Origin of the sequence: Aquabacterium sp., assembly GCF_044226965.1 — a bacterium.
Lineage (GTDB): Bacteria > Pseudomonadota > Gammaproteobacteria > Burkholderiales > Burkholderiaceae_C > Pseudaquabacterium.
The window spans coordinates 1-55,208 of sequence record NZ_JBGAGA010000014.1; the positions used below are offsets into that span (position 1 = coordinate 1).

Below are 55,208 nucleotides of genomic sequence, written 5' to 3' on the forward strand. Positions count from 1 at the left end.
TGGTGCCGATCGACCGCGGCGACAGCCCGCTGCCGATCGGCGTGCAGATCATCGGCCCCGCGCTGGAGGACCGCAGCGTGCTCGCCTTCGCGGCCCACCTGGAGCGCGAGTTCGGCGGCTTCGTGCCGCCGCCCGCCTACGCCTGAGTTGCCTGAGACGCGCGCGCCACGCTGCCGTGCGCCGCACCGTCACCCGCCCCGCCCATGCTCCACCACCCGGACCGCCACGAGCCGCTGCATCCCGCTGACGAACGCGGCTGGGACGAGGCCCGCGCGCGCGCCTGCATTGCGGCCATTGCGCGCGACACCGCCGCGCGGTTCAGCCCGCCGCGCGGCTGGCCTGTCCATCCGCTGGACATCGAACCGGGCGACGACCTGGCGGTCGGCGACCCGTCGCTGTACTCCGGCACCTGTGGCGTGCTGTGGGCCTTGCGCTACCTGCACGAGACGGGCGCGCACCCGTGCGAACGCGACACGCCCTTCGACGCTGCCGCGCTGGTGCAGTGCACGCGCGAGAGGTTGAAGGACGAGGCCGAGCGCGAGCGCGCCGCCTACCTGGTGGGCGAGACACCGGTGCGGCTCCTGGAGCACGCGCAGACCGGCAGCGCCGCCGCGGCCGACCGGCTGGCCGCGTTGATCGCCGGCAACCTGCAGCACCCGGCGCGGGAGCTGTTCTGGGGCTCGCCGGGCACCCTGCTGGCCGCGCTGTTCATGCACCAGCGCACCGGTGACGATCGCTTCGCGGAACTGTTCCGCCGCACGGCCGCGGTGCTGGGGTCGCAGCTCGAATGGTCGGACGCGTACGGCTGCCACTACTGGACGCAGCAGATGTACGGCCAGGCCTCCACCTACATGGATGCGGTGCATGGCTTCGTGGGGACTGCATTGCCGTTGATCCGCGGCCGCCACCTGCTGGCCGCGGACGACTGGGTGCGCTGGCAGGCCTGCATCGCGCAGAGCGTGCGGCGCACGGCCACCGTCGAGGGCGAGCTCGGCACCGAAGGCGCACGCGTCAACTGGATCCCCTGGCTGCTGCTCGATGCCGCGCAGCGCGAACGCTGGAACGCCCAGCCGCGCTGGTTCATGCAGTACTGCCACGGGTCGCCCGGCTTCGTCATCAACCTGGCCGGCTTTCCCGGCCATGCGCTCGATGACCTGCTGCTGGGCGCCGGCGAAGCGACCTGGGCGGCCGGTCCGCTGAAGAAGGGCTCCAACCTTTGCCATGGCACCGGCGGCAACGGCTACGCCCTCTTGAAGCTGTTCGACCGCACCGGCGACGTGCGCTGGCTGCAGCGGGCGCGCGCGTTCGCGATGCACGGCATCGGCCAGACCGAGGCACACGCGGCGCAGTACGGTCAGCGGCGCTACTCGCTGTGGACCGGCGATCTCGGTTTCGCCATCTACCTGTGGGACTGCATCCGCGGCACCGCGGCGTTTCCGACGCTGGATGTGTTCTGACTGAGAACCGCGGAGCGGCGGCCACGCTGCCGATTGCTGCGACCGCGCCTGAGGGGACAGCCGGCGCGCTGCATTCCCGCAGTGCGCTGTCTTGCGGTCGAACAAGTCTGCGCTGCCCCCGGGCGACCGCATCAAACCTGCAGTTCGCGTCTCTTGGTCAGCGCAAAAGCCAAGAATGCCTTGATACGGGGTGCCTGGCGGAGGTCCTCGTGGTAGCCCAGCCAAAGGTCCCTGCTCGGTGGAGCTTCTGATACAGGCACCTCACGCAGGCCAGGGAAGCCAGTGGCCAGGACTCTCGGCAAGACGGCCAATCCGCCGCCTTCAGCACAATGTCGGGCTTGCGCCTCGCGGGCGTTGCTCATGAACGTCACTCTTCCCTGCGGAAACTTGCTCTTCAGCCATAGAACGTCTGGAAAGTGCTCGAAGGCGCCGTTCATGGTGATGAGTTCGACGTCTGCTCCGGTCTGCGGGTAGCTCCTGGGCATCGTGTCCGAGCAGTACAAGCCGTACAGCAACTTGTTGAACCTGCGTTGTATGACACCCGCCTCATTGAACGGGGCGATTCGGAAGGCGAAGTCTGCTTCTCTGTGAGTCAAGTTGATCTGCCTCGAGTCAGTCAGCAACTCGACGGTCACACCGGGGTGGAGGTGTCTGAACTCAGCGATCCAACGTGACAGGACGCGCGTGCCGAACCAGTCCGACGAGGCAACACGAATCTGTCCCCGGAGTTCAGAGCCGGCGCCTTCGAGTTGACGTTCCATCGCCAGGAACTCTTCCTCAGCCCGCAAGGCGTGGGGGAGCAGCAGCAGACCCTCGTCGGTCAGCGCGAAGCCACTTCCGGTCCGCTGAAAGACTTTCTGGCCCAGTCCCCTCTCCATGGACTTGAGCCGTCGGCTGAGGGTGGGTTGGCTAAGGCCAGTGAGTCTGGCGGCCCCCGTCAGAGTTCCCGCCCGATGGATCGCCAGCATCAGCCGGACGTCATTCCACTCAATGCTATTCATTCCTGCAATTCGATCATGCACCGCCATGCATCGACAACTGAATGGCTGGCAACCACACTGCCTACATCCGCAACCCAAGGATGTACCCCATGACCACCGCTTGCAATTCCCTTCCCGCAACGATGAAGGTCGTTGTTGCTCCCAGCGCCGGCGCTGACCTGGTACTCGAACAACGCCCTCTGCCCCAACTCGCACCTGGCCATGTGCTCGTTCAAGTACGCGCTGCCGGCATCAATCCGCTTGACGGAAAGATCCGTGCCGCACAGGCTGGTCACGCCAAGCACCCTCTTCCGTCAACCATCGGCCTCGACATGGCTGGCGTTGTTGTCGCTGTCGCCGCGGACGTGACCGCATTCAAGGTCGGGGATGACGTTTTCGGCATGGTCGGCGGAGTCGGCGGAAACCAGGGCACGATCGGCGAATATCTCGCTGCCGATGCGCGTCTGCTGGCGCACAAGCCCGCTGTGCTGAGCTGGCAGGAGGCTTCCGTCTTGCCCCTCGTCTTCATCACCGCCTGGGAGGGCTTGGTGGACCGCGCCAAGGTCAAAGCCGGAGACAAGGTACTCGTCCACGGCGGCGCCGGCGGTGTGGGCCATGTGGCAATTCAGATTGCAGCAGCCTTCGGCGCCGAGGTTTGGGCGACGGGAACTGCCGCTCAACGCCGGGTGATCGAGCAACTGGGCGCGAAGGCCATCGACTATGAGGCCGAGACTGTCGAGGACTATGTCGCTCGTGCGACCGGTGGCGAAGGTTTTGATGTCGTGTACGACACGGTAGGAGGCAAGACCATTGACGCGTCCTTTGCGGCAGCCCGGACCTATACCGGCCACGTTGTGACGTCACTGGGTTGGGGAACGCACTCTTTGGCACCGCTGTCCTTCCGTGGCGCGACCTATTCCGGGGTCTTCACGCTGCTGCCGCTTCTGACGGGAAAGGGCCGGTCACATCACGGCGAGATCATGCAGGAGGCTGCGAAGCTGGCTGCCGACGGCAAGCTGCGACCGATCCTGGCACCTCAGAGCTTTGCGCTGGCACAGGTCAACGAAGCGTTTGTGCAAATGGCTTCGCCCGGGAACGTGGGCAAGGTTGCCATCTCGGTCAGCGCCTAGCCCGCGCGGCTGCTGATGAGAGACCTCCCATCCGTTGCGACGGGTGGTGATCAATGAGCAGCTGCATCTGGTGCCTTGGCATGAGCGCGCTGAAGATCGAGGGGGTAGCCCGTCTCAAGCGGCCTGATCGAACCCGGAGCCTGTCTGAACCGCAGAGCGTGCCCGCCGCTCATCGCCTGCGCATCAGCCCATCAGGGCGCGCTCCCGAGTCTCGCGCGCAGCCCCCGCAACGCGCTGGCCGACTCACATCGGCCACGCCCGCATCGCCGGCCGCAGCCGTTCCCATGCCCTCGCCAGTTGCAGCACCCCCAGGTCGTCATGCCGCGCGCCGGCGATCTGCAGGCCGATCGGCAAGCCGGCACGGGTGAAGCCGCAGTGCACCGAGATCGCCGGCTGCTCGCTCATGTTGTACGGCAGTGTGAAGGCGATGTGCTCCAGCGGCCGGGCGGGGTCGTTCAGCGGGCTGGCCCATTCGGCCGGGTAGCTGGGCACCGGGCTGACCGGTGACAGCACGAAGTCGAACGCGTGGGTGGCGGCCACCGCGGCTTCGCGCAGCGCTGCATGTCCAGCCAGCTGCGCATGCGCCAGAAGCGGTCCATGCCGTCGATCATCTCGCGCGTGCTGAACGCGGGCAGCGGCTCGACGATGGCGCCGGCGGCTTCGAAGGCACGTGCCGCGGCTTCGACGGCGGCGCGCGTCTCGGGCTCGACGGCCAGGCCCCAGCCGGGGTCCAGCTGCAGGCCGAGCTTCAGGCCCTTGACGTCGCGGTCCAGCTGCAGCCAGGGGATGCTCTGGTACGGCAGGCTGGTGGTGTCGCGCCAGTCGGGCTTGGTCAGCAGTGTCATCAGCCAGGCGGCGTCTTCGACGGTGCGCGTCATCGGGCCGGCCACGCGGCCGGCATAGGGCGGCTTGATCGGGATGCGGCCCAGGCTGGGCTTCAGGCCGACCAGGCCGCACCAGCCGGCGGGCAGGCGGATCGAGCCGCCGATGTCGGTGCCCAGGTGCAGCGGGCCATAACCCGCGGCTGCAGCGGCCGCGGCGCCGGCGCTCGACCCGCCGGGGTTCATGCGCGGGTCCCAGGGGTTGCGCGCCAGTTTGTGGAAGCTGGACAGTCCCGAGGACAGCATGCCGTAGTCCGGCATCGTGGTCTTGGCCAGCAGCACCAGGCCGCCCTCGCGCCAGCGCGCGGCGGGCGGGGCGTCTTCGGCGGCCGGCGTCAGCAGCGTGGCGGCGGTGCCGGCCGGCACCGGGCAGCCGGCGGTGGCGATGTTCTCCTTCAGGGTGCCGGGCACGCCGTCGATCGGCGACAGCGGTTCGCCGCGCTGCCAGCGTGCCTCGCTGGCGCGGGCCTGGGCCAGCGCGGCCTCGGGGTCGTAGGCATACAGCGCGCACAGTTCGGGCTCGCGCCGCGCGATCTGCGCGATCACGGCCTGCGTCACCTCCACCGGCGACAGCGTCTTCGCGGCGTAGGCCGCCGAGAGCTCGGCGGCGCCCAGGGCATGGAGCTCGCTCATCGTCGTGCCGCCTTCACTGCCAGCTGACCGTGGCCATGTCGTTGGCGAAGATCGGCGAGCTGGCCCACAGGCCCTTCAGCCCCTTCCTGGCCACTGCCACCTGCGAGGGGTTGAAGATCCAGGCGTTCACCGCATCGGTGGTGAGCTGGCGCTGGATGTCGCCGTAGAGCTTGTCCTGCTGCGCGCGCGGCGCCTCGGCGCGCTGCTTCACCAGCGCGTTGAAGGCCTTGCTGTCATAACCCCAGTAGTACGCGGCATTGGTGTACTGAATGTAGTCCAGCGGCTCGACGTGGTTGATGATGGTCAGGTCGAAGTTGCCCTTGAAGGTGCCCGAGAGCCACTGCGCCCATTCGACGTTCTCGATCTTCGCGACGATGCCCACCTTGGCCAGCATCGCCGCCACCACCTCGCCGCCCTTGCGCGCGTACTGCGGCGGCGGCAGCGTCAGCGTCACGTTCAGCGGCGTGGTGACGCCGGCTTCCTTCAGCAGCGCCTTGGCCTTCTCGGGGTTGTAGGGGTAGACGCCGGTGAGGTCGACGTAGCCGGCATCGGTGGGCGCGGCATGGCTGCCGATGGGCTTGCCCAGGCCTTCGAGCACGCCGTCGATGAAGGCCTGGCGGTCGATGGCATGCATGATGGCGCGGCGCACGCGCACGTCGTCGAAGGGCTTGCGCTTGTTGTTGATCGTCAACTGGCCCTTGCCGGCGGTGGACCCGATCTCGACCGTGAAGCGCTTGTCGGCCTGGAACTGCTTCAGGCTCTGCACTGCGCCGAAGCGCGGCATGCCGTCGATGTCGCCGGCCAGCAGCGCGGCCACCTGCGCGGCGGGGTCGTTGATGAAGCGGAACGTCACCTTCTTCAACTTCACGGCGGCGGCGTCGCGGTAGCCGTCCCACCTGGCCAGCGTGATGGCCGAGCCCTTCTGCCAGCTCTCCAGCTTGAACGGGCCGGTGCCCACCGGCTGCGTGGCGGTGCTGGCCGCGCTCTTCGGGCTGAGGATCACCGCGGTGTTCTCGCCCAGGCGGAAGGGCAGCGTCGCGTCGGCGTTGTTCAGGGTCAGGATCACCGTCTGCGCATCGGGCGTGGCAATCGACGAGATGTTGTCGAACACCGCCTTCTTGGCCTTGTTGGTCGAGCCCTCGGCCTTGGCGCGCTCGAACGTGAACTTCACCGCCGCCGCGTCGAAGGGCGTGCCGTCCTGGAACTTGACGCCTTGGCGCAGCTTGAAGGTGTAGAGCTTGCCGTCGGGGTCGCTGCGCCAGTCGGTGGCCAGCAGCGGCGTGACCTTGCCGTCGACGTTGATCTTGGTCAGGCCTTCCAGCACGTTGTAGTGCACCACCTCGCCGATGGCGGCGGCCGGTGCCATCGTCGGGTCGAGGCTGGTGGGTTCGAGCACCATGCCGAGGATGACGCTGTCTTTGCGCGTTTGCGCCTGCGCCGCGGGCAGCAGCAGCGAAGCGGCGAGCGCGACGGCCAGCGGTGCGGCGGCGAGGTGGCGGCGGGTGATCGGCATGGTGTCTTCTCCTGGGGTGTCGGGGGGCGGTTCAATCCACGGGGCTGGCCAGCACCTGCTCGGCGAAGTGGCAGGCGGCGGCATGACCAGGGGCGTTCAGCGGGCGCAGCGCCGGGGCCTCGGCCAGGCAGCGGGGCTGCCGGTGGCCGCAGCGGGGCGCAAAGCTGCACCCGCTGGCGCGGGCGTCCTCCAGCGGCGGCAGCGCGGCGGCGCGCGCCGCGCCGCGGCGGGCGCCGGACGGCTGCGTGCGCGGCACCGCCTGCAGCAGCGCGCGGGTGTAGGGGTGGGCGGCGGCATGGAACAGCGTGTCCGGGTCGCCCTGCTCGACCGCGCGGCCCTGGTAGAGCACGATGACTTCGTCGCACACCAGGTCGACCACCGCGAGGTCGTGGCTGATGAACAGGTAGCTCACGCCGAACTGGTCCTGCAGGTCCTGCATCAGGTTCAGCACCTGGGCCTGCACCGAGACATCGAGCGCGCTCACCGGTTCGTCGGCGACGATCAGCTTGGGCTGCGTGACCAGCGCGCGGGCGATCGCGATGCGCTGACGCTGGCCGCCGGAAAACTCGTGCGGGTACTTGGCCGCATCGGCCGCGCGCAGGCCCACGGCTTCCAGCATCTCGGCGGCGCGCTCGCGCTGGCGTTGCGGCGACAGCCGGCCCTGCGCCAGCAGCGGTTCGCAGATGATGCGTTCCACCGTCTGCCGCGGGTCCAGCGAGCCGAAGGGGTCCTGGAACACCATCTGGAAATCGGCCCGCGCCGCGCGCAGGTCGGCCGCCGGCAGCGCATGCAGGTCTCGGCCGGCCAGCAGCACCTGGCCGCGGGTGGGCGGCTCCAGCGCCATCACCAGCCGCGCCAGCGTGCTCTTGCCGGAGCCGGATTCGCCGACGATGCCCAGGCTGCGCCCGGCCTGCAGCGTGAAGCTCACGCCCTGCAGCGCGTGCACCGTGGGCGGCGCGGCCAGCAGCCGTTCGCGCGGCAGGCGGTAGTGCTTGACCAGCTCCTGCACGGCCAGCAGCGGTGCCTTGGCCGTCATGCCAGTTCTCCGACGCGGATGCATCGGGCCGCGTGCCCGTCGCTAACGGGCAAAGCGGGCGGCATCGACTGGTGGCAGCCGGCCACCACATGCGCGCAGCGGTCGCTGAACGGGCAGCCGGCCGGCAGGTCCAGCAGCTCGGGCACGCGGCCGGGAATGGTGGCCAGCCGCGTGCCGCGCGGCATGCCCAGCCGCGGCCGGGCGGCGAACAGCCCGCGCGTGTAGGGGTGGGCCAGGCGCGAAAAAACGTCCTGCGTGGCGCCGCTCTCGACCACCGTGCCGCCGTACATCACCAGCATGCGCTGCACCGTCTCGGCCATCACGCCCAGGTCGTGGCTGATCAGGATCAGCGCCATGCCGTCTTCCTCGACCAGCTGGGTGATCAGCGCCAGCACCTCGCGCTGGATCGTCACGTCCAGCGCGGTGGTGGGCTCGTCGGCGATCAGCAGGTCGGGGCCGCAGGCCAGCGCGATGGCGATGACCACGCGCTGGCGTTGCCCGCCGGAGAGCTGGTGCGGGTGGGCGTCGAGCCGGCGCGCCGCCTGCGGCAGCTGCACGCGTTCGAGCAGGCGCAGCGCCTCGGCCCGCGCGGCGGCGCGGTCCAGGCCGCGGTGCAGGCGCAGCGATTCGCCGATCTGGTGGCCGATGGTCTGCAGCGGGTTCAGCGCCGTCATCGGCTCCTGGAACACCATGGCCAGGCGGTTGCCGCGCAGGCGGCACCAGTCGTCCTCGGGCAGGCCCAGCAGTTCACGGCCTTCGAGCCGCACCGAGCCGGCGGCGCGCGCGCCCTCGGGCAGCAGGCCCATCAGCGCCAGCGCGGTGATCGACTTGCCGCAGCCCGATTCGCCGATCAGCCCCAGGGTCTGGCCGCGCGCCAGCGCGAACGAGACGCCGCGCAGCGCGTCGGCCGGACCGCGCGGCGTGTTCAGCGTCACGCGCAGGTCCTGCACGGCCAGCAGCGGTGCGGGCGATGTCATCGTGGGGCGGTCGTCACGGGCCGGGCGTGGCGTCTTCGCTCAGCAGGTCGAGGTAGGCGCCGCCAAGCAGGGCCTCGGGGGGCACTTCCAGCGCGGCCAGCAGCTCCTGCGCGATGCGGGTGCCCTCGGCCTCGGTCTGGCCTTCGCGCAGCACCACTTCGAGCTCGAGGAAGTCGCCCAGGCCTTCGACCTGGTCGAGGTGCACGCGGGTCTGGCCGATCAGCACCAGCACGCGGCGCTTGACCACGCGGCCGATCACGCCGCAGGCGCGTTCGAGCACGTCGCGCAGGCCGTCGGGGTCGGCCACCGCGGTGATCAGGTAGTCGGACAACTTCGGGCCCTGCGCGTCGGGCCGGTGGTAGTGGATGAGTTCGCCGGCGCCGTCGGCAAACACGCGCAGTTTGAGCCGGCCATGCGGCACCTGGAAGAAGGTGTCGTCCTGGTGGATCAGCTGCGGGTGTTCGTCTTCGTCTGCCAGCGCGCGGGCGCGGGGCAGCAGCGCCTCGGCGCTGGGAATGCGGGCTTTGATCTCGACGTTGGCGGGCATGTTGGGCGTTGATTGTGGGGGCTGCCGGGCCGAGGCCCTACCACTTGCAACCCTTGTCGCGCACGGCGTCCAGCACCAGCGGCACCACGGCGGCCAGGCCGAAGCCGCCATAGGCCTGGCGGCAATCGGCCTTGCCGGCCTTCTCGATGCTCTCGCCGAGCTTGGACTTGGTCTCGGGCGGCGCCGGCAGCATCTGGAACAGCCGGCGCGGGCCCTGGTTGCTGCTGAGTTCGCCGCCGCGCGAGCGCGCCAGGTCGAGGTTCAGCTTCGGTGCGCTGGGCGGCACCGCGGGCGGCGTGGCGGCATCGTGGCCCAGCCGTGCCCCGGCGTCCGGCGCACCGGCGGCGGGCCGGCCGAACAGGTCCACCGCGCCCGGGGCGGCGCCGGGCGCCGGGCGGGTGGGCGGCGTCGGCACGGCCGCGGGGGTGGCCACCGCGGGGGCGGCCGCCGGGGGAGCGGTGGCGGGAACGCTGGTTGCCGGAGCGGGGGTCGGGGCCAGCGTCGGGGCCGACAGGGCCGGCGCCGGGGCCGTGGCGGGCGTGGCCGGCGTGGCCAGCGCAGGGGCTGGCGTGGGGGTGGGGGCACGCGTCGGTGCTGGCGTCGGCTCCGGCGTGGAAGTGGTCGGCGCCGGCAGCGGTGTGGGCAGCGGCGCCCGCGCGGGCACGGGCTCGGGCGGCGTGGGCACCGGCGCGCTGACCGGCGGCAGCGTGGGCACCGGCGGCAGGTCGATCGGACTGCTGCGCGGGGTGGGCAGCGCCTGTTGCGGCTCGGGGGCGGCGCGCAGCGGCACGGCCGGCAGTGCGGGCAGGGCCGGGGGCTCGGGCACCGGGTCGGGCCGTGGGTTCGGGTTCGCGGTGGGCGCCGGCGCCGGCACGGTGGCGGGCACCGGCGCGGGGGCCGGGGCGGGCGCGGCGGCGGTCGGGGTCACGGCCGTGGGCTTGGGCACCGGCGGCACGGGCCGCGGCGTGTCCAGGTTGGGCAGCGGCAGCCGCTCGCTCGCGCTCAAGGCCGGCTGGGTCAGGTCCGGGGCCTGCAGGTCCATGCGCCGCGGCGGCCGGGGCACCGGTGCCGGCAGCGCGGGCATCGGCTCGGGCACCGGTTCCGGTGCCGGCGCGGGGATCGGCGGTGCCGGGGCCATGCGCAGCGGCGGCGCCTCCACCGGCACCGGCACCGGTGTGGTCAGCGTGCTGCCGCCCGTCTCGCGCTCGACCGGGCCGACCAGCGGCTCGTTGACCGGCGTCTCGATCTGCTGCCACGGGCCTTGCTGCGCGGCGCCGGGTTGGTCCGGCAGCGGCGCGGCAGGCGTCTGCGGCCGCACCGCGCCGCCGAAGCGTTCCTGCCGGGCACTGCCGGTGGGACCAGTGCTGGGTGCCGGCGGCCGCGGCTCGCCGGCGCCGGTTTCGTTGCGCAGACCGCGCAAGGTGACGTTGATCGCCCCCCACACGCCTTCGCCGGGCTGCGCGGTGCCGTTCGGCACGGTGCCGATCAGCAGGATGGCCAGCACATGCAGCAGCAGCGCCAGCACCAGGCACTGCACCAGCTTGGGCGGCTGCAGGCCGTTGGGCGGCCAGGCGGCGGGCGGGTGCGGCAGGGCGAGGTTCAAGGCAGGCGGCGGCGATCGGGCGACAGGGGCGGTCAGCGCGGCGCGCCGACCATCGCCCGAGTCTGCCCGCGGCCGTGGCCGCCGTCCACTGCGGGCCGCTGCCGGCCACCGTGGACGGCAGCCGGCAGCGGCCTTCACGCCACAGTGGGCGTGAGCAAGGGTGTCGCGCGGGCCCGGTCGACGTCGGGGCTGCGGTACATCGCCTCGGGAATGCTGGCCAGGCGCGAAGCCTGCAGCTGCGCCGGCGCGAGGCCGTAGAACTTCTGGAAACTCATGATCAGCGGCTGCCAGCGGTCGGGGTCGATGCGGTTGGGCTCGCCCGCGGCCAGCAGCTGCGGCGCGACGTGCACGCGCTGGATGCGCGCTTCGAACACCAGCACGCTGCCGCGCAGGCGTTCGTCCTCGCCGGCCATCAGGTGCTGGCCTTCGATCACCGCTTCCATCTGCACCGGGCATTCGCCGATGCGTGGCGTGGCGACGGTCTCGCTGGCCTGCGGCGTCAACCCGGCATGGGCGAACTTGTCCTGCACGTGGCGGTAGCCGCGCGCGGCCTTGTACGGCGGCACCGGGTCGGCGCCGGTGGTCAGCGCCAGGCGGTCGACCAGCTCCACCTGCGCGGCCGAGGGCAGGTTGATCACGCAGTGCCGCGCTGTTTGTAGGTTACGCGCGGTCTGCGAGGCGGCGCCCAGGCCCAGCATGCAGCGCCAGCCGAGCCAGAAGGCCGAGCTCATCGGCGCGATGTTGGGCGTGCCGTCGGGGTTGGTGCTGCTGAGCAGTACGACCGGCGTGCCGAAGTACAGGATGGGCGGTTCGCTGCGCTGGTGTTCGAAGGCGGGATGCTGCATCACAGAAGGTCCGTTGCGGTGAGGAATGCGCTGCAGTGTGCGCATGCCCGCCCGCCGCGGCTGGCCGGATTCGGACCTTCGATTCGCGCGGCCTTCCTGTCATTCCTGGCCGCGTTTTTCCGGTGCTAGCTAGATCTCGAGGTTGTCGATCAGCCGCGTCGTGCCCAACCGGGCCGCGGCCAGCACCACCAGCGCGCCCGGTCCGTCGGCCGGCTGCGGCGCCAGCAGGTCGGCGCGGCGGCGGATGGCCACATAGTCCTCTGCCCAGCCGCGGGCCTGCAGCGCCTGCACCGCGGCGGCTTCCAGCGCGGCAAAGTCGCGGCCACCGGCCTGCACCGCCTGCACCAGTGCGCGCAACTGGCCGCTCAGGGCCACGGCTTGCGCGCGCTCGGCCGCGCTCAGGTAGCCGTTGCGCGACGACAGCGCCAGCCCATCGCCGGCACGGCAGGTCTCGCCGCCGACGATCTCGATCGGCATCGCCAGCTGCTGCACCATGTTGCGGATCACCATCAGCTGCTGGTAGTCCTTCTTGCCGAACACCGCGATGGCCGGCTGCACGCACTGGAACAGCTTGAGCACCACGGTGCACACGCCGATGAAGAAGCCGGGGCGGAAGTGGCCTTCCAGGATGTCGGCCAGCGCGGCCGGCGGATGCACCTTGTAGCCCTGCGGCTGCGGGTACAGCTCGCGCTCCGAGGGCGCGAACAGGATGTCGCAGCCGGCGCCCTGCAACAGTTCGGCATCGCGTTCCAGCGTGCGCGGGTAGGTGTCGAAGTCCTCGTGCGGTGCGAACTGCAGCCGGTTGACGAACACGCTGGCCACCACCGGGCCGCCCAGCGCGCGGGCCTGCCGCACCAGCGACAGGTGGCCTTCGTGCAGGTTGCCCATGGTCGGCACGAAGGCCGTGCGGGCCTGGCCGGCCAGCGCAGCGCGCAGCTCGGCGATCGAGTGGATGGTGCGCATCGCGCCGGCTCCGGTGGGTGTCGGAAGAGAGGGGAAAGGATCAGTAGCCGTGCAGCGCTTCGTCGGGGAAGCGGCCGTGCTTCACGGCCTGCACGTAGCGTGCAATCGCAGCGGCCACGCTGGGCTCGGCCGCCTCGCCATCGGCCATGAAGTTGCGCACGAAGCGTGGCGGGCGGCCGGGCGTCAGCCCCAGCATGTCGTGCAGCACCAGCACCTGGCCGCTGCAGCCGGGGCCGGCGCCAATGCCGATCACCGGGATGCCCAGCGCCTCGGTCACGCGGCGCGCCACGGCGCTGGGCATCAGTTCCAGCACCAGCATCGTTGCGCCGGCCTGTTCCAGCGCCTGCGCCTGGCGCAGCAGCGTGTCGGCGGCGGCCTCGTCGCGGCCCTGCACGCGCCAGCCGCCCAGCGCATGCACTGATTGCGGCGTCAGCCCGAGGTGGCCGCAGACGGGGATGCCGCGCTCGACCATCGCGCGCACCAGCGGCACGGTCCAACCACCGCCTTCGAGCTTGACCATGTGTGCGCCGGCCTGCATCAGCGCCACCGCGCTGGCCACCGCCTGGTCCACCGTGCCCTGGTAGCTGCCGAAGGGCAGGTCGCCGATCAGCCAGGCGTGGCGGTTGCCGCGGGCCGTGCAGCGGACGTGATAGGCCACATCGTCCAAAGTGACCGGCAGCGTGCTGGACTGGCCCTGCAGCACCATGCCCAGCGAATCGCCGACCAGCAGCACGTCGACGCCGGCCTCGTCCAGCAGCCGCGCGAAGCTGGCGTCGTAGCAGGTCAGCATGACGATCTTCTCGCCCTGGGCATGCATCGCGCGCAGGCGGTGCAGCGTCATCGGTTTGCGCTCGGTCATTCGCGGCAGGGGCTGGCCATGGCGGGCGCGAGTCTAACGCTGCAGTGCAGCATGACCCGGCGCGCATGACCGGGCTCACCCGGCCGTGGCACCGAGACCGAAGAGCTTGCGCAGGTACGGGGTGAGGAAGCGACCGGCGGGGTCCATGCGTTCGCGCAGCGCGAGGAAGTCGTCCCAGCGCGGGTACAGCCGCGCCAGCTGCGGGCCGGCCAGCGAGTGCACCTTGCCCCAGTGCGGGCGGCCGCCGTGGGTCAGGCAGATCGCCTGCACCGCGTCGAAATAGGGCTCCCAGGGCATGCCGACGTACTGGTGCACCGAGATGTGCACGCTGTCGCGCCCGTGGTTCGGGCTCAGCCAGATGTCGTCGCCACGCACCCAGCGGTATTCGAGCGGGAACATCAGCGGGAATTCGCGGCGGGCGATCAGCGCGCGGATCTCGCGCAAGGCATCCGCGCCACGCTCGGCCGGCACCGACCACTCCATCTCGTTGAAGCGGACCTGGCGCACCGTCGAGAGCATCGACCAGCTCGCGTCGACCTGGGTGCTGGACGAGAGCAGCGACGCACAGAAGCGGCTGATCGGCGGGCACAGCGCCGGCACGGCCTTGCCGACGCGGCACAGTGCGCCGAAGGCCATGTTCTCCAGCACCACGTCGGACAGGTAGCGCTGCCAGCCGCGCTGGTCGACCGGCTCGTCGGTCACGTTCCAGGCCTTGGTCAGCACCGCGTCGGTGTGCGGCAGCCAGTAGAACTCGAACGAGCGGTTGCGCGCGATCAGCTCGTCGGCCCGCGCCAGGCATTCGTCCAGGCTCAGCTTGCCGCGCACGAGCCGCAGCCGGAAGCTCGGCACCAGGCGCAGGCTCAACTCGGTCAGCACGCCCAGGCTGCCCAGCGCCACGCGCCCGCCGGCGAACAGGTCCGGGTTGTCGGTGGGCGAGGCGCTGATCTCGCGGCCCTCGGCGTCCACGAACTTCAGCCCGACGATCTGCGTGGCGATGTTGCCCAGCCCGATGCCGGTGCCGTGCGTGCCGGTGCTGGTGGCGCCCGCGATCGACTGCACGTTGATGTCGCCCAGGTTCTCCATCGCCAGCCCCTCGGCGGCCAGCGCTGCGCCCAGGGCAAAGAGCCGGGTGCCGGCCCGCACGCGGGCGATGCCGGCGGGCTTGTCGATCTCGACCACGCCCTGCAGCGCGTCGAGCGAGACGATCACGCCATCGGTGGCCACCAGCGGGCTGAAGGAGTGGCCGCCGCCGACCACGCGCACTGGCTGGTTGTTGCGCGACGCCTGCCGCACGATGTCGGCCAATTCGGCCTCGCTGCCCGGTGTCAGCACCCGGGTGTCCGGGCACGACACGTAGCCCGACCAGTTCTGCCACATCCTCGCCCCCTCCTCGGGTTGAATCAGAAGAAGCTCTTGCCGTCGCCGCGGTAGGTGGTGACGATGTCGACCACGCGCCCGCCCTCGATCAGCAGCAGCTCGTTGAAGCGCTCGCACACCTCGCCGGCCTTGGCATGGCGGAACAGCAGCGCGTCGCCGAGGCCCAGCGCGACGCCGAGCGGGAGCCGCACCGGCGTCTGCACCTCGCCGGCGCCTTCGGTGCCGATCAGGCTGCAGCCCGGCGGCAGCCAGGGCTGTGGCAGCCGGTCCGCGCCCGCGGGGCCGGAGGCCACGTAGCCGCCGCCGGCGCAGGTGACGATGCCGGGCCGCGGCACCCGCGTGACTGGCAGCGCGAAGCCGGCGGCGGGCCGCGCGCGAAAGGCCGCGTAGTGATCGAACAGCGTCGGCGCATACAGGCCCGAGCCGGCCGCGAGTTCGGTGACGCTGGGGTCGGCGCGCGTGCTCTCGAAGCTGCCGGTGCCGCCGCCGTTGACGAAGCGCAGATGGTGGCCCGCCGCGCGCAGCGCCGCGACCGTGTCGCGCCGGCGCGCGTTGACCTCGCGCACCGACCGCCACTTCAGCAGCGCGATGACGGCGTTCTTCAGGGCCTGGCCAGGCACGCGGTCCATCAGGCCGGCGATCTGGCTTTCGTAGCCCATCAGGCCGTCGAGCCGCAAGGCGGGCCGGCGCGCGATCTCGCCGGCCAGTGCCAGCGCGGCGGCCGGGCCGTCCACCGGCGAGCGGTAGACGCCGAAGCGCAGGCCCGGGAAGTCGCTGGACATGTCGAGGTCGATCGCCACCGGCAGCACCACGCCCTCGGCCTGCGCCAGCGCGGCCAGCGCATCGAGCTGGGCCGCGCTGTCGACCATCAACGTGATGCGGCGCCCGGCGCGCAGCTGTGCGGCCACCGCGCGCAGTGCCTGCGGCTCGGTCGTGGGATAGGCCACGACCAGGTCGTCGAAGCCCTCGCTCGCCAGCCAGGCCGCCTCGTCCGCGGCGTAGCACAGCAGTCCCTGCAGCCGCGGCTCGGCCGCGAGCAGCCGGCGCGTGATGCCGACCGAGCGGATCGACTTCGTCACCAGCCGGATCGGCAGCGGGCCGGCGCGTTGCACCAGCGTGGCGAGGTTGGCGCGCAGCCGGTCGAGGTCGACGAACGCGGCCGGCAGGTGCACGCCGGCCAGGGCGCGGCGGTAGTGGGCGTAATCGCTGTCGTCCGGCTGGGGCGAGGCCGTGTTCACCGCTGTGCGCCCCCAGCCTCCACGCCCCCGGCCTGCGCGGCCTCCAGCGTGGCGATCAGCATGCGCTTGAGCTGGGCGACGAGCTGGTCGCGCAGCGGCGGCTCGACCGCCAGCGCCAGCCGCGCGACCGCGCCGGTGGTCTCGGCCAGCAGCAATGCCAGTGCGAACACATCCTCCGCATCCGTCAGCGACAGGATCTCCATCAGCGAGGGGACCAGGAACCGCGCCGTCAGTTGCGTGTCCTCGATGTCGAGCTCGCGCAGGCTGTGGTCGCTCTGGGCGCCGGCCCAGACCGCCACCGCCGCGGGCTGGTCTCGATAGTGTGCATAGTACGCGTCCACGACGCGGTGCACGGCCTGCGCGGGGGTCGGCCGGCCGTCGTGCTCGGCGAACAGCTCGCCGACCTCGTTCTCCAGCTTCAGCCGCACGCGTTCGAGGTTGCGCTTGGCCAGCTCGCGCAGGATGGCCGCCTTGGATGGGAAGTACTGGTAGACCGAGCTGATCTGCACGCCGGCGCGGCGTGCGAGCTCGCGCATCGCCAGCGCTTCGGCGCCTTGCTCGACCACCAGCTCGAGGGCCACGTCCAGGATGGACTCGACCCGCGTCTTGCTGCGCTCCTGCTGCGGCCTGCGCCTGGGCTCTGCTTCGCTCATCGGCGTGGATCGTCCATGATTTGACACATGATCAATGATCACATTATATTGTGATCAACGCTCACATTCAAGCGCTGCCCATGGCACCAGGCCTGCGTCCGGAACTGAAGACAGCCGCGCTGCTGCAGCTGGCCTGCGCCTATGCGGTGGCGACCAACGGCACCATCGTGATGCCCGTGATCGTGGCCACGCTGATGCGGCGCTTCGGCATTGGCGAAGACGCGGCGACAGGCCTGGCGGGGCTGGAGATCGTCGGCATCGCGATCGCCTGTGCGGTGTTGCCGCGCTGGGTGGCAGGCGCGGCGCGGCGGTTCGCCGCGGTCGGCTGCCTGGGCACGCTGCTGGCGCAGGCCGCCGGGGCCTGGCTGCCCAGCGCTGGCTGCGTGGGTGTGTCCCGCGGCATCGTCGGCCTGTTCGAAGGCATGCTGTTCGTCGTCGTCGCGGCCAGCCTGTCGCACCGCGCGGCGGCCGAACGGGGCTGGGGCGTGATCATGCTGGTCGGCGGCGTGTTCGACGCGGTGCTGCTGGTCGTGGCGGCCAGCCTGCCCGGGCCCTGGGTCGACCGCTGGCTGTTCCTGCTGCTGGCCGGCGCGTTTGCGCTGATCGCGGTGCCGGCGGCGCGCACTGGCGCGCACGCGCTGCCGCGCCCGGTCGCGTCGGCCACGCGCAACCCGCCGCGGCGCTGGCGCACGCTGCTGCCGATCTGGGCCGTGATGGTGCTGGCCTACGCCGTGCTGGCGGCCCAGTGGGCGGTGGCGGAACTCGTCGGCAGCCGCATCGGCTTGACGGCTGCGCGCATCGGCCTGCTGCTGTCGCTGGCCTCGGTGCTGGGCCTGGCCGGCTGCCTGGCGGCCGCGCACCGGCGCAGCCACGACCACCGCACGCCCATCGTCTGCGCGGCGCTGCTGACCATGGCGGCCTCGGTCGTCGGCTTCTTCGTCGCGCAGGGATCGGCCGCGTACTTTGCGACGCAGGCGCTGGTGTCGCTGGCCTTCTACGCGCTGACGCCGTTCCTGACGGCGCGCCTGTCGGAGCTGGATGCCGACGGCGCGCTGGTCGCGCGCAGCATCGTCGTGTGCTTCGCCGGCGCCGCGCTCGGCACGGCCTTCGCGGGCACGCTGCTCGGCACGCTCGGCGGCCCGGGCTTCGGTGCGGCGCTGGCGCTGGCCAGCCTGCTGGCCCTGCCCTTTGCCTGGCGGGCCTTCGCGCGGCCCGCTCTCGTTGCCTTCAACCCGTGATGGATCACACCATGCTCAAGACACCGATTCGATCGCGCCTGACGCTGGCCGTGTGGATGGCGCTGGGCGCGCCCGCCGCCTGGGCGCAGCAGGCGGTCACGCCGCCCGATGCAGCGGCTTCCGCGGCGCCCTCCACGGCCGCCAGCGAGACCGTGACGGTCACCGGCAACGGTCGCGTGCAGCAATTGCAGAGCGTGCCGATCGCGCTGCAGATCGTGCCGGCGGAACAGATCCGCAAGCTCGGCGCCGCGAACCTGGCGGACATGAACGGCTACATCCCCGGGCTGCAGATCGTGGCCGACCAGCCGACGCAGCCGCTGTTCAGCCTGCGTGGCATCGGCACCGGCGACTTCGGCATCGGCACCGATGCGCCGGTGGGCGTCTACGTCGACGGCGTCTACACCGGCAAGACCGGCGGCGCGCTGCTGAACTTCAACGACGTCAAGCGCATCGAGGTGCTCAAGGGCCCGCAGGGCACGCTGTTCGGCCGCAACAGCGCGGGCGGTGCGATCTCGGTGGTCAGCAACGAGCCGACGGGCAGCTTCTCGGCCAGCGGCCTGCTGCGCCTGGGCAGCCACAACACGCGGCACCTCGAGGCCGTGGTCAACCAGCCGCTGGGCGAGACCCTGGCGTTGCGCATCAGCGGCACCGGCCAGTTCAGCCACGGCTGGCAGCGCGATGCCGCCAGCGGCCAGGCCGAGCGCGGCGAGCATGCCTGGGGCACGCGCATGGCGCTGGCCTGGAGCCCTTCGGACGCCACGCGCGTGCTGCTGTCGTGGGAGCATGAAGACCTGGACCAGCGCGCGGTGCCGGCCATCGGCCTGCTGGCCACGCCGGCCTACGGCGCCGACCCGGCCAGCTACCGCGACCCGCGCCAGGCACCGCTGCAGAACGACGTGCCGGACAACCGCGAGGCACGCCGCTTCAACGGCGCCACCCTGCGCATCGAGCACGCGCTGCCGTGGGCCGACTTCAGTTCGATCACCGCGTACCGGCACTTCAACGCGGTCAACCGCACCGACAACGACGGTACCAACCAGCTCACCAGCTACCTGTCGACCGGCAACGTCGAGGCCAACACCACCTGGCAGCAGGAGTTCAAGCTCGCGGGCCGCAACAAGACGGTGGACTGGCTCGCCGGCGCCAGCTTCTTCCGCGAACGCGCGCAGCAGACCAGCGAGGTGCGCTCGGTCACCACCGCGCTCGACACCTTGTTCGGCAACGTCGCGGGCATCGCGCCCTTCGCCACGCTCAACGAGCTGGCGCAGGCCGTGGGCGTGCCGGGCGTCGACCTGCTGGGCCAGCCCTGGCAGGAGAACATGTTCAACAGCGGCGCCTACCAGGCCCTGGCGCTGTACGGCGACACGATCTGGCACCTGGGCCCGGCCACCAACCTGACCACCGGCCTGCGCTTCACGCGCGACCGCAAGCGCTTCAGCTGGTACAGCCCCACACGCACGGCACAGGGGCTGGACACGCAGCTCGGCGCGCTGAACGCGGCGGACTTCTTCCCGACCCTGGTGGGGGCCGGCGTGCTGTCGCAGAACGATGCCGACCAGCTGGCCGGCCTGGTCTCGACCAACCAGCTGGTCCAGGGGCAGGGTGCGTCGACCCAGGCGCTGCAGGTGCAGAAGTCGTGGCGCAATGTCAGCCCGCGCGTGGTGCTCGACCACCGCGTCGCCGCCGACACCATGGTCTATGGCTCGGTCACGCGCGGCTACCAGGCCGGCGGCTTCAATGCGCTGCAGGTCAATGGCGACTATGCGCCGGAGACCGTGACCAGCTTCGAGCTGGGCGTGAAGGGCAGCCGCCGCGAAGCGGGCCTGAGCTACAGCGCCGCGCTCTTCCACTACCGCTTCGACAACCTGCAATCGCTGACGCTGGTGCCCTCGGCCAACCAGGCCGGGGTGCCGGCCTACCTGGTGACCTTGAGCGACCAGCGCGCCACCGGCCTGGACATCGAAGCACGCTGGCAGGCCACGCGCCAGTGGCGGCTGTACAGCGCGGCCGAGGCCATCGACCAGACCTACAAGCGCCGCACCGCCAGCGACGGCAGCGACCTGAGCGGCCAGCCGGTCGGCACGCCGCGCCTGACGGCCACGCTGGGCACCGACTACCAATGGCCGCTGGCCGGCGGCACCGCCACCGCGACGCTGCAAGGCGCCTACGTCGGTGCCACCCGCTGCAATGCGGAATCGCTGGCGCAAGGCAGTTGCCTGCAGACACCGAGCTTCCGCGTCGGCGGTGCGCGCACCCGCGTGGACGCTCGCTTCGGGTGGGAGAGCGCACCGGGCAGCGCGGGCAACTGGGGCGTGGCGCTGGTGCTCAACAACCTCATGAACCGGCGCTACGTCACCAGCGTCAACTACGTCGCGGCCGGGCTGGGATCGCCCTACGCGATGATCACGCCGCCGCGCTTCATCGGCATCGAGCTGCGCGCCAGCCTGTGAGTGCAGTGCTGCGTTTCCCGCCGGGCTTTCTGTGGGGGGTCTCGACCTCGGCCTACCAGATCGAGGGCTCGCTGCAGGCCGATGGCCGCGGGCCGACGATCTGGGACCGCTTCTGCGCCGAGGCCGGCCGCATCGCCCATGGCGACACGGCGGCCGTGGCATGCGATCACTATCGGCGTTATCAGCAGGACGTCGCGCTGCTGGCCGGGCTGGGCGTCGGCGCCTATCGCTTCTCGATCGCCTGGTCGCGCCTCCAGCCCGAGGGCCGCGGGCCGTTCAAGCGCGAAGGCCTGGCCTTCTACTCGCGGCTGGTCGATGAACTGCTCGCCCAGGGCATCAGCCCGATGCCCACGCTCTACCACTGGGACCTGCCGCAGGCCCTGCAGGACGCCGGCGGCTGGCAGCACCGCGACACGGCCGCGCGCTTCGCCGAGTTCGCGCAGGGGATGGCACGCCAGCTCGGCGACCGCGTGCCGCGCTGGATCACCCACAACGAGACCTTCGAGCACACGGTGCTCGGCCATGCGCTGGGCACGCATGCGCCGGGGCTGACGCTGGGGCTGGACTCCTTCGCGGTGGCGCACCACCTGCTGCTGTCCCATGGCCTGGCCGTGCAGGCGCTGCGCGCGCACCTGCCGGGCGCGGCGCAGGTCGGCATCGCGCAGAGCATGGCGCCGGCGCGGCCGGCCACCGGCCGCGCGGAGGACCACGCCGCCGCCCACCTGCTGCACTTGCTGCAGGAAGGCATCCACTGCGAGCCGCTGCTGCGCGGCCGCTATCCCGAAGAACTGGCCACGCTGGGCATCGATCTGTCGGCGATCCATGCGGGCGACGAGGCGACGATCGCGCAGCGGCTCGATTTCTTCGGCATCAACTACTACAACCCGACCCACGTGCAGGCCACGCCGCCGGGTTCGCCGGTGCCGCTGAGGGAGGCCGAGGCGCCGGCGCACCACGAGCGCACCGAGATGGGCTGGCCGGTCATCCCGCAGGGCCTGAGCGAACTGCTGCTGGGCCTGAAGCAGCGCCATGGCGACGCACTGCCGCCCCTCGTGATCACCGAGAACGGTGCGGCCATGCCCGATGCGCTGGAGGCCGGTGGCGTCGACGATCCGCGGCGCGTCGCCTACCTCGAGCAGCACCTGCAGGCGCTGCGCACGGCGATGGACGGCGGCGTCGATGTGCAGGGCTACTTCGTCTGGTCGCTGCTGGACAACTTCGAATGGGCCGAAGGCTACCGGCCGCGTTTCGGGCTGGTGCATGTCGACTACGCCACGCAGCGGCGCACGCCGAAGCGCTCGTACCACTGGTACCGGGACTTGATCGCGGCGCAGGCGTGAGGCCGGCGGGGCTCCCATGAACGATGCCTTCGCCGAACCGCAGCGGCCGGTCGGCAAGGGCTTCATGGGCCTGTTCGCGCTGGCCAACCTGGGCCTGTGGATGGCGTTCTTCGCGCCGATCCAGGTGCTGCTGGCGCAGCAGATGGCATTGATCGCGCCGGCCGGCAAGGAGGCTGCGCTCGGCTGGGTCACCGGCGTCGGCGCGCTGGTGTCGCTGGTGGCCAATCCGCTGTTCGGCGCGCTGTCGGACCGGACCACTTCACGCTTCGGTCGCCGCCGCCCCTGGACGCTGGCCGGCGCGGTACTGGGCGCGGGCGCGCTGGCGATGCTGGGCCGCCAGACCACGCTGGCCGGTGCCACGCTGTGGTGGTGCGTGGCGCAGCTCACGCTGAACGCGATGCTCGCCGCGCTGAGCGCCGAAGTGCCCGACCAGGTGCCGGTGTCGCAGCGGGCCGTGTGCAGCGCCTGGTTCGGCGTGACCCAGCCGCTGGGCGTGGTGGCCGGCACCTTGCTGGTGACCGCGCTGGCCGGTGGCGTTTCGGCGGGCTATGCGGCCGTCGCCAGCGCGCTGCTGCTGTGCGCGCTGCCCTTCGTACTGCGGGTCGGCAACACGCCGCTGCGGCGCGAAGACCGGCCGCCGTGGCGCTGGCGCGCGTTCTTCGCGGCCTTCTGGCTCAGCCCGCGGCGATTTCCGGATTTCGCCTGGGCCTGGCTCACCCGCTGCCTGATCAACCTGGGCAATGCGCTGGCCACGCTGTACCTGCTGTACTTCCTGCGCGACCGGGTGCGCTACGAGGCCTTGTTCCCGGGCGAGACGGCCGAGGATGGGCTGCTGATCCTGGTGGGCGTCTACACCGCCGGGGTGCTGCTGTCGGCGTTCATGGCGGGCGTGCTGTCCGATCGCTCGGGCCGGCGCAAGGTGCCTGTGATGGCCGCCAGTGTCGTGATGGCCGCGGCCAGCGCGCTGCTGGCGCTGTGGCCGAGCTGGCCGGTGACCATTGCGGGCGCGGCGCTGATGGGCCTGGGCTATGGCATCTATGTCGCGGTGGACCAGGCGTTGATCACGCAGGTGCTGCCGGCCGCGGCCGATCGCGGCAAGGATCTGGGCCTGATCAACATCGCGAACTCCGCGCCGCAGGTGCTGGCCCCGGCCATCGCGGCGCTGCTGGTGACCCGCTGGGGCGGCTACCCCGCGCTGTTCCTCGCGGCGGCGGCCGTCACGCTGCTCAGCGGCGGGCTGGTGCACCGGATTCGCGGCGTGCGCTGAGAATGCGCTTCCCCGCATTCGCCTGACGCCATGAGCCAGATGCCTGACGACACCGCCGCCGACGAGCCGATCCACGAACCGCGCCTGTGGCGCGACAACGGCTGGACGGCCCGCGTGATCAAGAACAACGACGACGATGGCTGGGCCGTGGAGATGATCCGCCAGGGCGAGCCCGAGCCGGCGCTGGTCGGCCCGTGGACCATGGGCCGCGACAAGAAGAGCCCGAAACCGCTGGACACCAGCGCCTTCAACACGCTGGTGAAGACCGCGCATGAAGTGGTGCGCCGCCACGAGCAGGCGCAGCAGGCGCTGTGGCACAAGGAACTGAGCGTGATGACCGACACCGGCCGGGTGAAGGTGACGCTGGACATCACGCCCGATGAAGACGACCCCTACGCCACGCTGGCCGCCTTCGATGCCGAGGGCGGCACGATCGACAGCGTGCGCGTGGCCGCGAACTTCAAGCTCAATGCCGGCAGCGCGGAGGCCTGGATCGCCCAGGGCTACGGCCGGCCGCGTTGACCTTGACGCCGGCGATCAACGCTTGCGCGCCAGCTTCGGGTCCAGCAGGTCGCGCAGGCCGTCGCCCATCAGGTTCAGCCCCAGCACGCTGAGCGCGATCGCCAGGCCCGGGTACACCGCCAGCATCGGTGCCTGGTACAGCTGGGTCTGCGCCTCGTTGAGCATGCGGCCCCAGCTGGGCTGCGGCGGCTGCGTGCCCAGGCCCAGGTAGGACAGCGCCGCCTCGGCCAGGATGGCGGTGGCGAACGAGATCGTGGCCTGCACGATCAGCACGCTGGCGATGTTGGGCAGCACATGCCGCGTGGTGATGCGCCAGCCGCCGAAGCCGGCGGCGCGCGCGGCCAGCACGTACTCGCGCGCCCACACCGCGTTGGCCGCGCCACGGGTGATGCGCGCGAACACCGGGATGTTGAAGATGCCGATCGCGACGATGCCGGTCAGCAGCCCGGGGCCATAGATCGCGCCGAGCATGATGGCCGACAGCAGCGCCGGGAACGCGAAGGTGAAGTCGGCCGCGCGCATCACCAACTCCTCGACCCAGCCGCGCCGGGCCGAGGCCAGGCAGCCCAGCAGCACGCCGGCGACCAGGCCGATGCCCACCGCGATGACGCCGACGACGATGGAATTCTGCGAGCCCACCAGCAGCTGCGAGGCGATGTCGCGGCCCAGGCTGTCGGTGCCGAACCAGTGCGCCGCGCTCGGCGGCTGCAGCTTGTGCGGGATGTCGATCTCCGCCGGCGGGTACGGCGACCAGAGCAGCGAGACCAGCGCGGTCAGCGCCAGCAGCAGCGTCAGCGCGGCGCCGAGCAGGAAGCTCGGATGCCGCAGCGCGCGCTGCGCGAAGCCGGGGGCGGCGGCGCGGCGCGTCATGCGTCCGAGGCCCGCAGCCGCGGGTCGACCAGCGCGTACAGCAGGTCGACGACGAAGTTGACCACCACCACCACCGCCACCAGCAGCATCACCACGTCGCGCACGACGACCAGGTCGCGGTTGGCGATGGCCTGGAACACCAGGCGGCCGATGCCCGGCAGCACGAACACGTTCTCGACCACGATGGTGCCGGTGATCAGGTTCGCGAACTGCAGGCCCATGATCGTCAGCACCGGGATCATCGCGTTGCGCAGCACATGCTTCCACAGCGTCGCGCGGCGGCTCAGGCCCTTGGCGCGCGCGGTGCGCACGAAGTCCTCGCGCATCACCTCCAGTACCGACGAGCGGGTCACCCGCGCCAGGATCGCGGCTTGCACCAGCGCCAGCGCCACTGCCGGCAGCGCCAGCGCCTGCAGGCCTTCGGCCAGGCCACCGCCTTCGTCTTCGGTCCAGCCCGGGAAGCCGCCGGCGCTGACCCACTGCAGCTTCACCGCGAACAGCAGGATCAAGAGGATCGCGAACCAGAAGCTCGGGATCGCGATGCCGAGCTGGCTCGCCGCCATCACCCCGACATCGCCGATGCGGTTGTGGCGCGAGGCCGCGTACACGCCGAGTACCAAGGCCAGCACGGTGGTCAGCGCCATCGACAGCGCGGCCAGCGGCAGCGTGACGCGCAGGCGCTCGGCAATCAGCTCGGCGGTGGGCGTGCTGTACGACAGGCTCTCGGCCGTGCGGCCCTGCAGCAGGCCACCGATCCACTGCGTGTAGCGCGCCAGCGGCGGCCGGTCCAGGCCCAGCTTGCGCTCCAGCGCAGCCAGCGATTCGGGCGTGGCGCTGTCGCCCAGCATCACCTGCGCCACGTTGCCGGGCAGCAGCTCCAGCGCCGCGAACACCAGCGCCGACGCGATGGCCAGGGTGGCCAGGAAGGTCAGCAGGCGCTTGGCGAGGAACACGCTCATGAGAACTATCATGCCCGATCCCATCGGGAGATCAGCATGCAGGGCAGCATCGGCTTCGACACCCACCAGCAACTCGTCGGCGGACGCTGGACCGCCACCGCCAGCGGCGAGACGCTGCCGCTGATCAACCCGAACGACGGCAGCCTGCTGGCCGAGATCGGCCGCGGCGGCGCGGCCGACATCGATGCCGCGGTACAGGCCGCACAGGCGGCGCTCGAGGGCGACTGGGGCCGGCTCAGCGCTGCGGAACGCGGCCGGCTGCTGCTGAAGATGAGCGCGCTGGTGCTCGAGCAGGCCGATGAACTGGCGCGGCTGGAGGCGCTGGACGTCGGCAAGCCGCTGAAGCAGGGCCGGGCCGATGCGGTGGCGCTGGCGCGCTACCTCGAGTTCTACGGCGGCGCGGCCGACAAGGTGCATGGCGAGACCATTCCCTTCGCCAACGGCTACACCGCGTTGACGCTGCGCGAGCCGCATGGCGTCACCGGCCACATCGTGCCCTGGAACTACCCGATGCAGATCATCGGCCGCTCGGTCGGCGCCGCGCTGGCGATGGGCAATGCCTGCGTGCTGAAGCCGGCCGAGGAAGCGTGCTTGAGCGCGCTGGCCTTCGGCCGCATCGCGCAGCAGGCCGGGCTGCCGGCCGGCGCGCTGAACATCGTGCCCGGGCTCGGTGAAGAGGCCGGCGCGGCGCTGAGCGCGCATGCCGGCGTCGCGCACCTGTCGTTCACCGGCTCGGTGGCGGTGGGCCGGCTGGTGCAGGCCGCGGCTGCGCGCAACACCATCCCTGTCACCCTGGAGCTCGGCGGCAAGAGCCCGCAGATCGTGTTCGCCGATGCCGACCTGGACGCGGCGCTGCCCTTTCTCGTCAACGCCGGCATCCAGAACGCCGGGCAGACCTGCTCGGCGGCCTCGCGCATCCTGGTCGAGCGGCCGGTCTTCGACAGCGTGGTCGCGCGCATGGCCGAGCGCTACCGGGCGCTGCGCGTCGGGCCCGCGCTGGACGACCTGGACGTCGGCCCGCTGATCTCGGCGCGCCAGCGCGACATCGTGCAGGGCTACCTCGGCATCGCGCGCGACAGCGGGCTGCAGGTGGCGGCCCAGGCCTCGCTGCCCGCCAGCCTGCCCGCCGGCGGCTGCTACGTGGCGCCCACCTTGCTGGCGCCCGCGGCGCCCGACCATCGCCTGGCGCAGGAAGAGATCTTCGGCCCGGTGCAGGTGGTGATCCCGTTCGACGGCGAAGCCGAGGCCTTGCGCATCGCCAACGGCACCGCCTTCGGCCTGGTGGCCGGCGTGTGGACGCGCGACGGCGGCCGCCAGCTGCGCATGGCGCGCAAGCTGCAGTGCGGCCAGGTGTTCATCAACAACTACGGCGCCGGCGGCGGCATCGAGCTGCCCTTCGGCGGCGTCAAGCAGTCCGGCCACGGCCGCGAGAAGGGCTTCGAGGCGCTGTACGGCTTCTCGTCGCTGAAGACCGTCGCCATCAAGCATGATTGACGTGGCTCCCCCCCGGAGCGCCTTCGGCGCCTCCCCCCCAGGGGGCACCGCCAGCGGCCCGGCAGAGCCGGTTCCGCGGCGGTTGCTTGGGGGCGCCTGCGTCATGCCACGAGGGGGGCGGTCGGCGCCACGACCCACCAAGATGGATCCGGTGTGTCATACAATGGATGACAAGCAGGACCCTGGAGCGCCGTCATGCGCGTGAATGCCCGGCTGGATGAGGAAGCCCAGCAACAACTCGACTACCTGGTCAGCGCCACTGGCGAGAGCGTGAGCCATGTGGTGCGCGAAAGCGTGCGGATGTACTACCACCAGGTCCGTGCCAAGCAAGCCGGGCTGCGCCACTTTGGCCCGTTGATCGGCAAGGGCCACAGTGGCCGCAGCGACATCGCCGGGAACTACAAGCAATTCGTGGCCGAGGCCATCGATGCCAAGTACCCGCGGCGGCCGAAGTGATCGCGGTCGACAGCGGATTCCTGTTTGCGCTGGCCGATGCGGACGATGCCTGGCACGAGCGTGCCCAGGCCATGGCCGGCACGGCCGAACAAGGCTGGATCACCACCTGGCCGGTGCTCGCCGAGTGCTGCCACCTGCTGCAGAGCCGGCTGGGCCCGGCGTTCGCCAGCGGGCTGATCGACGAGGTGGCCGGTGGCGGCATTGCGGTGTGGAGTCCCTCACTGCAGGAACTCGCCGGCCTGCCCATCCTGATGCGCAAATACGCCAAGCTGCCGATGGACCTGGCGGACGGCTCGCTGGTGCTGCTGGCCGAGCACCTGGGCCACGGCCGCATCCTCAGCACCGACCAGCGCGATTTCGGGGCCTATCGCTGGAAGAACCGCAAGCCTTTCCACAATCTGCTGGCTCAGTGAGCCCGTGAGGAGACACCCATGCGCTTGAAGAACAAGGTCGCCATCGTCACCGGCGGCGGGTCGGGGTTTGGCGAGGGCATTGCGCGCAAGTTCGTCGCCGAAGGCGCGCAGGTGCTGGTCGCCGACCGCGACCTCGACGCCGGCCTGCGCGTGGCCGCTGCTCTGGGGCCAGCGGCGCGCGCGCTGAAGGTCGATGTGGCCGATGCCGCCGACGTGCGCTTGATGATGGAGACGGCCGAACTGCACTTCGGGCGCATCGACATCCTGGTCAACAACGCCGGCGTGGGCCATGTGCCGCAGCCGCTGGAAGGCCTGCCGGAAGACGAGTTCGACCGCATCACCGCGGTGAACATGCGCGCCATCTACTTGGCGATGCGCGAGATCGTGCCGCGCCTGAAGGCCAACACGCCCGGCGTGCATGGCCAGCGCGGCGTGATCCTGAACATGGCCTCCACCGCCGGCGTCAGCCCGCGGCCGCGGCTGGCCTGGTACAACGCCAGCAAGGGCTGGGTGATCACTGCCACCCGCGCCTGCGCGGTGGAGCTGGCGCCTGCGGGCATCCGCGTCGTCGCGCTCAATCCGGTGGCGGGCGAGACGCCGCTGCTGAAGACCTTCATGGGCGAGGACACGCCCGAGATGCGAGCGAAGTTCCTGTCGACGATCCCGATCGGCCGCTTCTCGCTGCCGGAGGACCTGGGCAACGCGGCCTGCTTCCTGTGCAGTGACGAGGCGACGATGATCACCGGGGTGTGCATGGAGGTCGATGGTGGACGCTGCATATGAGCTCCCCCCCGGAGCGCCTGCGGCGCCTCCCCCCCAGGGGGGCCACGCCAGCGGCCCGGCATAGCCGGTTCCGCGGCGTGCGCTTGGCGGGCTGAGATCGGCGCGGGGTCGCTGGCGTGAGTACCGACCGGCCGCACGATCCTGATGCCACCCGCGTGATCGTGCCGCCGGTGTTTGCCGACACCGACCCGGAGGCCACGCGGGTTCGACCTGACCCCGATGCGACGCTGGCGCGGCCGGAGGTGCCGGCCGACCCGGATGCCACGCGCGTTCGGCCCGACCTGCACGAGCCGACGCAGCCGCACCACCCGCCTACCCGCCCCTTGACGCGGCCACACACCACGGTGCTGCGGCGTGGCGAGGCGCCGGCCGCGGCCCTGCCGGCGGCGCTGGTGCGCAAGGCGCCGCTGGCGCTGCAGCCCGGCTTCCGGCTGCACGAGTACCGCATCGAGCGCGTGCTGGGCCAGGGCGGCTTCGGCATCACCTACCTGGCCACCGACGTGAACTTGCGCGCGCCGGTGGCGATCAAGGAGTACCTGCCCGAGGAGATCGCCTTCCGCGCCGGCGACCGCAGCGTGATGCCGGCCGCGTCGCAGCACCGCGAGCGCTACCAGTTCGGGCTCGAGGCCTTCCTGGTCGAGGCGCGCACGCTGGCGAGCTTCCGGCACCCGAACATCGTGCGCGTGGCGCGCTTCTTCGAGGCCCACCACACCGCCTACATGGTGCTGGAGTACGAGCGCGGCAGCCCGCTGCGCGACTGGTGGCCGCAGCACCAGGCCATCGGCGAGAAAGGCCTGGTGGCGCGGCTGCAGCCGCTGCTCGACGGCCTGGCCACCGTGCATGCGGCCGGCTTCCTGCACCGCGACATCAAGCCCGACAACATCCAGGTGCGGCAGGACGATGGCCGCTTCGTGCTGCTGGACTTCGGCTCGGCCGGGCAGACCGTCGCGCTGGCCGCGCAGCAGGCGGTGATCGTCACGCCCGGCTTCGCGCCGATCGAGCAGTACGGCTGGGGCGAGCAGGGCGCGTGGACCGACATCTATGCGCTGGGCGCCACGCTGTACTGGGCGGTGAGCGGCCAGAAGCCGCCCGATGCCGAGGCGCGCCATGCCGGCGTGGCGCTGAAGCCGGCCGTGGAGGCCGGCCGCGGCCGCTACGGCGAGCCCTTCCTGCGCGCGATCGACTGGGCGCTGCAGCCCGACCCCGCGCAGCGCCCGCGCAGCGTCGCGCAGTGGCGCGAGGCCTTGCTGGCCGAGCACGTGGCCTCGATGCGCCTGACCGACGCCTTGAGCCGGGGCGAGCAGGCCGCGCCGGCGCGCAGCCGGGTCGCGCATGCGCTGCGCCAGCTGCTGTCGCCCTCGGCCTGGCCGCTGGCGGTGAAGATGGCGCTGGCGATGCTGGCCACCGCGCTGCTGCCGATGCTGCTGACCGCCGGCTACAACCTGACGCGCAGCCTGCAGGTGCTGGAGGCCAGCCAGTTCGACCAGGCCGAGCACCTGGCCAGCAACACGGCCGGCCGCCTGGCGCAGCTGATCAACGACAGCCAGAACTTCGCCCGCGTGCTCGGCACGGACGCTGAATTCGCGCGTTATCTCGCCAAGCCCGATCCGGCCGTGCGCGACGCGCTGCGCGACCGGCTGGTGGCGGTGGCACGCGCCAACCGCGACGTGCACCTGGTGATGGTGATGGACCCGGGCGGCACCGCGCTGCTGTGCAACGACCCCGAGGTGATGGGCCGCAACTTCAAGTTCCGCCGCTACTTCCAGGAGGCGATGGCGGGGCGCCCGTTCGTCACCGGCGTGGTGGTTGGCGCGGTGGCCGGCCAGGCCGGCGTGTTCTTCTCGATGCCGGTGCTGGCCGCCGACGGGCAGGCGGTGATCGGCGCGGTGGTGCTGCGCATCCATGCGTCGTCGTTTGCCGCGATCCTCGACGAGGTGAAGCAGTCCTCGGCGCTCGATCCCTTCCTGGTCGACGGCGACGGCGTGCTGGTCTATCACCCGCGCGAGAACCTGCTGTACCGCAGCCTGGCGCCGCTGACCGCCCCGCAGCTGGCCGCCATCCAGGCCGATCAGCGCTTCCGGCGCGACACCATCCAGAGCCTGGAGATGCCGGCGCTGGCACGGGTGATGGTCGGCGCGCGGCAGTCGGGCCACACGCGCTTCCATTCGACGATCAGCGGTGTCGACGAGATCGCCGGCTATGCGCCGGTGCCGGGGCATGACTGGGTGGTGGGCGTCAGCCAGCCGCGCGCGGTCTTCGAGCAGCCCTTCCGCCAGCTGTACCGCGACCTGGGCCTGAGCGTGGCGCTGGTCGGCCTGCTGTTCACCGGCCTGGCGCTGCGCTTCGCGCGCAGCATCGTCCGGCCGATCCGCGCGCTCACCAGCGCGGCCGATGCGCTGAAGGCTGGCGAGTTCGACCGCGCCGCGATCACCGTGCGCAGCCGCGACGAGGTGGGCCAGCTCGCCCGCACCTTCAACGTGATGATCGACGTGCTGCGCCAGCGCGAACGCGAGCGCGAAGCCGGCGGCGGCCGATGAGCGCGGCCCCGCCCGACGTCGATGCCTGGCCCGCGTGGCTGGCCGTGGCCCGGCGCCTGGACCGCCGCTTCGAAGGCCATTTCGTGCGCGCGAGCTTCGACTACCAGCAGCCGGTCAGCCTGCAGCGCGCCGTGCCGCCCCGCCTGCGCCGACCCTATGCCGTGAAAGTAGGCTACACCGACTGGGGCCTGCCCGGCTGGCCGACGCTGGTGTGCTGCGGCGGCGTGGCCAACACCGCGATGCGCTTCGCCTTCCTGGCTGCCGACCTGCGCCGCGAAGGCTGGCGCGTGGTGTGCATGGACTGGCTGGGCCGCGGCCAGTCGGGCTGGCTGGCCGACGGCAGCGAGTACGGCCTGCCGACCTATGTCGAGCAGCTGCGCCAGCTGATCGTGCACCTGGGTGGCGGCCCGGTCGCGCTGCTCGGCTCGTCGATGGGCGGCAGCGCCGCGATGGTGCTGGCCGCGCGCCATCCGGAGCTCGTCTCGCGCGTGCTGCTCAACGACGTCGGCCCGCACATCCCGCAGGCCCGGCGCGCGCGCCGCGCGCAGACGCTGGCGCGCCACTACGTGTTCCGCACGCCGGCCGACATCATGCGCCGCGCCGGCGCCGCGCAGAAGCATGACGGGCCGGTGGGCGACGACGTGCGCCTGTTCATCGCCTACCACCAGACACGCTGGTCCGACGAGGACGGCGGCCGCGTCTACCGCCACGACCCGCGCGCGCTGCTGGCCTACCAGCGCGACGCCGCGCGCAGCGTCGACCTGTGGGATGCCTGGCGCGCGCTGCAGGGCCCGGTGCTGCTGATGCACGGGCTGGAATCCGACGCGCTGACGCCATCGACGCTATCGCGCATGCAGCGCGGCCACGCGCTGACCCTGGTGCACGTGCCCGACACCGGCCACACGCCGGTGCTGAGCGACCGCCACCAGACCGCGCTGATCGGCGACTGGCTGCGCGAGCCGGCGCCGCCGGCGTGCGCGCTGTGCGTCACGCATGCGCCGCTGCGGCGGGCGTGGGTGGCAGGCTGACGCGCTGCCGGCGCCGCACGCCTGCCCCGATCAACAGGGCCAGCCCGGCCAGGGCCCAGCTGCCGGGCTCGGGCAGGGTGCGCGCATCGCCGGCCAGGTTGAACTCGATGCCGTGGTAGCCGCCTTGGCCGGACAGGGCGTCGTAGCTGACGGTCTGCAGCAGCGTGCCGTCGCGCGAATACTGGTCGAAGAACTGGGTCGGGCCGCGCGTGGTCCACAGCGTGCCGTCGGCATAGTCCATCGCCAGCCCGGCGCCGCCGAACTCGCCGGCGTTGAACTGCGACAGCAGCGTGCCGTCGAGCGCGTAGTCGCGGATCAGGCCGTAGACGACGCCGTCGTTGGAATAGGTGCCGCTGATCCACAGCGACTGGTTGCCCGGGTCGTAGGTGATGCCGCCGGCATCGATGCGGAAGTCGATGTCGAACAGCTTCTCGGTGTTGCTCCAGTCGCGGCCGAAGCCGTACACGCTGCTCAGGCCGTGGCTGTCGCCGGCGTGGGTGGTGACGGCGTAGTTGCGCTGGCCATCGGTGCTGCCGTCGACCAGCCGCACGCCGGCATCCGGCGCGAAGGCTGCCGCGTAGGTCACGCCGGTCTGCGTCCGGTCCAGCGCGTACTGGCCGCCACTGGTGCCGCTGAGGCTGAGGGTGCGGATGTCGCCGTCCACCGCGATCGGCACCTCGCAGTGGTTGCAGTAGGTCGGCGCGCCGGCGCTCACCGTGTCGCCCTGGATGGCGTAGAGCCGGGCGGTGGTGTACGAGGCGAGGTACAGCGTCGACACCGGGCCGGCAAAGGCCGGGGCGGCGAACAGGCCGGCCAGGCCGAGGAGGGCGGCGCCGGTCCGGCGCGACAGGAAGGCAAAGCGGTGCATCGGGAAGTCCTTGCAGGCGAAAGGTTGAGGAGGTCTCGCACGACAACACGCAATGCACACCGAGAACCCGCCATGCCAGCCGCCCCCGATTCCGGGGGGTGATGCCCCGGCCAGCGCCGCGGCGGCCGATGGCCTGCCGCCCACGCTGCGCCTGCCGACGGCCTTCGCCGAGCTGTACGACGAGCTGCGCCGCATGGCGCGCCGGCGCCTGCGCGGCCGCGCGCCCATCACGCTGCTGGACACGCAGGCGCTGGTGCACGAGGTCTACGAGCGCCTGGTCCGCATGCAGGCGCTGCAGCTGCAGGACCGCGGCCATTTCCTGGCCTACGTGGCGCGGGCGATGCGTTCGATCGTGATCGACGCGGCGCGCGAGCGGGCGGCGCAGCGGCGCGGCGGCGGCCAGGCGGTGCTGTCGCTGACCGAAGGCCTGGCCGAGCAGCTGCCGCAGCCCGACCCGCTGCGCGACCCCGAGCTGCTGCGCGTGCACGAGGCGCTGGAAGACCTGGCGACGATCGAGCCGCGCCTGGCGAGCGTGGTCGAGATGCGCTTCTTCGGCGGCCTGAGCCAGGCCGAGATCGCCGAGGCGCTGGGCCTGGGCCTGCGCACCGTCGAGCGCGACTGGGAGCGCGCACGCTCCTACCTCTACCACGCCCTGGGCGGCCATGATGCCGGCGCGTGAGGACTGGGCGCGCGCGCTCGCGCTGCTCGACCAGGCGCTGGCCCAGCCGCCGGCCGCGCGTGCCGATTGGCTGGCGCAGCTGCCGGCGCACGAGGCCGCGGTGCGCCCGCTGCTGCAGCAACTGCTGGCGCAACGGCCCGCGCTGGAGGCAGCCGGCTTCCTGGAGGCGCCCGCCCGCTGGCCGCCTGCATCGGACGCCGGAGGCGCGCCGGGCCCGGCCAGCGGCCAGTGCATCGGCCCCTACCGCCTGCAGCGCTGCCTGGGCCGCGGCGGCATGGCCAGCGTCTGGCTCGCGCAGCGCGCCGATGGCGCGCACCAGCGGCCGGTGGCGCTGAAGCTGCCGCAGCTCGACGGCCCGGCGCGGGCGCGGCTGGCGCAGGGTTTTGCGCAGGAGTGCCGCATCCTGTCGGGTCTGGAGCACCCGAACATCGCGTCGGTGCTGGACGCCGGGCAGCACGACGGGCAGCCCTGGCTGGCGCTGGAGTACGTCGACGGCCAGCCGATCGGCCTGCATTGCCGCGAGCGGCGGCTGGATGTGCCGGCCCGGCTGGCGCTGTTCCTGCAGGTGCTGCGCGCGGTGCAGCATGCGCATGCGCTGGGCGTGATCCACCGCGACCTGAAGCCCGGCAACGTGCTGGTCGACCGCGAAGGCCGGGTCAAGCTGCTGGACTTCGGCATTGCCAAGCTGCTGGCCGGCAGCGCGGAGGCCGGCCCGGGCGCACAGCCGTCCACGCTGTGGGGCGGCCGCGCGATGACGCCCGACTACGCCGCGCCCGAGCAGATTGCCGGCGGCCCGGTGGGCACGGCCACCGACATCCACGCGCTGGGGGCGATGCTGTTCGAGCTGCTGCTCGGCCGGCGCGTGCACCGGCCCGCGCGGGACACCGCCGCGGCGCTGGAAGAGGCCATCCTGCAGGCCGAGGTGCCGCGGCCGAGCCGCCTGGCGCTGACCGATGCCGAGGCTGGGCTGCCGGGCATCGCGCCGCGGCTGCTGGCGCGGCAGCTGCGCGGCGATCTCGATGTCATCGTGCAGAAGGCGCTGCGCAAGCAGCCGGCCGAGCGCTATGCCACCGTCGCCGCGATGGCCGAGGACATTGAACGTCATGCGCAGCGGCGGCCCATCCTGGCGCGGCCGGACAGCCCGGGCTACGTGCTGCGGCGCCTGGCCTGGCGCCACCGGATGGCGGTGGGCCTGTCGACGCTGGCGCTGGCCGCCACGCTGACCGGTGGCGCGCTGGTGGTCTGGCAGGCGCGCCAGGCCCAGCGCGAGGCCGAACGCGCGCAGGCCACGCAGCGCTTCCTGCTGAGCCTGTTCGACAACAGCGCGCGGGCCGGCTCCGGCGCGCGGCCGCCGCACCAGGTGACCGGCAAGGAACTGGTGGAGCAGGGCGCGAAGCAGCTGCTGACCGGGCACCGCGCCCATGACGCGCAGCGGCTGGACCTGCTGGTGCTGCTGGGTGGCCTGAGCCGCGACCTCGACCTGCTGGACCAGGCGGCGGCCCTGGACGACGAGGCACTGGCGCTGGCGGCCGAGCTGGACGGGCCCGGCAGCCCGCGCCACGCCCAGGCGCTGCTGGCGCGGGCCGACACCACACTGCGCCGCGGCGATTTCCAGGCCGCGCAGCAGCAGGGGGAGCAGGCGCTGGCCGCGCTGCAGGCCCTGCGCGATCCTGCCCCCGAGCCCTTGGCCCAGGCCCATGTGCTGCTGGGCAACGCGCTCGACCAGCTGGGCCGGCCCGATGCGTCGGCCGCGCACCTGCGCACCGCGCTGCAGGCCCTGCGCCGCGCCGACGCCCGCACCGAGACGCTGCCGCGCGCGGCCTTCTACCTGGCCCGTGCCCACGAGGCCCGCAACGACCTGGCCGGCGCCGAAGCGCTGTACCTCGAAGGCCTGCGCAGCGCGCGCCGGCACTTCGGCGCGCACAGCTACATCGTGGCCTTCGGCGAGGACAACTACGGCGACCTGCTGCGTCAGATGGCCCGCTTCGACGAGGCGCGCCAGCACCTGCAGGCGGCGCAGGCCGTCTACCGCGCGCTGCTCGGTCCGCAGCACCTGAGCGTGGCCGGTGCCCAGTACAACCTGGGCCAGGTGCTGGCGGCGACGGGTGAGCGCGCCGCGGCCGACGCGCAGTTCGCGCAGGCCGTCGCGTTGTCGGACCAGGTGGCCGGTCCCTACCACCCGAACTACGGCAGCTACTTCGTGGCGGTGCGCGCGCAGGCGCTGCTGCACGGCGGCCGGCTCGACGCGGCGCGGGCGCTGTACGCGCAGTGGCTCGACCACTGGCCCGCCGGCAGCGCCGCGCGCGCGCGCCTGATCCGCTTCGTCGGCCTGCCGTACAGCCGGTTGCTGATCCAGCGCCATGAACTGGCGGCCGCGCGGGCGTTGCTCGGCGAAGTGCAGGCCAGCCTCGACCAGCTGCCGCCGGAGGCACCGCGCGCGCAGGTGGCGCGCCAGCAGGCCCAGGCCCGTGCCGCCGAACTGGCCTGGGCCGAGGGCCGGCGTGACGCCGCACGCGCCGGGCTGCGCGCGGCGCTGCCCTCGATCAGCGCGCCGGGTGGCGACTTCGAGGGCGCCCTGGCCCTGCTGGCGGCGTGGAGCCGGGTGGCGCCCGGCGCAGCGGACGCCGCGAGCGTGCTGCGCGCCTACGAGGCGCTGGGCGATCGCCAGCGCTGGTTGGCGGCCGACGTCGAGCGCCAGGCCGCCGAGGCCTTGGGCCTGGGCCGGCTGCAGGCGGCCGTGGGGCACGCCGAGCAGGCCCGGGTGCTGCTGGCGCGGGCCGTGGCGTTGCGCGACCGCATCGATGTGCCGGGCAGCCCCTGGCGGGCCGAGGCCCACGCCGCGCTGGCGGCCTGGCGGTCCGGCCCTGCCGGACGCGCGGCACCGGCGCCGGCTGATGACGGGGACCATGAACGCTAGGCGCGCCGCCCTGCCAGCAGGCCTTCGTCGAGCCAGCGCGCCAGCAGGCCGGCGGCCCGCGCGGCGGGATCATCGCTGAACGCGGCGGCCTGCTCGCACAGGTCGCCGAAGCTGGCGCCCTGGACCAGCGCCTGCAGCAGCGCGGCCTCGTCCGCTTCGAGCGAACGCCACAGCGTCTGCAGCTCGCGTCGCCACACCAGCAGGGTGTGCGCGGCGGCCTCGGGCGCCGGCAGTTCGGGTTCGTCGCCACCGGCTGCCGGGTCGTGTTCGCGCAGCGTGCGCCAGGCGGCCTCGATCGCCCAATCGAGCGGCTGCAGGCGCAGGCTGGGGTGGGGCGTGAAGCGCAGCGTCGCGAAGTCTTCGGGGGCCACGCCGGCCAGCGCCTCGCGGCCGATCGCGGGCGCGTCGGCCGCGTCGAAGGCGCCCCGCAGCGCCCAGTCCATGCGGGCCAGGTCGACGAACGCGGGGTGAGGCACCAGGCCGCTGTCGGTTTCCACCTGCGTGGCCATGAAGTCGGCCAGGCGGTGGCCGAACCAGCGGATCGACGGCACGGTGGACGGGTGTGCGGCGATGTAGGCCGCCGCCAGCGCGGCGAAGGCCTCGTCGCCCATCGCGCGCAGCAGGATCTCGAAGTTGTCGCCCAGCGCCTCGGTCAGCCGCGCGACGTAGGCGTGGCGGTAGGCGCTGATCAGAGGCGCCTGGCCGCCCGCATGGAGCATTAGCAAGGCATCGCAGGGCGCACCGTCGGCCACCGCGGCGGCGAAGGCCAGCTGCTGGCCGCGCAGGGCCTGCATCGACGCCGTCGTCATGCCGCCACCGCGGTGCTGTCGGCCAGGACCTCGGCGGCGATGCGGCGGGCCAGCGCCAGCTCGTCCAGCAGCTCGGCCAGCGGCGGGATGTTGTCGTCGCGCTCGATCATCGTCGGCCGCGGCCCGAGGCGGCGCAGCGTGTGCCGGTACAGCGCCCACACCGCGTCGCACACCGGCGCGTCGTGGGTGTCGATCAGGAATTCGCCCTGCCGGGAATGACCGGCGAGGTGGATCTGCACCACGCGCTCGGCGGGCATCGCGTCGATGTAGGCCTGCGCATCGAAGCCGTGGTTCACGCTGCTGACGTAGACGTTGTTGACGTCCAGCAGCAGCAGGCAGTCGCTGCGCTGCAGCAGCTCGGCGACGAATTCGTACTCGTTCATCTCGTCGGCCGCGAAGCGCACGTAGCTCGAGAGGTTTTCCACCGCGATGCGCTGGCCCAGCAGGTCCTGCACGCGGGCGATGCGGTCGGTCAGGTGGCGCAGCGCGGCCTCGGTCATCGGCAGCGGCAGCAGGTCGTGCAGGTTGCGGCCGTTCACGCCGGTCCAGCACAGGTGGTCGGACAGCCAGGCCGGCTGCACGCGCCGGGCCAGTGCCTTCAGGTCGCGCAGGTAGTCCAGGTCCAGCGGATCGGTGCCGCCCAGCGACATCGACACGCCGTGCATCACCATCGGCCAGTCGGCGCGGATGCGGTCCAGGTGGTGCAGCGGCCTGCCGCCGGGCACCAGGTAGTTCTCGCTGATGACCTCCAGCCAGTCCACCGCCGGGCGGCCGGATGTGAAGTCAGCGTAGTGGTCGGTGCGCAGGCCGAGGCCGAAGCCCTGGATCATGGCGTGTCCTCACGCGGCGAACCTAACGCAAAAAACACCCGGCCGCCGGTTCAGGGCTGCCGGGTGCAAAGAAAGGCACCAAGGTGCAAGTCAGTTCCCTGGCGCGTGTGCCGACAGCCAACCCGGGGGTCGCCCAACCCGCGGCACACGCGCCAGACGCCACGCAGGGCGCCTGACCTGGCAGCGCCGACTTACTTGACGACCTTGCCGCCCTTGTCGGTGCATTCCTTGGCCGACTTCTCGTGCACCCAGCCCTGGCCCTTGCAGCTGTTCTGGCCCTTGCAGGAGTTGTTGGCGGTCTTGCATTCGCTGGTGCCCTTGCAGCTGTTGCTGCCCGTGCACTTCACGCCTGCGTCGGCGGCCTGCACCGAGGTGGTGGCCAGCAGGCCGGTCGACAGCAGGGCGGCGGCAGCGGTGGCGATGGCCACACCGGACTTGATCTTCATGGGGTTTCCTTCCGTAGCGTTGAACGAGGGTTCGATTCGAAAGCGTCCGACCCGGTGGATTGGCCGGAGGTGTCGGGGCGCAGGCGTCTGTCGCCGCGGACCGCGCTTTCCTTACATCGGCTTCGAACGCGCGGCGACCTGGCTCAGATACGCCGCGCCACGTTCAACGGATGCATGCGGGGAAACCCGCGGCTCAGTCGCCCAGCACCGCGGCGATGGCGTCGGCCGTGCGGCCGACATTGCCCTGGTTCAGGCCGGCCACGCAGATGCGGCCCGAGCGGATCAGGTACACCGCATGTTCCTCGCGCAGCCGGTCGACCTGGGTCGCGCTCAATCCGGTATAGCTGAACATGCCGCGCTGCGTGAGGAAGTAGCTGAAGTCGCGGTCCGGGCGCAGCGCCACCAGCCGGTCGTGCAGCGCGCGGCGCATGCCGGCAATGCGCTGGCGCATCGCGGCGACCTCGCCTTCCCACATCGGTCGCAGGTCCTTGTCGCCCAGCACATGGGCGACGATCAGCGCGCTGTGGATCGCGGGGCTCGAGTAGATGCGCCGCACCGTGAAGCGCAGCTGGCCCATCACCAGCTCGGCCTCGGCCCGCGTGGCGCACACCGCGCTCAAAGCGCCGCAACGCTCGCCGTACACGCTCATGCTCTTGGAGAACGAGTTGGCGACGAAGAAGGTGATGCCGGCATCGGCCATCGCACGCACCGCGTAGCCGTCCTCGGCGATGCCGTCGCCATAGCCCTGGTAGGCCAGGTCCAGGTAGGGCAGCAGTTCGCGCTCGCGCAGCACCGGGATCAGCGCATTCCACTGTGCGTGGCTCAGGTCCACGCCGGTGGGGTTGTGGCAGCACGCATGCAGCAGCACGATGCTGCGCGCGGGCAGGCCGCGCAGCGCGGCGAGCATGTCGTCGAAGCGCACGCCGCCGGTCTGCGCGTCGTAGTAGGGGTAGCTCTGCACCGTGAAGCCCGAGCCCTCGAACATCGAGCGGTGGTTGTCCCAGGTCGGGTCGCTGACCCACACGCCGCTGTCGGGCAGCCAGGTCTTGAGGAAATCGGCGCCGACCTTCAGGCCGCCCGAGGAGCCGACGCTCTGGATCGTCGCGACACGGCCTGCGGCAATGGCGGGATGGTCGGCACCCAGCAGCAGCTTCTGCACTTCGCTGCGCATCGTCGCCTCGCCTTCCATCGGCAGGTAGGGCTTCGGTCCGCCGGCGGCCAGGATCATCGCCTCGGCGCCGCGCACGCTGTCCAGCACGGGCAGGCGGCCCTGCTCGTCGAAATAGATGCCGATCGACAGGTTCACCTTCTGCGGCCGCGGATCGGCGTTGTAGGCGTCGACCAGCGCAAAGATCGGGTCGCCCGCATAGGGCTTGACGTGCTCGAACATGGTGGATGGATCTCCGGTGGGAAGCGCGGATTATCGCGAGCGCTGTGCCGGCACGGCCCCCGGCATCACGTGCCTGTGCCGGTCCAGTGCGCCCAGCGGCCATGGGCATGGCTGCGCGCCAGCAGCTCGGTGCGTGCGGCGCCGGTCTCGTCGCGCCAGCTCAGGTACCACAGCGAGGCATTGGCCAGTTCCTCGGCACTGACGCGCCCGTCGCCGGGCAGCGCGGCGGGCGGCGCATCGCCCAGCACCAGGCCCGGGCCTTCGGCGCTGAGCCAGGCCAGGCCACGCCGCTGCACCAGCGAACGCATGCGTGCGATGTGAGCGGCCAGCGCCTCGCGTTCGAAGTAGGCCAGCACCCAGCTGTTGAAGACCACCGGCTGCACGCCGGCCGGCAGGCTGTCGAGCCAGGGTTCGATGCGGGCGAAGCAGTCGTCGGCCTGCTGCACCGGCCAGCCGGCGCGGCGCACGATGGCCGCGGCCTGGTCGAAGCGCTGCGCGCGCGACCGGTCGTGCGGCCACAGGCAGGCGCGCAGCCAGCGCGTGGCGGTGGCGTCGTGCAGGTCCACCGGCGCGGGGTCGAGGCCGATGCGGCTGTGCAGGCGCGCCGGCGCCAGCGCGCGCGGTCCGCTGCCGTGCACCGGGTGGCAGTCGATCCGGGGGACGCCGTCGCCTGCCGGCGCACCGAGCTGCTGCGCGCCATGGGTGTACGCGTAGGCGTCCACGCCCAGGTTCAGGCCGGCGCTGCAGCCGAAGTCCAGCAGCGCCAGCGGCCGGCCGCCGCAGCGCGCGGCCAGCTCGGCCAGCGCCGGCCACAGCACGGCGCAGCGGCCGATCTCGTTGGTCTGCGTGCTGCGCGTCGCGCAGTGCGCCGCCAGGGCGGCGGACTGCGCGGCCAGGAAGTCATCCAGCGCCGGCGCGAGGCCTCCGTCGGGCAGGCGCTCGCCGCCCTGGCTTGGATAGTAAGCGGCCAGCGCAGCGCCGGCGCCGGCGAGCACGCGCTCGTGGATTGCCGCCAGCAGCAGGTTAGGGCGTTGCTGCGGCCGCGGTGCGGCGTCCAGCAGCGCCAGCGCCGCCGGGCGTTGCGCCAGCAGCCGGCACAGCGCGACGTACAGCGGATCCTCGCCGCACTCGGTGGCGGCAAAGCGTTCGAACTGGCGCTGGCGCTGCGCCAGCGTGGGTGCCGTGGGGCCGGGCGCGGTGGCATCGGTGCGGGGGGCGGTGTTCATGGCGGGCAGCGTAGGCGGCAGGCTGGCCAAACAATGTCGGCCACCCGACAATCGTGGCGATGTCCGACGCTGCAACGGCGCTGCGCTCGCTGCTGGCCGCCAACTTTCCCGCGCTCGAGCTGCGTGCCGGCAACGCCGCACTGGCGGCGGCGCTGCCGCATTGCCGGCTGCGCCGCCTGGCGGCCGGCGCCACGCTGTTCGCGCAGGGCAGCCGCAGCGCGCTGTACGGCGTGGTGGAGGGCGAGATGGCGCTGCGCTTCTGCTCGGTGGACGGCGAGGTCTCGCTGATCGAGCTGGCGCCGCCGCTGCGGCTGTTCGGCCTGGCCGCGCTGGCCGGCGGCCAGCCCAGCAGCTACGAGGCGGTGGCGCACCGCGCGGCGCGGGTGCTGGTGATCGGCGCGCCGGCCTACGTCGCGCTGATGGACGGCCTGCCCGGCTTCGGCCGCGCGCTGATGCGCGAGTTCGCGCTGCGCCACGACGGCACGCTGCGGCTGCTGCAGGCCTCGCGGCTGCAGGGCGCGGCCGAGCGGCTGTCGCTGGCGCTCACGCACCTGCAGCGCGCCGGCCGGGCCCAGGCGCCCGACGCGCAGGGCCGGGTGCTGCTGCGCACCACGCAGGCCGAGCTGGCCACGCTGGCGGGGCTGTCGCGCCAGACGGTGAACGAATGGCTGCAGCGCATGGCGCGTGCCGGCCACCTGCAGCCGGTGTACGGCGGCGTGCGGCTTCAGGCCGCGAGCGCGGCCTCGATGTCGGCGGCCAGTTTCTCCGGCGCGTCCTGGGGCGCGTAGCGCTTGATGACCTGGCCGTCGCGGCCGATCAGGAACTTGGTGAAGTTCCACTTGATCGCCTTGGTGCCCAGCAGCCCCGGCGCCTCGGCGGTCAGCCACTGGTACAGCGGATGCGCGCCGCTGCCGTTGACCTGGATCTTGGCCATCATCGGGAAGCTCACGCCGTAGTTCATCTGGCAGAACGAGGCGATCTCCTCGTTGCTGCCGGGGTCCTGGCCGCCGAACTCGTTGCTCGGGAAGCCCAGCACCACCAGGCCCTTGTCCTGGTAGGCCTTCCACAGCTTCTCGAGGCCGCCGAACTGCGGGGTGAAGCCGCACGCACTGGCGGTGTTGACGATCAGCATCACCTGGCCCTGGTAGCGCGAGAGCTTGACCTTCTTGCCGTCGATGGACACAGCGTCGAATTCCCCTATGTTCTGATGCGACATTGCTGAGACACTCCATGCTGGGCCGGCTGGCGGTGGCGCATGTTAAACCCCTGTGTTGCCGCCCTTGTGCCAACCGCGTGGCTGACCGCGTGGCCGACCGTTTTGCCTGTCACTTCCCTTCGCTCGCCGATGTCTGTTCCGATTCCCGTGGCACTGCTCGGCTTCAGTGCCTTCGAGCGCAATGCACTGGCGTCGTACTTCCGCCTGGCCGCGCGGCGCCAGCCGGCGTACTGCCACGTGCTGGACGTGGACGAGGCACGCTTCGTCGTGGCCGACGCCGACCAGGCCGGCGTGCCCGAGCTGCTGCAGGCGCTGGGCCGCATCACCGATGCGGTGTTCGTCGGCGCGCAGGGCCCCGAAGGCGCGGCCAGCTGGATGATGCGGCCGATCGACCCGGTGCACGTGCTGCGCGAACTGGATGCGCTGGTCGCGATGCGCGACAACCCCGGCACCGGACCGCTGCCGCTGCTGGCCCCGTCGCCGACGATCTCGCGGCCGATCACCATCGGCAAGGGCGTGCCGGCGCGGCGTGCGGCGGACGTGCCGGTGCCGCCCATGGCGCCTGTGATGGACAGCGAGGCGACCCGCCCGCTGCCTTCGCTGGACGAGCGCCGCGCCGCGGCCGACGCGCAGCGCCGCCAGCGCGAGGCCGCCCTGCGGCCGGTGCCGTTGAAGCGCGCGCTGCTGGTCGACGACAGCGAGCTGGCCTTGCACTTCCTGGACCGGCAGCTGCAGCGCTACGGCCTGGCCACCGAGTGGGCGCAGCACAGCGGCAAGGCGCTCGAGCTGCTGTCGCACCAGCCCTTCGGCTTCGTGTTCCTCGATGTCGACCTGGGGCCGCAGTCCGACCTCGACGGGCTGGCGCTGTGCCAGCACATCAAGCACCGCCACGTGCACCCGAGCGGGCGCGTGCCGCTGGTGGCCATCGTCTCGGCCTTCCACGATCCGGTGGACCGGGTGCGCAGCACGCTGGCCGGGGCCGACGTGCACCTGGGCAAGCCGCTCGATTTCGCTGCGCTCGACCGCTGGCTCAGCCAGCACGGGCTGACCCGCGGGCCCGAGCTGCCGGTGCCGGTGGCCGAGTAGGCGGCGGCCCCGAGCCCCGTCCCGCCGCTGCGGCTAGTGGTGGCCCTTGTGCAGCGCCGCCAGTCCGGCCGCGGCCATGATCAGCGCGCCGCCCAGCGCGGTGCGCGCGTCCAGCACGCCGCCGCCCAGCAGCACCGCCGACAGGCTGGCGAACAGCACCTCGGTGATCATGATCACCGAGGTCACCTGCGCCGGCAGCCGCGCCGCGCCGTACTGCAGTGCCAGGTTCGAGCCGATGAACCACAGCGCCAGCACCGTGGTGAACAGCAGCCATCCCACCGCCGGGGCCGGCGGCGGTGGCACGTGGCCGCTGCGGGTCTGCAGCGCGGCCAGCAGCAGCGAGATCAGCATGCCGCCGAAGAACATCGCCAGCGCGCGCGCCGGCTCGCTGCGCTGTGCTTCGCGCCGCAGCATCACGTTGTTCAGCGCGAAGCAGAAGCCGCCGGCCAGGGCCAGCCCGTCGGCCAGGCTGAAGGGCGTGTGCGTGGCGCCGTCGGGCGGCCACAGCACCACCGCGGCGCCGGTCAGCGCCAGCAGCACCCGCAGGATGGCGCCCACGCCGATGCGCTCGCCCAGCAGCGGCCGCGCCAGCAGCACGGCCCACAGCGGCATCACGTAGAACAGCAGCACCACGCGCACCACGTCGCCGATCGTCACCGCCCAGTTGAAGCAGGCGTTGGTGGTGCCCGCGGCGGCCATCAGCACCCACAGCGTCGGCGTGCGCAGCACTTCGCGCCAGGCGCCGGGCCGGGCCAGCAGCAGCACCAGCACCGCCACCGCGAAGGTCAGCGTCGTCAGCCACAGCGGGTGCAGCCCGGCCGATTGCATGGCCCGGAACGGCCACCACGAGACGCCCCAGGTGAAGGCGTTGAAGACCAGCGCGAGGGCTGGCAGGGCACGGGAATTCACGTCAGCGGCCCGCGGAGGGCGGGTCTCAGTGTTTGTCGGTTCTCGCAATGGCCAGCAGGCGCTCGACCTCGTCGCGGTCGACCACGCAGTTGCGGGCATGCCAGCGCCAGATCAGCGTCATCGTGCCGGCCACCAGCAGGCCGAACACGGCGATGGCGGTGAAGGCCGACAGGCCGAACTTGGTCATGCCGGTGTAGAAGGCCGCCAGGCCCAGGATGCAGGCCTGCTCGTTGAAGTTCTGCACCGCGATCGAACGGCCAGCGCCCATCAGGTTGTGGCCACGGTGCTGCAGCAGCGCGTTCATCGGCACCACCAGGTAGCCACCGGCCAGGCCCAGCAGGATCAGGAAGGGCACCGCGACCCAGATGTCGCGGATCAGGTTCAGCCCGATCAGCAGGATGCCCATCAGCACGCCGAGCGGGATGACGCCGGTGGCGCGATCGAGCCGCATGCGCATCGACGCGATCACCGCGCCGGCGGCCACGCCGATCGACACCACCCCGGCCAGCGAGGAGGCCTGCGTCGTGCTGTAGCCCAGCGCCGCCGCGGCCCAGGGGAAGACGATGATGCGCATGTTGCCGCCGACGCCCCAGAACATCGTCGTCGTGGCCAGCGAGATCTGGCCCAGCTTGTCCGCCCACAGCCGCGCATTGCACTGCGAGAAGTCGTTGACCATCGTCATCGGGCTGTGCGCCAGCGGCTGCAGCGGCGCCTCGGTGCGCGGGATGTACAGGTTGAACAGCGCGGCGATCACGTACAGCCCCAGCAGCGCACTGATGGCGGCCTCGGGCGGCGTGTCGATGCCGGTGTCGATCATCGGGAAGTCGAAGCCCAGCAGCATCGGCGCGATGCGCGGGCCCACCAGCTGGCCGCCGAGCACGGTGCCGAGGATGATCGAGACGATGGTCAGCCCCTCGATCCAGCCATTGGCCTTGACCAGCTGCGAGGGCGGCAGCAGCTCGGTGAGGATGCCGTACTTGGCCGGCGAATAGGCCGCGGCGCCGAGGCCCACCACCGCGTATGACATCAGCGGGTGGGTGCCGAACAGCATCATCAGGCAGCCGACCACCTTGATGCTGTTCGAGACGAACATCACCTTGCCCTTGGGCACCGCGTCGGCGAAGGCGCCGACGAAGGGCGCCAGCAGCACGTAGAACAGCGCGAACATCACGGCCAGGGCCGGCACCTGCCAGGCCGGGGCCTGGTTGCTGCGCAGCAGCTCGATGGCCGCAACCGTCAGCGCGTTGTCCGCCAGCGAGCTGGCGAACTGCGCCGCCATGATGGTGTGAAAGCCTCTCTTCATCCGCAATCAGCTTTCAACAACCCCAGGGCGCCTTCGTCTCCAACGGCTGCCGTGGCAGCTTCTCGCTTGTGCTCGGCCGGGGCAGCAACGATCGGTCTGCCCTGTCTGGCCGGCCGGCGGTTATAGCATGGCTGTCCGGCAAAACCTGCAGCCGCCGTGCGGGGCCAGAATGAACAGCCGCCCGTTCCGCGACGACTTCTGCAACAAGGTCCGCCCCGATGCCCCGCCCGATCGAAGCCCTGATCCACCCCGATGCGCTGGCGCACAACCTGGCCCGGGCCCGCGCCGGCGCGCCCGATGCCCGGGTCTGGGCGGTGGTCAAGGCCAATGCCTACGGCCATGGCATCGAGCGCGTCTACGAGGCCTTGCGCGGCGCCGACGGCTTCGCGCTGCTCGACCTGGCTGAAGCCCAGCGCATCCGCGCCTGCGGCTGGCGCGGGCCCGTGCTGCTGCTCGAAGGCGTGTTCGAGCCGCGCGACCTGGAGCTGTGTTCGCGGCTGAACCTGTGGCATGCGGTGCACTGCGAGCAGCAGATCGACTGGCTGGGCGCGCACAAGACGCACCAGCCGCACCGCGTGTTCCTCAAGATGAACAGCGGCATGAACCGGCTCGGCTTCGCGCCCGCCGCCTACCGCAGCGCCTGGGCGCGGCTGAATGCGCTGCCGCAGGTCGACGAGATCTCGCTGATGACGCATTTCTCGGACGCCGACGGGCCGCGCGGCATCGCGCACCAGGTGGCGCTGTTCGAGGCCACCACGCGCGACCTGCCCGGCGAGCGATCGCTCAGCAACAGCGCGGCGATCCTGCGTCACCAAGGCCTGAAGACCGACTGGGTGCGCGCGGGCATCCTGAGCTACGGCAGCGCGCCGGACTTCCCCGAGCACGACATCGCGCACTGGGGCCTGCAGCCGGCGATGACGCTGCGCTCGCGGCTGATCGGCACCCAGCAGCTGCAGCCCGGCGACAGCGTGGGCTACGGCAGCCGCTTCGTGGCCGAACGGGCGATGCGCATCGGCATCGTGGCCTGCGGCTATGCCGACGGCTACCCGCGCCACTGCGGCAGCGGCACGCCGGTGCTGGTGGCAGGCCAGCGCTGCGCCACGGTCGGCCGCGTGTCGATGGACATGCTGGCGGTCGACCTGACGCCGGTGCCGGCGGCGCAGGTCGGCAGCGAGGTCACGCTGTGGGGCCGCGGCCCGCAGGGCAGCCTGCTGCCGATCGACGAGGTGGCGCAGGCCGCCGGCACCATCGGCTACGAGCTGATGTGCGCGCTGGCCCAGCGGGTACCGGTGCAGGTGGCCGCGGCGGGCTGACGCGCGGGCTTTCGGGCCGGCTTCGTTTGGCGCCGCGGCGCCCGCATTTCGCGGCATCGGGCGGCGCTTCATCGCGCGGCCGTGGAGCGCGCGGCCTGCGCTTCCTAGAGTGGCGGCATCCAACCACCACCCCCCGGGAGCCGCCATGAAAACCCCCTTGGTCCTGCGTTCGCTGATCACCCCGCTGATGCTGCTGTGCGGCGCCACCGTCGCGCAGGCGCAGGCCTGCATCCCGGTGGAAGTGCAGAACGTGCGCGCCGGCGAGGGCCGGCTGATGATCGCCGGCTACGACAGCGCCGAGGCCTATGCCGCCAGGCAGGTCAGCATCGCGGTGCAGCTGCGGGCCGAGGGCGAGACCATGAGCCTGCAGGTCTGCGGCCTGCGCGGGCCGGTGGTGGCGCTGTCGGCCTTCCAGGACCTGAACGGCAACGGCAAGCTCGACACCAATGCGATGGGCATTCCGGCCGAGCCCTGGGGCGCTTCGGGCAAGCCGCCGGCCTTCAGCGCGCCGACCTGGGACACCACCCAGGTGACGCTGGAAGCCGGCAAGCCGGTCGTCGTCAAGCTGGCCAAGTGAGCGCGGCCATGACGATGCAACGCCGCGAATTCCTGCGCGCGCTCGGTGCTGTCGGCGCGGGCAGCGCCGCCGCATGGCTCACGCCGGCCGCCGCCGCAGACTCCGCGATCAGCGAAGCCGAGGCCTTCGACCGCGCGGTCGCCGACAAGCCCTGGCTGCGCCCGTTCAAGGGCGTCAGCGATGCGGGCGGCGACCTGCGCTGCGAGTCGCTCGCGATCACCGGCCGCCTGCCGCCTGAATTACGTGGCCGCTTCTACCGCAACGGCCCGGCGCTGTTCGAGCGCAACGGCCAGCGCTACCACCACTGGTTCGACGGCGATGGCATGGTGCAGCAGTTCAGCTTCAGCGGCACGCAGGTGCGCCATGTCGGTCGCCTGGTGCGCACCGCCAAGCTGCGCGCCGAGCAGCAGGCCGGCCGGTTCCTGTACAGCGCCTTCGGCACCGGCATCCAGAGCGACGCGCCGGTGCTGGGGCCGGACTCGCTGAACACCGCGAACACCAATGCGCTGGAGCATGCCGGTCGCGTGCTGGCGATGTGGGAAGGCGGCTCGGCCTATGCGCTGGACCCGGACGGTCTGGTCACGCGCGGTCCCGTCACCTGGGGCGAGGGACTGCAGCAGGTGCCGTTCTCGGCGCATCCGAAAGTGGACGCCAGCGGCCACCTCTGGAACATCGGCACCTTCGGCGCCCGGATCGTGGCCTGGCATGTCGACCCGCAGGGCCGGCTGGTCAAGGCGCAGGTCGGCGAGTCGCCGTACCCCGGCGGCATGGTGCACGACATGGCGATCACGCCGCAGTACCTGGTGATCCCGCTGCCGCCGGTGAAGCTGCACTTCGACCGCATCGCCGCCGGCGCGTCGCCCGAGGCGGCCTACGACTTCGAGCGCACGCAGCCGCTGCGCATCCTGGTGCTGGACAAGAACGACATCACGAAGCGCCGCATCTTCGAGCTGCCGGCGCAGATGGTGTTCCACGTCGGCAATGCCTGGGAGCGCGGCGACGGCCGCATCGTGCTGAGCTACGTCGGCGCCAGCGACCACCGGACGCTGGTGCAGGGCGCGGTGGCCGTGGTGGCCGGGCAGCCCGGGCCGAAGCGGGTGTCGAGCACGCAACTGGCGGTGCTGGACATGGCCAGCGGCCGCGCCACGGTGCAAGGCCTCGACGACGCGGTGGAGTTCCCGCGTATCGACCCGCGCCGCACCGGGCTGGCGTCGCGCTTCGCGGTGAGTGCCGCCGAGTGGCGGCCGCAGCCGGCGGGCAAGGGCGCGCTGTTCCACGGCATCGAGTGGCGCGACCTCGAGACCGGCCGCGTCGAGCGCTACGACTACGGCGTCGACATGGTGGTGGAAGAGCACATCGTCGTGCCCAAGCCCGGCCGCGGCGAGGACGAGCGCGACGCCTGGCTGGTGGGCACCAGCTTCGACGCGAAGCGCCAGCAGACGCTGGTCAATGTGCTCGACGCGCGGGCCGTGGCCGACGGACCCGTCGCCCAGGCCGCGCTGCCCTACGCGCTGCCGCTGGGCTTCCACGGCAACTTCACGGCGGCATCATGAGTCTCGCAGGCAGCCGGCTACAGTCCGGCGCGTGAGCACCAAGCCCAAGACGCAGTACACCTGTTCCGCCTGTGGCGGCACCAGCCCGAAATGGCTGGGCCGCTGCCCGCACTGCAGCGAATGGAACACGCTGGAAGAGACCCTCGTCGAAGCCGCCGGCAGCGGCCGCAACCGCTACCAGTCGCTGGCCGCGGCGCAGCCGGTGGCCACCCTGTCGGAGATCGAGGCCGCCGAGGTCGACCGCACGCCCACCGGCCAGCCCGAGCTGGACCGCGTGCTCGGCGGCGGCATCGTCGAAGGCGGCGTGGTGCTGATCGGCGGCGATCCCGGCATCGGCAAGTCCACCTTGCTGCTGCAGGCGGCCGAGACCCTGAGCGAGCAGATCAAGGTGCTCTACGTCACCGGCGAGGAATCGGGCGCGCAGGTCGCGCTGCGCGCGCGCCGGCTCGGCCTGGCCGGCACGCGGCTGCGCGTGCTGGCCGAGATCCAGCTCGAGAAGATCCAGGCCGCGCTGGCCAGCGAACAGCCAGCCTTCTGCGTCATCGACTCGATCCAGACGCTGTATTCCGACCAGCTCAGCTCGGCGCCGGGCTCGGTGGCGCAGGTGCGCGAATGCGCCGCGCAGCTCACCCGCACGGCCAAGGCCAGCGGCTGCGCCATCGTGCTGGTCGGCCATGTCACGAAGGAAGGTGCGCTGGCCGGGCCGCGGGTGCTGGAGCACATCGTCGACACGGTGCTGTACTTCGAGGGCGACACGCATTCGAGCTATCGACTGGTGCGCGCGATCAAGAACCGCTTCGGCGCGGTCAACGAGATCGGCGTGTTCGCGATGACCGAGCGCGGCCTGAAGGGCGTCAGCAACCCGAGCGCGATCTTCCTGTCCACGCATGGCCAGCCGGTGCCGGGCTCCTGCGTGCTGGTGACGCTGGAAGGCACGCGGCCGCTGCTGGTGGAGATCCAGGCGCTGGTCGACAGTGGCGGCGCCGCGCCGCGGCGGCTGTCGGTCGGCCTGGAGCGCGACCGGCTGGCGATGCTGCTGGCGGTGCTGCACCGCCATGCCGGCGTCGACTGCCTGGACCAGGACGTGTTCGTCAACGCGGTGGGCGGCGTGCGCATCAGCGAGCCGGCGGCCGACCTGGCGGTGCTGCTGGCCATCCAGGGCAGCCTGCGCGGCAAGGCCTTGCCGCAGGGCTTCATCGCCTTCGGCGAAGTGGGCCTGGCCGGCGAGGTGCGGCCCGCGCCGCGCGGCCAGGAGCGGCTGAAGGAAGCGGCGAAACTCGGCTTCTCGATCGCGGTGGTGCCCAAGGCCAATGCGCCGAAGAAGGCGATCGAGGGCCTGCAGGTGCATCCGGTCGAGCGCATCGAGGAAGCCATCGACATCGTGCGCGGGCTGTAGCGGCCCAGGAGCTTGTCCATGCGCATCGCGATCCTGTCCGACATCCACGGCAACCTGCCGGCGCTCGACGCGGTGCTGGCCGAGGTGGCCGGGCTCGGCGTCGATGTGACGCTCAATTTGGGTGATATCGCCAGCGGCCCGCTGTGGCCGGCCGAGACCATCGAGCGCCTGATGCCGCTGAACCTGCCGACGATTGCCGGCAACCACGAGCGCCAGCTGCTGACGCTGCCGCGCGAGCGCATGGGCCCCAGCGATGCGCATGCCGCCGGCTGCCTGGGCGACGCGCACCGGGCCTGGCTGGCCGCGCTGCCGGCCACGCGCTGGCTCGACGACGAGGTGTTCTGCTGCCACGGCACGCCGGGCAGCGACCTGGTCTACCTGATGGAGACCGTCACGCCCGACCAGCAGGCCGGCGGTGCCTCGGGCCTGCGCATGGCCAGCGCCGCCGAGCTGGCCGAACGGCTGGGCAAGCTACGCCCACGGCTGCTGCTGTGCGGCCACACCCATGTGCCGCGCACCATGCGCTGCGGCGAAACCGTGATCGTCAACCCCGGCAGCGTCGGGCTGCAGGCTTACGACGACGCGCATCCCTTCGTCCACCGCGTCGAGACCGGCAGCCCGCATGCCCGCTGGGCGCTGGCCGAGCGCGATGCGCGCGGACAATGGCATGTCCAGCACCGGCTCACGCCCTACGACTGGGACGCCGCTGCCGCACAGGCAGACCGCCACCACCGCGGCGACTGGGCCGATGCGCTGCGCACCGGTTTCGTCGGCCGCTTTGAAGCATCAGTGACAGCATCCTCATGAATTCCACCATCGGCTGGGCCCTGGCCGTCCTCGGCACCGCACTGGGCTACCTCTTCTACGGCTGGCGCGGCGTGGCGCTGGCGGTGTCGGCGATGGTGTTCTGGCTGCTGCTGCAGTTCAGCCGCGCGCTGCGGGCGATGCGCGCGGCCAGCGAGGCGCCGGTGGGCTCGGTCGCCAGCGCGGTGATGTTGCAGGCCAAGCTGCGCAAGGGGCTGCGGCTGATGGAGCTGATCCAGCTCACCCGCAGCCTGGGCGAGAAGCGCGCCGAAGCGCCGGAGACCTACCGCTGGACCGACGCTTCAGGCGCTTCGGTCACCGTGGTGCTGGTCGGTGGGCGCGTCACCAGCTGGCAGTTCGAGCGCCCGGCCGAGGGCGACGCGCCCCCGGCCTGAAGCCGGCTCCTAGAATCGGGGCTTCGATTTTTCACTTCACGAGGCGAGCGATGTCGATGTCCGACCGCGACGGCAAGATCTGGATGGACGGGGCGCTGGTCGACTGGCGCGACGCCAAGATCCACGTGCTGTCCCACACGCTGCACTACGGCTGCGGCGCTTTCGAGGGCGTGCGCGCCTACAACACCGTCAATGGCACCGCCATCTTCCGGCTGCAGGAACACACCGAGCGCCTGTTCAACTCGGCCAAGATCCTGCGCATGAAGATCCCCTTCACGCCGGAGCAGGTGATGGCCGCGCAGTGCGAGGTGGTGCGCGCCAACAAGCTCGAGAGCTGCTACCTGCGCCCGCTGGTGTGGATCGGCGACCAGAAGCTGGGCGTCAGCCCCAAGGGCAACACCATCCACCTGATGGTCGCGGCCTGGGCCTGGGGCGCCTACCTCGGCGAGGAGGGCATGAAGCGCGGCATCCGCGTCAAGACCTCCAGCTACACCCGCCACCACGTCAACATCACGATGACGCAGGCCAAGGCGGTGAGCAACTACACCAACTCGATCCTGGCCAACATGGAAGCCACCGAGGACGGCTACGACGAGGCGATGCTGCTCGATGCCTCGGGCTTCGTCTCCGAAGGCGCGGGCGAGAACCTGTTCGTCATCAAGAACGGCGTGGTCTACACGCCCGACCTGTCGGCCGGCGCGCTCAACGGCATCACCCGCAACACCGTGTTCGCGATCTGCCAGGACCTGGGCCTGAAGCTGGTGGAAAAGCGCATCACGCGCGACGAGGTCTACATCGCCGACGAGGCCTTCTTCACCGGCACCGCCGCCGAAGTGACGCCGATCCGCGAGCTCGACCGCATCGAGATCGGCAGCGGCTCGCGCGGGCCGATCACCGAGAAGATCCAGACCGCCTTCTTCGACATCGTCAACGGCCGCAACGCGAAATACGCCGAGTGGCTGACCAAGGTGTGATGCGATGAGCACGACGACCCCCCCGGCCGCGGTGGAGCTCACCGCGAAGGAACTGCAGGGCCCCGGCGTGATCGCCTGCCCGAACCCGAAGATGACGCTGTGGAGCGCGCATCCGAAGGTGTTCATCGATGTCGCCACCACCGGCGAGGGCCGCTGCCCGTATTGCGGCACGGTCTACAAGCTGAAGGCCGGCGAGAAGCTGCACGCCGGCCACTGAAGGCCGGCCCACCCACGCCGAGCGCATGGACGCCGACCTGCAGGCCCTGTCGCAGGCGGCGCAGTTGCGCTTGGCCGCCCGCGCCGGCGAACTGCTGCGCGCGGCGCTCAGCGGCGCCGACACCTATGTCTGGGAATGGGACATCGTCGCCGACGAGCTGGCCGAGCTGGAGCAGGGCTTCAAGCTGCTGGGCTACTCGCAGCCGCCGCCCAGCCGCGGCGCGCTGGTGTGGGACGCGTTGGTGCACCCCGAGGACCGCTCGGTCAAGCACCGCGCCTACTTCCGCCATGCGCGCGGTGACAGCTCGGTCTACGAGGCCACCTACCGTGCACGGGCGGCCGATGGCCAGTGGCGCTGGCTGCACGAGCGCGGGCGCATCGTCGAGCGCGATGTCGAAGGCCGGCCGACGCGGCTGGTCGGGATCCAGACCGATGTCACCGAGCGGCGCCAGGTCGAGGCCGCAGCGGCCGCGGCGGTGTCGCGCCTGGTCAACATCGCCGCGCACGTGCCGGGCATGCTGTTCCAGTTCGAGCGCCGCGCCGACGGCACGGCCCGCTTCCCCTACGTCAGCGAGCGCTGCGAGGCGCTGCTGGGGGTGCCGTCGACCGCGCTGATGGCCGACGCCGCGGCGATGCTGCGGCGCATCGACTTCGCCGACCGCGGTCCGATGATGGACAGCATCCAGGACTCGATGCGCACGATGGCGCCCTGGCAGCTGAAGTTCCGCGTCCACCGGCGCGACCATGCGCTGCGCTGGATCCGCGGCAGCGCCACGCCGCGCCTCGGGCCCGACGGCAGCTGCATCTGGCACGGCTATTTCGAGGACGCCACCGAGGCGTTGACGATCGAGCAGGCGCAGCAGGAACGCGCTGCCGCCGAGGCCGCGAACCGCGCCAAGACCGATTTCCTCTCGCGCATGAGCCACGAGCTGCGCACGCCGCTGAACGCGGTGCTGGGCTTCGCGCAGCTGATGGAGGTGGACGCCACGCAACCCCTGAGCGACGACCAGCGCCGCCGCGTCGCGCTGATCCGCGAATCGGGCGAGCACCTGCTGGCGATGATCAACGACCTGCTGGACCTGACCAGCATCGAGGCCGGCCGCGTGACGCTGGCGCCCGAGGCGGTGGCGCTGGATCCGCTGATCGAGGACTGCTTGGCGATGGTGCGCGCCGGCGCGCAGCGCGACGACGTGAGCTTGCTGCATGCGCCGCTGTCCGGTTTGGCCGCTCACATTGACCGCAAGCGCCTGCGCCAGGTGCTGCTGAACCTGCTGAGCAACGCCATCAAGTACAACCGCCGCGGTGGCCAGGTGCGCGTGGGCGTCGAGCGCGAAGCTGATGGCGGCCTGCGCCTGCAGGTGGCCGACACCGGCGTGGGCCTGAGCGAGGCCGAGGTCGGACAGCTGTTCCAGCCCTTCAACCGCCTGTCGCAGGCGCGCAGCGGCATCGAAGGCTCGGGCATCGGGCTGGCGGTGACGCAGGCCCTGGTGCAGTTGATGGGCGGCCGCATCGAGGTGCAGAGCGCGCTGGGCCGCGGCTCCACCTTCACGGTGGTGCTGCCGGCCGGCGTGGAGCCGGCGGCGGCTTGATCAGAGTTGCAGCTTGCCGGCGAAGACCACCGGGCCGGTCGGGGCGCCGGTCGGTGAGCCCCCCGGCGGCTCGACGCTGACGGCCAGCGCCGCGGTGTTGCGCTGATCGAGCAGCGCCTGCGGCAGCTTGTCGCGGCGGATCACGGTCAGGCCGCTGGCCGAGATCAGGCCCAGCGAGCGCGGGGCGCCCTGCGGCGGCACGGCCCACAGTTCGAGCGCGCGGTCGACCTGCAGCGACACCGGCTGCACCGGCCGCGTCACCAGCGCACGGCCATCGCCGGAGAAGCTGGCGACGAAGCTGCTGGCGCCGGCCGGCGCGCCATCGGCCGCCTGCAGCACCACCACCACCGGCGGCTGCTGTGGCTGCGGGTTGGCCAGCAGCAGGCCGAGGCTGACGGCCGCGACCGTGGCGAAGGCCGACGCGCCGCGCCAGAACGCGAGGCCGCGCCACCAGGGCTGGGCCGCGGCCGCGTGGGCCGGCGCGGCCGCGGCCGGCCACAGCCGCTGCTCGATGCCGGCCCAGGCCTGCGGTGGCGGTGGCACCGGCGTCACCGCGCCGGTCAGCGGCATCAGCCGCGCCTGCCAGGCAGCGGTGGCGCGGCGCAGCGCCGGGTGGGCCGGCAGCAGCGCTTCGAAGCGGCGGCGGGCGCCGCCGCGCAAGGT

At 71.9% G+C, this 55,208-nt stretch carries 50 protein-coding genes and 1 pseudogene (1 of these 51 running past the window's edge); 26 read left to right on the forward strand and 25 right to left on the reverse strand.

Annotated features, from left to right (window positions below; translation table 11 throughout):
* The first annotated feature begins 203 nt into the window (after nt 1-203).
* On the forward strand, nt 204-1,457 hold the full coding sequence (locus ACILR4_RS08540) for a lanthionine synthetase C family protein (RefSeq protein WP_395700423.1): 1,254 nt from the start codon (nt 204-206) through the stop codon (nt 1,455-1,457).
* Between the two features lie 131 nt (nt 1,458-1,588).
* Here ACILR4_RS08540 and ACILR4_RS08545 read toward each other — a convergent pair whose 3' ends face one another.
* Entirely contained in the window at nt 1,589-2,458 is an 870-nt protein-coding gene (locus ACILR4_RS08545) for a LysR family transcriptional regulator (RefSeq protein WP_395700424.1), read from the reverse strand.
* A gap of 89 nt (nt 2,459-2,547) precedes the next feature.
* Here ACILR4_RS08545 and ACILR4_RS08550 point away from each other — a divergent pair, with 89 nt between their 5' ends.
* Nucleotides 2,548-3,567: a zinc-binding dehydrogenase gene (locus tag ACILR4_RS08550; protein WP_395700425.1), complete on the forward strand. Its 1,020-nt coding sequence runs from the start codon at nt 2,548-2,550 to the stop codon at nt 3,565-3,567.
* A gap of 243 nt (nt 3,568-3,810) precedes the next feature.
* Here the strand turns inward: ACILR4_RS08550 and ACILR4_RS08555 are convergent.
* The 12 genes and pseudogenes from ACILR4_RS08555 to ACILR4_RS08610 all read right to left on the reverse strand — a co-directional run bounded on the left by ACILR4_RS08555 (nt 3,811) and on the right by ACILR4_RS08610 (nt 16,692).
* Nucleotides 3,811-5,081, reverse strand: a pseudogene (locus ACILR4_RS08555) (amidase).
* A 13-nt stretch (nt 5,082-5,094) separates the two neighbouring features.
* Complete coding sequence (locus ACILR4_RS08560; protein ID WP_395700426.1) at nt 5,095-6,594, reverse strand: ABC transporter substrate-binding protein; 1,500 nt, start codon at nt 6,592-6,594, stop codon at nt 5,095-5,097.
* Nucleotides 6,595-6,625: 31 nt separating this feature from the next.
* Complete coding sequence (locus tag ACILR4_RS08565) at nt 6,626-7,630, reverse strand: ABC transporter ATP-binding protein (protein ID WP_395700427.1); 1,005 nt, start codon at nt 7,628-7,630, stop codon at nt 6,626-6,628.
* The gene (locus tag ACILR4_RS08570) at nt 7,627-8,607 is read right to left on the reverse strand and encodes an ABC transporter ATP-binding protein (RefSeq protein ID WP_395700428.1); all 981 of its coding nucleotides are present in this window, start codon (nt 8,605-8,607) and stop codon (nt 7,627-7,629) included. The genes ACILR4_RS08565 and ACILR4_RS08570 overlap by 4 nt, the downstream gene beginning before the upstream one ends.
* 13 nt (nt 8,608-8,620) lie before the next feature.
* The gene (locus ACILR4_RS08575; RefSeq protein WP_395700429.1) at nt 8,621-9,154 is read right to left on the reverse strand and encodes a class IV adenylate cyclase; all 534 of its coding nucleotides are present in this window, start codon (nt 9,152-9,154) and stop codon (nt 8,621-8,623) included.
* A gap of 37 nt (nt 9,155-9,191) precedes the next feature.
* The gene (locus ACILR4_RS08580; protein ID WP_395700430.1) at nt 9,192-10,757 is read right to left on the reverse strand and encodes a hypothetical protein; all 1,566 of its coding nucleotides are present in this window, start codon (nt 10,755-10,757) and stop codon (nt 9,192-9,194) included.
* 134 nt (nt 10,758-10,891) lie between these two features.
* Entirely contained in the window at nt 10,892-11,602 is a 711-nt protein-coding gene (locus ACILR4_RS08585) for a flavin reductase family protein (RefSeq protein ID WP_395700431.1), read from the reverse strand.
* Nucleotides 11,603-11,731: 129 nt separating this feature from the next.
* On the reverse strand, nt 11,732-12,565 hold the full coding sequence (panC, locus tag ACILR4_RS08590; protein WP_395700432.1) for a pantoate--beta-alanine ligase: 834 nt from the start codon (nt 12,563-12,565) through the stop codon (nt 11,732-11,734).
* Between the two features lie 40 nt (nt 12,566-12,605).
* Nucleotides 12,606-13,424, reverse strand: a complete 819-nt coding sequence (gene panB / locus ACILR4_RS08595; protein WP_395700433.1) for a 3-methyl-2-oxobutanoate hydroxymethyltransferase — start codon at nt 13,422-13,424, stop codon at nt 12,606-12,608.
* A gap of 75 nt (nt 13,425-13,499) precedes the next feature.
* Nucleotides 13,500-14,801 (reverse strand): D-arabinono-1,4-lactone oxidase, encoded by a 1,302-nt coding sequence (locus tag ACILR4_RS08600; protein ID WP_395700434.1) that lies wholly within the window; start codon nt 14,799-14,801, stop codon nt 13,500-13,502.
* Nucleotides 14,802-14,824: 23 nt separating this feature from the next.
* Nucleotides 14,825-16,039, reverse strand: a complete 1,215-nt coding sequence (locus tag ACILR4_RS08605) for an amino acid deaminase/aldolase (protein WP_395700435.1) — start codon at nt 16,037-16,039, stop codon at nt 14,825-14,827.
* The gene (locus ACILR4_RS08610; RefSeq protein ID WP_395700436.1) at nt 16,036-16,692 is read right to left on the reverse strand and encodes a TetR family transcriptional regulator; all 657 of its coding nucleotides are present in this window, start codon (nt 16,690-16,692) and stop codon (nt 16,036-16,038) included. The genes ACILR4_RS08605 and ACILR4_RS08610 overlap by 4 nt, the downstream gene beginning before the upstream one ends.
* 80 nt (nt 16,693-16,772) lie before the next feature.
* On the opposite strand from ACILR4_RS08610, the gene ACILR4_RS08615 reads away from it, so the two are divergent.
* The 5 genes from ACILR4_RS08615 to ACILR4_RS08635 are packed head-to-tail and all read left to right on the forward strand — an operon-like array spanning nt 16,773 to nt 23,509.
* Entirely contained in the window at nt 16,773-17,930 is a 1,158-nt protein-coding gene (locus tag ACILR4_RS08615) for an MFS transporter (RefSeq protein ID WP_395700437.1), read from the forward strand.
* 11 nt (nt 17,931-17,941) lie between these two features.
* On the forward strand, nt 17,942-20,380 hold the full coding sequence (locus ACILR4_RS08620) for a TonB-dependent receptor (RefSeq protein WP_395700438.1): 2,439 nt from the start codon (nt 17,942-17,944) through the stop codon (nt 20,378-20,380).
* Complete coding sequence (locus ACILR4_RS08625; protein WP_395700439.1) at nt 20,377-21,720, forward strand: GH1 family beta-glucosidase; 1,344 nt, start codon at nt 20,377-20,379, stop codon at nt 21,718-21,720. The genes ACILR4_RS08620 and ACILR4_RS08625 overlap by 4 nt, the downstream gene beginning before the upstream one ends.
* A gap of 16 nt (nt 21,721-21,736) precedes the next feature.
* Nucleotides 21,737-22,987 carry an MFS transporter gene (locus ACILR4_RS08630; protein ID WP_395700440.1) on the forward strand — a complete coding sequence of 417 codons (1,251 nt, stop codon included), beginning with the start codon at nt 21,737-21,739 and terminating at the stop codon, nt 22,985-22,987.
* A 30-nt stretch (nt 22,988-23,017) separates the two neighbouring features.
* Complete coding sequence (locus tag ACILR4_RS08635; RefSeq protein ID WP_395700441.1) at nt 23,018-23,509, forward strand: hypothetical protein; 492 nt, start codon at nt 23,018-23,020, stop codon at nt 23,507-23,509.
* Nucleotides 23,510-23,524: 15 nt separating this feature from the next.
* Here ACILR4_RS08635 and ACILR4_RS08640 read toward each other — a convergent pair whose 3' ends face one another.
* Together ACILR4_RS08640 and ACILR4_RS08645 are read right to left on the reverse strand one after the other, a co-directional pair.
* Complete coding sequence (locus ACILR4_RS08640) at nt 23,525-24,379, reverse strand: ABC transporter permease (RefSeq protein ID WP_395700442.1); 855 nt, start codon at nt 24,377-24,379, stop codon at nt 23,525-23,527.
* Nucleotides 24,376-25,338, reverse strand: coding sequence for an ABC transporter permease (locus ACILR4_RS08645; protein ID WP_395700443.1), 963 nt, complete (start codon nt 25,336-25,338; stop codon nt 24,376-24,378). Before ACILR4_RS08645 ends, ACILR4_RS08640 begins: the two co-directional genes overlap by 4 nt.
* Before the next feature lie 36 nt (nt 25,339-25,374).
* Between ACILR4_RS08645 and ACILR4_RS08650 the strand changes: the two genes are divergently transcribed.
* The 6 genes from ACILR4_RS08650 (at nt 25,375) to ACILR4_RS08675 (ending at nt 32,049) form a co-directional block, all read left to right on the forward strand.
* On the forward strand, nt 25,375-26,832 hold the full coding sequence (locus ACILR4_RS08650; protein WP_395700444.1) for an aldehyde dehydrogenase family protein: 1,458 nt from the start codon (nt 25,375-25,377) through the stop codon (nt 26,830-26,832).
* A gap of 195 nt (nt 26,833-27,027) precedes the next feature.
* Nucleotides 27,028-27,288 (forward strand): ribbon-helix-helix protein, CopG family, encoded by a 261-nt coding sequence (locus ACILR4_RS08655; RefSeq protein WP_395700445.1) that lies wholly within the window; start codon nt 27,028-27,030, stop codon nt 27,286-27,288.
* The gene (locus ACILR4_RS08660) at nt 27,285-27,701 is read left to right on the forward strand and encodes a type II toxin-antitoxin system VapC family toxin (protein ID WP_395700446.1); all 417 of its coding nucleotides are present in this window, start codon (nt 27,285-27,287) and stop codon (nt 27,699-27,701) included. The genes ACILR4_RS08655 and ACILR4_RS08660 overlap by 4 nt, the downstream gene beginning before the upstream one ends.
* A gap of 18 nt (nt 27,702-27,719) precedes the next feature.
* Nucleotides 27,720-28,484: a glucose 1-dehydrogenase gene (locus ACILR4_RS08665; RefSeq protein ID WP_395700447.1), complete on the forward strand. Its 765-nt coding sequence runs from the start codon at nt 27,720-27,722 to the stop codon at nt 28,482-28,484.
* Between the two features lie 116 nt (nt 28,485-28,600).
* Nucleotides 28,601-31,021, forward strand: a complete 2,421-nt coding sequence (locus ACILR4_RS08670; protein ID WP_395700448.1) for a protein kinase domain-containing protein — start codon at nt 28,601-28,603, stop codon at nt 31,019-31,021.
* On the forward strand, nt 31,018-32,049 hold the full coding sequence (locus ACILR4_RS08675) for an alpha/beta fold hydrolase (protein WP_395700449.1): 1,032 nt from the start codon (nt 31,018-31,020) through the stop codon (nt 32,047-32,049). The genes ACILR4_RS08670 and ACILR4_RS08675 overlap by 4 nt, the downstream gene beginning before the upstream one ends.
* Here the strand turns inward: ACILR4_RS08675 and ACILR4_RS08680 are convergent.
* Nucleotides 32,009-32,917 carry a hypothetical protein gene (locus tag ACILR4_RS08680; RefSeq protein ID WP_395700450.1) on the reverse strand — a complete coding sequence of 303 codons (909 nt, stop codon included), beginning with the start codon at nt 32,915-32,917 and terminating at the stop codon, nt 32,009-32,011. The genes ACILR4_RS08675 and ACILR4_RS08680 overlap by 41 nt on opposite strands.
* A 52-nt stretch (nt 32,918-32,969) precedes the next feature.
* On the opposite strand from ACILR4_RS08680, the gene ACILR4_RS08685 reads away from it, so the two are divergent.
* The gene (locus tag ACILR4_RS08685; protein WP_395700451.1) at nt 32,970-33,596 is read left to right on the forward strand and encodes an ECF-type sigma factor; all 627 of its coding nucleotides are present in this window, start codon (nt 32,970-32,972) and stop codon (nt 33,594-33,596) included.
* On the forward strand, nt 33,580-36,513 hold the full coding sequence (locus ACILR4_RS08690; RefSeq protein WP_395700452.1) for a protein kinase domain-containing protein: 2,934 nt from the start codon (nt 33,580-33,582) through the stop codon (nt 36,511-36,513). The genes ACILR4_RS08685 and ACILR4_RS08690 overlap by 17 nt, the downstream gene beginning before the upstream one ends.
* On the opposite strand, the gene ACILR4_RS08695 is transcribed toward ACILR4_RS08690, so the two are convergent.
* The 5 genes from ACILR4_RS08695 to ACILR4_RS08715 all read right to left on the reverse strand — a co-directional run bounded on the left by ACILR4_RS08695 (nt 36,510) and on the right by ACILR4_RS08715 (nt 41,214).
* Nucleotides 36,510-37,322, reverse strand: coding sequence for a putative DNA-binding domain-containing protein (locus tag ACILR4_RS08695; RefSeq protein WP_395700453.1), 813 nt, complete (start codon nt 37,320-37,322; stop codon nt 36,510-36,512). The two genes, ACILR4_RS08690 and ACILR4_RS08695, sit on opposite strands and share 4 nt — an antisense overlap.
* Complete coding sequence (locus ACILR4_RS08700; RefSeq protein WP_395700454.1) at nt 37,319-38,152, reverse strand: DUF692 domain-containing protein; 834 nt, start codon at nt 38,150-38,152, stop codon at nt 37,319-37,321. The genes ACILR4_RS08695 and ACILR4_RS08700 overlap by 4 nt, the downstream gene beginning before the upstream one ends.
* Nucleotides 38,153-38,343: 191 nt before the next feature.
* A complete protein-coding gene (locus ACILR4_RS08705) occupies nt 38,344-38,598 on the reverse strand; it encodes a hypothetical protein (protein ID WP_395700455.1) in 255 nt (84 codons plus the stop codon).
* Between the two features lie 193 nt (nt 38,599-38,791).
* Complete coding sequence (locus ACILR4_RS08710; RefSeq protein ID WP_395700456.1) at nt 38,792-39,988, reverse strand: aromatic amino acid transaminase; 1,197 nt, start codon at nt 39,986-39,988, stop codon at nt 38,792-38,794.
* A gap of 65 nt (nt 39,989-40,053) precedes the next feature.
* Complete coding sequence (locus ACILR4_RS08715) at nt 40,054-41,214, reverse strand: DUF2332 domain-containing protein (protein WP_395700457.1); 1,161 nt, start codon at nt 41,212-41,214, stop codon at nt 40,054-40,056.
* A gap of 59 nt (nt 41,215-41,273) precedes the next feature.
* Here ACILR4_RS08715 and ACILR4_RS08720 point away from each other — a divergent pair, with 59 nt between their 5' ends.
* Entirely contained in the window at nt 41,274-42,002 is a 729-nt protein-coding gene (locus tag ACILR4_RS08720) for a Crp/Fnr family transcriptional regulator (RefSeq protein WP_395700458.1), read from the forward strand.
* Here ACILR4_RS08720 and ACILR4_RS08725 read toward each other — a convergent pair.
* Complete coding sequence (locus tag ACILR4_RS08725) at nt 41,939-42,430, reverse strand: glutathione peroxidase (RefSeq protein WP_395700459.1); 492 nt, start codon at nt 42,428-42,430, stop codon at nt 41,939-41,941. The genes ACILR4_RS08720 and ACILR4_RS08725 overlap by 64 nt on opposite strands.
* 129 nt (nt 42,431-42,559) lie before the next feature.
* On the opposite strand from ACILR4_RS08725, the gene ACILR4_RS08730 reads away from it, so the two are divergent.
* Entirely contained in the window at nt 42,560-43,516 is a 957-nt protein-coding gene (locus ACILR4_RS08730; RefSeq protein ID WP_395700460.1) for a response regulator, read from the forward strand.
* 33 nt (nt 43,517-43,549) lie between these two features.
* Here the strand turns inward: ACILR4_RS08730 and ACILR4_RS08735 are convergent, their stop codons facing one another.
* Both ACILR4_RS08735 and lplT read right to left on the reverse strand, forming a co-directional pair.
* A complete protein-coding gene (locus tag ACILR4_RS08735; RefSeq protein WP_395700461.1) occupies nt 43,550-44,425 on the reverse strand; it encodes a DMT family transporter in 876 nt (291 codons plus the stop codon).
* Between the two features lie 25 nt (nt 44,426-44,450).
* The gene (gene lplT / locus ACILR4_RS08740; RefSeq protein ID WP_395700462.1) at nt 44,451-45,728 is read right to left on the reverse strand and encodes a lysophospholipid transporter LplT; all 1,278 of its coding nucleotides are present in this window, start codon (nt 45,726-45,728) and stop codon (nt 44,451-44,453) included.
* Nucleotides 45,729-45,946: 218 nt separating this feature from the next.
* Here lplT and alr point away from each other — a divergent pair, with 218 nt between their 5' ends.
* The 9 genes from alr (at nt 45,947) to ACILR4_RS08785 (ending at nt 54,545) form a co-directional block, all read left to right on the forward strand.
* Entirely contained in the window at nt 45,947-47,041 is a 1,095-nt protein-coding gene (alr, locus tag ACILR4_RS08745; protein WP_395700463.1) for an alanine racemase, read from the forward strand.
* A gap of 145 nt (nt 47,042-47,186) precedes the next feature.
* Nucleotides 47,187-47,618 (forward strand): DUF2141 domain-containing protein, encoded by a 432-nt coding sequence (locus ACILR4_RS08750; protein ID WP_395700464.1) that lies wholly within the window; start codon nt 47,187-47,189, stop codon nt 47,616-47,618.
* An 8-nt stretch (nt 47,619-47,626) separates the two neighbouring features.
* Nucleotides 47,627-49,171 (forward strand): carotenoid oxygenase family protein, encoded by a 1,545-nt coding sequence (locus tag ACILR4_RS08755; protein WP_395700465.1) that lies wholly within the window; start codon nt 47,627-47,629, stop codon nt 49,169-49,171.
* Nucleotides 49,172-49,202: 31 nt separating this feature from the next.
* A complete protein-coding gene (gene radA, locus ACILR4_RS08760; RefSeq protein WP_395700466.1) occupies nt 49,203-50,567 on the forward strand; it encodes a DNA repair protein RadA in 1,365 nt (454 codons plus the stop codon).
* Between the two features lie 18 nt (nt 50,568-50,585).
* Complete coding sequence (locus ACILR4_RS08765) at nt 50,586-51,374, forward strand: metallophosphoesterase family protein (RefSeq protein ID WP_395700467.1); 789 nt, start codon at nt 50,586-50,588, stop codon at nt 51,372-51,374.
* A complete protein-coding gene (locus ACILR4_RS08770; protein ID WP_395700468.1) occupies nt 51,371-51,766 on the forward strand; it encodes a hypothetical protein in 396 nt (131 codons plus the stop codon). Before ACILR4_RS08765 ends, ACILR4_RS08770 begins: the two co-directional genes overlap by 4 nt.
* A 50-nt stretch (nt 51,767-51,816) precedes the next feature.
* Nucleotides 51,817-52,740 carry a branched-chain amino acid transaminase gene (locus tag ACILR4_RS08775; RefSeq protein ID WP_395700469.1) on the forward strand — a complete coding sequence of 308 codons (924 nt, stop codon included), beginning with the start codon at nt 51,817-51,819 and terminating at the stop codon, nt 52,738-52,740.
* A gap of 4 nt (nt 52,741-52,744) precedes the next feature.
* Entirely contained in the window at nt 52,745-52,957 is a 213-nt protein-coding gene (locus ACILR4_RS08780; protein WP_395700470.1) for a zinc-finger domain-containing protein, read from the forward strand.
* Between the two features lie 25 nt (nt 52,958-52,982).
* Nucleotides 52,983-54,545, forward strand: a complete 1,563-nt coding sequence (locus ACILR4_RS08785) for an ATP-binding protein (protein WP_395700471.1) — start codon at nt 52,983-52,985, stop codon at nt 54,543-54,545.
* Here ACILR4_RS08785 and ACILR4_RS08790 read toward each other — a convergent pair whose 3' ends face one another.
* Nucleotides 54,546-55,208 carry the 3' portion of an anti-sigma factor domain-containing protein gene (locus ACILR4_RS08790; protein ID WP_395700472.1) on the reverse strand. The gene runs 57 nt beyond the window's last position, so 663 of the gene's 720 nt are visible here — the last part of the coding sequence; the start codon falls outside the window, past its right edge; the stop codon is at nt 54,546-54,548. It abuts the gene before it with no gap.

Excerpts from the sequence above, each read along its gene's own strand:
- ACILR4_RS08540 (WP_395700423.1), top strand. The coding sequence starts at position 204 with ATGCTCCACCACCCGGACCGCCACGAGCCGCTGCATCCCGCTGACGAA.
- ACILR4_RS08545 (WP_395700424.1), bottom strand. The coding sequence starts at position 2,458 with ATGAATAGCATTGAGTGGAATGACGTCCGGCTGATGCTGGCGATCCAT.
- ACILR4_RS08550 (WP_395700425.1), top strand. The coding sequence starts at position 2,548 with ATGACCACCGCTTGCAATTCCCTTCCCGCAACGATGAAGGTCGTTGTT.
- ACILR4_RS08560 (WP_395700426.1), bottom strand. The coding sequence starts at position 6,594 with ATGCCGATCACCCGCCGCCACCTCGCCGCCGCACCGCTGGCCGTCGCG.
- ACILR4_RS08565 (WP_395700427.1), bottom strand. The coding sequence starts at position 7,630 with ATGACGGCCAAGGCACCGCTGCTGGCCGTGCAGGAGCTGGTCAAGCAC.
- ACILR4_RS08570 (WP_395700428.1), bottom strand. The coding sequence starts at position 8,607 with ATGACATCGCCCGCACCGCTGCTGGCCGTGCAGGACCTGCGCGTGACG.
- ACILR4_RS08575 (WP_395700429.1), bottom strand. The coding sequence starts at position 9,154 with ATGCCCGCCAACGTCGAGATCAAAGCCCGCATTCCCAGCGCCGAGGCG.
- ACILR4_RS08585 (WP_395700431.1), bottom strand. The coding sequence starts at position 11,602 with ATGCAGCATCCCGCCTTCGAACACCAGCGCAGCGAACCGCCCATCCTG.
- panC (WP_395700432.1), bottom strand. The coding sequence starts at position 12,565 with ATGCGCACCATCCACTCGATCGCCGAGCTGCGCGCTGCGCTGGCCGGC.
- panB (WP_395700433.1), bottom strand. The coding sequence starts at position 13,424 with ATGACCGAGCGCAAACCGATGACGCTGCACCGCCTGCGCGCGATGCAT.
- ACILR4_RS08600 (WP_395700434.1), bottom strand. The coding sequence starts at position 14,801 with ATGTGGCAGAACTGGTCGGGCTACGTGTCGTGCCCGGACACCCGGGTG.
- ACILR4_RS08610 (WP_395700436.1), bottom strand. The coding sequence starts at position 16,692 with ATGAGCGAAGCAGAGCCCAGGCGCAGGCCGCAGCAGGAGCGCAGCAAG.
- ACILR4_RS08615 (WP_395700437.1), top strand. The coding sequence starts at position 16,773 with ATGGCACCAGGCCTGCGTCCGGAACTGAAGACAGCCGCGCTGCTGCAG.
- ACILR4_RS08620 (WP_395700438.1), top strand. The coding sequence starts at position 17,942 with ATGCTCAAGACACCGATTCGATCGCGCCTGACGCTGGCCGTGTGGATG.
- ACILR4_RS08630 (WP_395700440.1), top strand. The coding sequence starts at position 21,737 with ATGAACGATGCCTTCGCCGAACCGCAGCGGCCGGTCGGCAAGGGCTTC.
- ACILR4_RS08635 (WP_395700441.1), top strand. The coding sequence starts at position 23,018 with ATGAGCCAGATGCCTGACGACACCGCCGCCGACGAGCCGATCCACGAA.
- ACILR4_RS08640 (WP_395700442.1), bottom strand. The coding sequence starts at position 24,379 with ATGACGCGCCGCGCCGCCGCCCCCGGCTTCGCGCAGCGCGCGCTGCGG.
- ACILR4_RS08645 (WP_395700443.1), bottom strand. The coding sequence starts at position 25,338 with ATGAGCGTGTTCCTCGCCAAGCGCCTGCTGACCTTCCTGGCCACCCTG.
- ACILR4_RS08650 (WP_395700444.1), top strand. The coding sequence starts at position 25,375 with ATGCAGGGCAGCATCGGCTTCGACACCCACCAGCAACTCGTCGGCGGA.
- ACILR4_RS08655 (WP_395700445.1), top strand. The coding sequence starts at position 27,028 with ATGCGCGTGAATGCCCGGCTGGATGAGGAAGCCCAGCAACAACTCGAC.
- ACILR4_RS08665 (WP_395700447.1), top strand. The coding sequence starts at position 27,720 with ATGCGCTTGAAGAACAAGGTCGCCATCGTCACCGGCGGCGGGTCGGGG.
- ACILR4_RS08675 (WP_395700449.1), top strand. The coding sequence starts at position 31,018 with ATGAGCGCGGCCCCGCCCGACGTCGATGCCTGGCCCGCGTGGCTGGCC.
- ACILR4_RS08680 (WP_395700450.1), bottom strand. The coding sequence starts at position 32,917 with ATGCACCGCTTTGCCTTCCTGTCGCGCCGGACCGGCGCCGCCCTCCTC.
- ACILR4_RS08685 (WP_395700451.1), top strand. The coding sequence starts at position 32,970 with ATGCACACCGAGAACCCGCCATGCCAGCCGCCCCCGATTCCGGGGGGT.
- ACILR4_RS08690 (WP_395700452.1), top strand. The coding sequence starts at position 33,580 with ATGATGCCGGCGCGTGAGGACTGGGCGCGCGCGCTCGCGCTGCTCGAC.
- ACILR4_RS08695 (WP_395700453.1), bottom strand. The coding sequence starts at position 37,322 with ATGACGACGGCGTCGATGCAGGCCCTGCGCGGCCAGCAGCTGGCCTTC.
- ACILR4_RS08700 (WP_395700454.1), bottom strand. The coding sequence starts at position 38,152 with ATGATCCAGGGCTTCGGCCTCGGCCTGCGCACCGACCACTACGCTGAC.
- ACILR4_RS08705 (WP_395700455.1), bottom strand. The coding sequence starts at position 38,598 with ATGAAGATCAAGTCCGGTGTGGCCATCGCCACCGCTGCCGCCGCCCTG.
- ACILR4_RS08710 (WP_395700456.1), bottom strand. The coding sequence starts at position 39,988 with ATGTTCGAGCACGTCAAGCCCTATGCGGGCGACCCGATCTTTGCGCTG.
- ACILR4_RS08715 (WP_395700457.1), bottom strand. The coding sequence starts at position 41,214 with ATGAACACCGCCCCCCGCACCGATGCCACCGCGCCCGGCCCCACGGCA.
- ACILR4_RS08720 (WP_395700458.1), top strand. The coding sequence starts at position 41,274 with ATGTCCGACGCTGCAACGGCGCTGCGCTCGCTGCTGGCCGCCAACTTT.
- ACILR4_RS08725 (WP_395700459.1), bottom strand. The coding sequence starts at position 42,430 with ATGTCGCATCAGAACATAGGGGAATTCGACGCTGTGTCCATCGACGGC.
- ACILR4_RS08730 (WP_395700460.1), top strand. The coding sequence starts at position 42,560 with ATGTCTGTTCCGATTCCCGTGGCACTGCTCGGCTTCAGTGCCTTCGAG.
- lplT (WP_395700462.1), bottom strand. The coding sequence starts at position 45,728 with ATGAAGAGAGGCTTTCACACCATCATGGCGGCGCAGTTCGCCAGCTCG.
- alr (WP_395700463.1), top strand. The coding sequence starts at position 45,947 with ATGCCCCGCCCGATCGAAGCCCTGATCCACCCCGATGCGCTGGCGCAC.
- ACILR4_RS08750 (WP_395700464.1), top strand. The coding sequence starts at position 47,187 with ATGAAAACCCCCTTGGTCCTGCGTTCGCTGATCACCCCGCTGATGCTG.
- ACILR4_RS08755 (WP_395700465.1), top strand. The coding sequence starts at position 47,627 with ATGACGATGCAACGCCGCGAATTCCTGCGCGCGCTCGGTGCTGTCGGC.
- ACILR4_RS08765 (WP_395700467.1), top strand. The coding sequence starts at position 50,586 with ATGCGCATCGCGATCCTGTCCGACATCCACGGCAACCTGCCGGCGCTC.
- ACILR4_RS08770 (WP_395700468.1), top strand. The coding sequence starts at position 51,371 with ATGAATTCCACCATCGGCTGGGCCCTGGCCGTCCTCGGCACCGCACTG.
- ACILR4_RS08775 (WP_395700469.1), top strand. The coding sequence starts at position 51,817 with ATGTCGATGTCCGACCGCGACGGCAAGATCTGGATGGACGGGGCGCTG.
- ACILR4_RS08780 (WP_395700470.1), top strand. The coding sequence starts at position 52,745 with ATGAGCACGACGACCCCCCCGGCCGCGGTGGAGCTCACCGCGAAGGAA.
- ACILR4_RS08785 (WP_395700471.1), top strand. The coding sequence starts at position 52,983 with ATGGACGCCGACCTGCAGGCCCTGTCGCAGGCGGCGCAGTTGCGCTTG.